We start from the raw sequence: 55,888 nt of genomic DNA on the forward strand, positions 1-55,888 counted from the left end.
ATCGCTAACTGCCATACATTGCCATTGATCCGACTTTTCAGCAGAATGTGTTTCTTGGTTTGGGAAGTGTGCTCCGAAAATTTAAACGCATTATCGACAATTTCCTGCACCAGGGTAACAAGCCACTTCTCTGAGATGGCAACCTTCGCCGCACATAACTCCAGCTTCAAGTCCTCTGGTCGCTGGTATTGTTTGGCAATTTGTCGGGCCAAAGTAGTGATGAGCGTGTCACTTTTCTCGGTGACAGGGCTATACCAGAGGTGAAAATCATCGGGATCGTGGGTGGCTAAATCGAGCTTGGTGTATAGCAAGAACTTTTGGATTAAATTATGGAGGCGACTGGCTGAAATACGAATGCTCTCACTAATTTCTCGGATTTCTTGGCGGTCTAGGGTTTCCCAACATTCCCCCAGCAACTCCGCTGAGGTCATGATGCCTTGGAGGGGAGTGCGCAGCTCATGGGGGAGGGCCATGGTTAAATTGCGTCGCAGTTGCTCTAACTGTTGCGCTGAATGTTGGGCGAGACCCTGACGGCGACTGAGGCGTCCCCGGATCGCATTGAGCAGTTCCTGACGGGTAAAAGGCTTGGGAATGTAGTCATCTGCCCCTAGATCCATCCCTTGGCGTTGGGCGGAACGGGAAGCGCGGGCTGACAGAAAAATAAACGGAATAGTGGTGGTGGTTGAGTTGCTATGGAGTGCTTTGAGAACACCGTACCCGTCTAATCGCGGTAAATTTACATCGCAAATAATGAGATCGGGGAGTTGCGCATAGGCCGTTTCTAAGCCGATTTGCCCATCGGTCGCTGTGATTACAGCAAACCCTTCGGCGGTTAGAATGTCCCGCAAAATATTTAAAACACTGAGTTCATCTTCAATGACTAAAATGGTCGCCACAAAGTGTAGAACCTCCATCGGATGAGCGTTGAGGGAAAAGGGTATGGCCTAGGGCCCACAGTCCCGCCCGGAGAGACATTAGGGACATGGGGTGGGCGACCTTACGCTGGGGTTGGGGGATGTTGTGATGGGAAATCTTAGGTTGGAGAACCACATCAGCAGCCCGTGGGGGGTGATTTTTCCCTATTATGATAAGTGCTTAAGCCTGCTTTTTTCTGGTGATTTCATGGTTAATTTGCAACAGTTGCCGCCGCTTTCTCATGCTTCTGAGGATCATTCTTTTGCTCGCCGTCACATTGGTCTTAGTGATGGGGCAATGGCAAAAATGCTGGCATTTTTAGGGTATGACGCGTTGGAAACCTTGATTGATCAAGCGGTTCCCGCCAAGATTCGTCAAAAATTAGCAATGAATTTACCCGCCGCGAAGGGGGAACAAGAAGCTTTACAAACCCTGGCGGCGATCGCCAACCAAAATCAGGTTTACAAAAATTTCATCGGCATGGGCTATTACGACTGTGTGACCCCGCCCGTGATTCAGCGCAACATTTTAGAAAATCCGGGTTGGTACACGGCTTATACGCCCTACCAGGCGGAGATTGCCCAAGGTCGTCTAGAGGCGTTGTTAAATTTCCAGACGATGGTGATCGAGTTGACGGGGCTGGAGATTGCCAATGCGTCGTTGTTGGATGAGGGGACAGCGGCGGCGGAGGCGATGGCGATGAGCTATGGACTCTGTAAAAAGAAGCAGGCGAATACGTTTTTTGTGTCGGAATTGTGCCATCCGCAAACGATTGAGGTGGTGCGGACACGGGCGATTCCCTTAGACATTCAGGTGATCGTTGGTGATCATCGCACCTTTGAGATGACTGATGCTGTGTTTGGGGTGTTGCTGCAATATCCGGCGACGGATGGGGCAATTTTTGATTATCGGGCGTTTATTCAAAAAGCTCACGACCAAAAGGCGATCGCCACGGTGGCAGCGGATTTATTGAGTTTATGTGTCCTCACGCCGCCGGGAGAAATGGGTGCTGATATTGCGGTGGGAACGAGTCAACGGTTTGGAGTTCCCCTCGGTTATGGTGGCCCCCACGCGGCTTATTTTGCGACGAAAGAAAAATATCAACGGCAAATTCCGGGGCGCATCGTCGGCGTTTCTAAAGATAGTCACGGGCAACCGGCGTTACGGCTGGCATTGCAAACCCGTGAACAGCACATCCGACGGGACAAGGCGACCAGTAATATTTGTACGGCCCAGGTGCTGCTGGCGGTGATGGCTTCGATGTATGGGGTCTACCACGGTGCGGCTGGGTTGCAGGCGATCGCTACCCAAGTGCAGCAACACACGCAAATCTTGGCAACGGGGTTAGATAAACTCGGTTTTGCGTCCAATCAGGAACCAATTTTTGACACGCTTAAAGTTCAAACCACGGCAGAGCAAGCGCAAGCCATTCGTCAACGCGCCGAGGCACAGGGCTATAATTTCCGCTACTTTGCGGACGGTAATATCGGCATCAGTTGCGATGAAACAACAACCAGCGCAGATATCGAAACCATTTGGGCAATTTTTAGCGATGCTGAAATTCCCTTTACCTACGCCCAGCTCGCCCAGAATTTTACGCCGAACTTCCCTGAAACGCTCCGCCGTACCAGTGACTTTTTAACGGATCCCGTCTTCAATCGCTATCGTTCCGAAACGGAGTTGCTACGCTATATTCACCACCTCCAGAGCAAAGATTTATCGCTGACCACCTCGATGATTCCGCTGGGTTCCTGCACGATGAAACTCAACGCGACGGCGGAAATGATGCCGGTCACCTGGGCAAGTTTTGGCAAAATGCATCCCTTTGCACCCCGCAGTCAAACCAAAGGCTATCAGCAAATGTGTGACCAGTTGGCGCATTGGCTGGCTGAAATTACGGGTTTTGCCGGAGTTTCTCTCCAACCCAATGCCGGCTCTCAAGGGGAATATGCGGGGTTACAGGTGATTCGTCAGTACCACATTAAAAACGGCGATCGCCAGCGGAATATTTGTCTGATTCCCGAATCCGCCCACGGCACAAACCCGGCCAGTGCAGTGATGTGTGGTTTTAAGGTGATCCCGATTAAATGTTGCAGTAGCCAAGGGGATATTGAACTAGAGGATCTCAAAGCTAAAGCCGAAAAATACAAAGAGAATCTCGCCGCGTTAATGGTCACCTATCCCTCGACCCACGGGGTTTTTGAGGTGGGAATCAAAGACATCTGCCAAGTGATCCATGACAACGGCGGCCAGGTGTACCTCGATGGCGCAAACATGAATGCGATGGTGGGCATTTGTCGGCCGGGAGATTTCGGTGCGGATGTTTGTCACCTGAATTTACATAAAACCTTCTGTATTCCCCATGGGGGCGGTGGCCCCGGTGTCGGGCCGATTGGTGTCGCCGCCCATCTCGTCCCCTATCTGCCCAAGACCAATTTAGACGGGAATACCGACAATATTGGCTTAATTTCGGCAGCTCCTTTTGGGAGTGCGAGTATTCTGCCGATCTCTTGGATGTACATCGCCATGATGGGAACAGCCGGTTTAACGAAAGCGACAAAAGCGGCAATCCTCAGTGCCAACTACATCGCCAAACGCTTGGATGACCATTATCCGGTGTTGTTTAAAGGGACGAATGGTTGCGTGGCCCATGAATGCATTATCGACCTGCGGGATCTGCGGAAATTGGCAGACATTACGGTGGAGGATGTGGCAAAACGTTTGATGGATTATGGTTTCCATGCGCCGACAATCTCTTGGCCCGTGGCGGGGACGATGATGATCGAACCCACTGAAAGTGAATCTTTAGAGGAGTTAGACCGTTTCTGTGAGGCGATGATTGCGATTCGGAAGGAAATTCGCCTGATTGAAGCGGGCAAAATTTCTAAGGAAGATAATCCGGTGAAAAATGCGCCCCATACGGCAGAGTCGGTTATTTGTGGTGAATGGAATCATCCCTATTCCCGTGAGGTGGCGGCCTATCCTGCCCCTTGGCTGAAACAGCATAAGTTCTGGGCGACGGTGGGGCGGATTGATAATGCCTATGGGGACAGAAATTTGGTGTGTTCCTGTGAGGGGATGGAGGCATACAAGGAAAGTTAGTTGCTCCTGTTAGTCGGGGTTGACGCTGTGAACCCCTGCTACGATTAGGGAGCGATCGCTTTTTGGATTGGATATTTACTCCCAAGATTAATAACACATCATATTTTCATCGCCGAAAAGATCACGATGGTCTGGTGTGAGATATCTATAAACTTCTAGTGAGAAAATTGGCGATCGCCTGATTAAAGGCTTCCGGTTCAACCATGTGGGCCCAGTGGTTGCCGGGGACTTTTTGCCATTGGAGATTCGTTAAATATTGACGGTAGGGCTTGAGCTGAAATTCGAGGCGATTTAACCCTCCCTCTGGCTGCACAAACAGGCTCGGCATCCCTAGGGGTTGTGTGAGGCCATTGACCCGGAGAATATCGAGGAAAATTTCATCGCAGGCGCGTTTCACGAATTTGCTTGTCCAGGTGCCGTCGGGATTTTCCAGAAAGCTTTCCCGACAAATCGCCTGTTGCCACTCGTTCCAGCCGCGATATTGCTTCAATTTTTTGGCGATCGCCTCGGCCTGGTGATAGCTCTCGAACTGACCCAACAGTTTTAAAAAGGGCAGCACCCGGTAGCCAATGGGGAAGGTGTAGCGCCACCAGAGGGGCAGTTGTCCCATAAAAAACGGATCAACGAGAATCAAACTTTTCACTTTCTCAGGATTTTGGGTTGCCCAAACAGCAGCAATTTTTGCCCCCCAACTGTGACCAAGGAGATTCACCTGCGACCAGCCGAAATGCTGACAAATGCCGTCTAGATCAGCGTTGTAATCGGCGAAAGTATAACCCGTTTCCGGTTTACCACTGTCCCCATGACCCCGCAGATCCAGGGCAACCACATGGTATTTTTTCCCTAGACTTTCCCCCAAGCTGGCCCACACCAAACCATGATCCGCGAGACCATGGAGTAATAACACTGGTTCACCACCCGGATGCCATTCGTAGTAGCTCAAGGGTAGACCGTTAATTGCCGCAGTATGCTTCTTTGGGGGAATAAAAGTCATGGTAAAAAAGTCTAAGATTCTGCTTTGTCGTCGCTGTTATTGCGGGGAAAGCCACCAATCAGGCCACTTTCGATCATCAGCCCCAGGCCAGCATTGACGACAATTAGGCTCACAGTGCCCCACCAAAACCAAGGTTCCCCATTAATGCGACGGGTGATCGATTCCCCCAGGAGACAGAGGCCAAAGGGAAACATCAAAACCCCAATCTGGGCGGTGATGTACCAGGTCAATTTGTTTTTTCTGACATTAAAATTCATGGGCGATCGCCTTTGCTACGGTAAATTTTGCTCCAAAAATTATAAAGAGTTGTGGCCGTTCTCGCAGGAAACTTGCTCTCGATAGCGGCTATTCTGCATCGGGCTTGGGGAAACTATATACTGTTGAGTTGTCCGCCATCTCCCCAAATCTATGACTGCTGCGACTTTACCCCGGATCAAGTTTCTCCAGGAGCCGACCCGCCCGGAATGGATCGAACTCGCCCTCGCTAATTTGGATACGATTTTGCTGGATCACTCCCACTGTGAACGGAAAGCGGCAGGGGTCGCCCTCAATATGATGTTCCGGTATCCGTCGGCGGTGGAACTGGTGAAAGCATTAACGGCGATCGCCAAGGAAGAATTAGAGCATTTCGAGCTGGTGAACCAGTGGCTAGAACGGAAAAATATTTCCCTCGCGCCGTTGAATGCGCCCCCCTATGGCGGCCAGTTGCGCAAATTGATCCGACCCCAGGAACCGGAACGGCTATTGGATTCGTTGTTAATTTCGGCGTTAATCGAAGCCCGCTCCCACGAACGTTTAGGGCTTTTGGGAGAACATTGCCCGGAGCCGGATTTGGCAAAATTTTATCGGGGGTTAATGGCCTCGGAAGCGCGGCATTATGGGGCTTATTGGGTATTAGCAACGACTTATTATGATCAAGATTTAGTCAATCAGCGGCTTGAAGAATTGGCGATCGCCGAAAGTGAAATTCTCTCGACCCTCCACCCGGAACCCCGAATCCATAGCTAGAATCAACGGCAACGGCATTTACCAAGAGAATTTTGCAGGATGGATCGGGATACAAAATTTATTTTGCTGGTTTTGGGCTTGCCCGTGGCGGGGCTAGTGTACTGTGGCCTCATCATTGCCCTAATGATCAGCCAGCCCTTTGTACGGGCAAATTCCCTCTGGTTTGGCTTTTTATTTTTCTTGATCCCCTTTACCATTGCTGCTGTAACCTGGATTCGCGCTTCGGCGAAGGCCTACCGTAATTAAGCACTCCCAACCTATGACTTTCATCCCCGTAATTTTGGCTGGTGGTAAGGGCGAACGTTTTTGGCCCCTCAGTCGTCAAGACCGCCCGAAACAGTTCCTCAGCCTCGATGGGTCTGGGGTGAGTTTGCTCCAAGCGACGGCAAATCGTTTAGTTTCCCAAGACAATTGGACAGATCTCTGGGTGATTACGGCGGCGCAAATTGCCGATTTGGTGCGGGAACAACTGCCCCAACTGCCCCAGCGTAATATTTTGGTAGAACCAGAACGGCGGGATACGGCCGCAGCGATCGCCTGGACTTGTTTAGAGTTGGCGAAATACTACCCAGAGGATACGGTGGTGGCCTTTTTCCCGGCGGATCATTGGATTGGCGACCCAGATAAATTCCGGGCAACCCTCGACCAAGCGGCGAATTTTGTCAAAGATAAATTGGCGATCGCCACCATCGGCATCAAACCGGACTATCCCGCCACGGGTTATGGTTATATCGAGCAGGGGGAAGCGGTTGAAACGGGCATTTTTAAGGTGAATCAGTTCTACGAAAAACCCGGTACGGCTGTGGCGAAATCTTTTTTGGAAACGGGCAAATTTAGCTGGAATAGCGGGATTTTTCTCTTTTCGATCCGCACGGTACTCCAGGAACTTGCTAGTTACGCCCCCGAAATCCTTGAACCGCTCCAAAATGAAGGCATCGACGCCTACAATAGCTTGCCAAAAATTAGTATCGACTATGCTCTAATGGAAAAAACCGAGCACGCCTATGTATTGCCCGCAGAATTCGGTTGGGATGATCTGGGGGATTGGCGATCGCTCGAAAGATTGTTACCCCCTGATGCGGTGACGAATGTTTGTGTGGGGAATCACCATGCCTTCGAGACGGAACGGGCGATTGTCTACAGTGACAACCCCGACGAAACGGTAGTAACCCTAGGAGTTGCGGATGTGGTGGTGGTGCGCCAGGGGGATGTGACCCTGATTGTGGATAAGCACCGCACCCAGGACATTAAAAAAATCCTCGGCTATCTCCCGAAAAATCTTTTGTAATGACTGGAGTTTGGCACTATATTCCACCCATCGAAGCGTCTGGGGAAACCCAAATGGCGATCGATGCCTGGCTTTTGGATCAGCATCTCCAGGGCAAAATCCCTTCTGTGCTGCGATTTTACACCTGGCAGCCTGTGGCGATTTCCCTGGGCTACCATCAGCGAAAATATCCTGATTTTTGGAATGATTTGACCTACCAAGGCAAAAAAATCGATCTGGTGCGGCGTCCGAGCGGTGGACGAGCAGTGCTTCATCAGGGAGACCTCACCTACGCGATTATTACGTCTGGGCTAAAAGGAAGTCGCCAAACAAACTACGAAACCCTCTGCCAATTTCTCATTGCTGGGTTTGGGGAACTGGGAATTCCTTTAAGTTATGGCCACCAGCAACGGAATTATGGGCATTTTGATAGTTGTTTTCGCACCCATACCAAGGCAGATTTGGTAACGGAATCTGGTTATAAACTGATTGGATCAGCGCAATTGCGTCGCCAAGGGGCAATTTTGCAACACGGTTCAATTCGTCTTAATCCCGATCCAGAACTATATGAAAAAGTTTTTGGGGAGACTTTACAACCTATTTCACATAGTAAATGGTATTCCTATAGTCAAATTATTTCTATTCTTTTCCAAGCTCTTCAAAATTGTCTTGATATTACTTTTTTAGAAATTGCATCGAGTTTCGATTTAGTAGAAATGTATAAAATAGAAAACTATTAGTTTTTTTAACGAATCTTTCTTTCATGCTGTTTTTAGAGAACACCAAAACATGTTCTAGTTATGACAATTGAGTTTGATAGGCTATATTGACACAATATAAGTTCAAAACAAATCTTTAAGCTTATTTTAGCAGGCATAACCGCTTTGAAACATGTTCTTAATAACAATCTTTAGGTACAAAAAAATCAAGCAGATAAAGCAACACGAAATCCCAAATAAAAAAAATCAAAACTTCGGGAATGCATACTACGCTCTGCAGATTGAGCTATTTTTGGAGAAAAGCACCAAGCACCGCCGCGTGCTACTTGATTACCCAATGTAAAAAACCCTTTCTCTACCCATGCACTACCATCCGTAGGTGACCCTAGGTAATTATCATGCCAGTGGTCTTCACACCATTCCATTACATTTCCATGCATTTCATACAATCCCCATCCATTAGGAGGGAAAGTTCCTACATCTACTGTTTTTCCCCAATCAATATTATAGTCAATATGATTCTTTTTTAATGATATATATTTGTGATTTCTTGAATCAAAATTAACATTGGCAATTGATTTGTTAATTGTTTTTCCGTAACAAAAAGGTGTCTTTGTACCTGCTCGACAAGCATATTCCCACTCCGCTTCACTTGGTAATCTATAGTCTCTACCTGTCTTTTCAGATAGTCTTTGACAAAATATTTTGGCCTGTTTCCAAGAAATACTATCCACTGGTTTTTTTGGGCCTTGATACCTCGATGGATTATCTCCCATGACTGCTTGCCATTGTTCCTGCGTTACAGCATACTTGCCCATCCAGAATCCTTTGACGTTGACTTCATGTTGTGGACTTGCATTCTTGATTTGCGATGAACCCATCGTAAAACTTCCATCTCTAATCCATAACATCTCTAAAGGAATATTTTTTGAAAGTTTCTCGATGTAGTAAACTGCTTGTTTTTGACTTTTCTTAATAATATGACCAGAGTTGTCAAATTCATCAGTTTCAAAATTCAGTACTGGATAACCAGGCATTGATTGTTGAATTTCCAAATAAAGATCACTTCTGATATTCGTTTGGGTATTAATCAATCCTTTTCCTTTGATTTTTAGTTTTTGGCCTTCTCGTGTTCCAGGTGGGCTTTTGATAGTTAATATTTCTTGTTGTAATTGAATTGGCTTTATACATCCTTCTTTCATTTCTTGCTGATTCAGAAAAAGACTTAGGTAAAGATCAATATTTTTTGTTGTCGTCGGTAGTTTTGTTGTTTTTTGTATCAATGACTGAGCTGACGATAACAAATCAGCCAATACTTCATTGGCAGAATGATATCTTTTGCTAGTAGCAGGAAGGATTAATTTATCTAAGATACAAGCCAACTTGTCATCAATAGAGCTATTGATAAATTGACGCCAAATCCATTCGTACTCATCTATGTCAAATAATTCAATGGGATCTATACCAGTTAGAAGCTCCAAGCAAGTCACACCTAAACTATATAAGTCACTAGAATATCTGGGTTTTCCTCTTTGTTGTTCTGGTGCAGTATAACCATAGGAACCAATTACTGTTCCTGTTATGCTGAGATTGCTGAACATTTGTTTTGCGGCCCCAAAATCTACTAATATCAGTTTTTTGTCAGACTGACGACGGATAATATTTTCTGGCTTGATGTCTCGGTGAATCACATTTTGGCTATGGATAAATTTTAGAATTGGTAAAATGTCCAATAAAACAGCTTTGACTTGTTCCTGAGTGAAAACACCGGACTTTAGTTCATCAGCAAGGGTTTGTCCATCGATAAATTCTTGAATTAGATATTGGCGGTTATCGACAGTGAAGTGAGCGAATAGACTTGGAATTTGATCATGTTGACTGCCGAGCTTGTCGAGTTGGATCGCTTCTGCCTCAAATAATTCCTCTGCTTTTTTGATTGTGGCTGTGCCCTGGGCCTGGGGTAAAAATTGCTTAATCACCCGAAAAGGTTTTGAGGGAAGATCCTCATCAATAGCAAGAAACGTGCGGCCAAATCCGCCTTGCCCCAAAATGCTAATTGCTCGGTAACGGCCTTTTAGCACCAAAGGGGTGCGGCATTGAGAACAAAAATTGTGGTGAATTGGGTTGAAGCTGGAGCAAACAGGGTTGAGACAGATAGATTGTTGCATAGCTTAGGGGCATAGATGCTAGATTTACACCTAAAATTATAGGAACCCTACACCGTTCCGAAGACAGACTTGAAAAATTTTCTCTGAAAGTGACTTATACAATGGAATGGTTTGAATTTTCTAAACTTCGGGGCGGCCCATGTTTTCCCAGTTACCCACCGACAACCGCGAATTAAATTGGTTTACCCTCACGGAGGCGATCGCCAAACGTTTCGACGCAGAATATCAAAACCAAAAACCCGATCTCCCCGACGAAGTACAAGCCCTGCCCATTTTCCTTGACTGGCAATCCGGTAAGCTCCAGAACCGCGTCACCTCGAAGTTTTGGGAACTGGCCCAACCGAAAAAAAACCAAGCTTGCCTCGATCTCGGTTGCGGAATCAGCTTTTTGATCTATCCTTGGCGCGACTGGAATGCTTATTTTTATGGCCAAGACGTCAGCAAAGTTGCCACAGAAATCCTCCAATCCCGCGCCCCCCAGCTCAATTCCAAACTGTTTAAAGGCATCTCGAACAAACCCGCCCATCACCTCGAAAGCTATCAGGACAGTTTTTTCGAGTTGGCGATCGCCACCGGATTTAGCTGTTACTATCCCTTGGAATATTGGGAAACCGTGTTAGAACAAGTCCGGCGCGTCCTCAAACCAGGGGGCTTTTTTGTCTTTGATGTGATTGACCCAAGCCAAGACATGGCCGAAGACTGGTCAATCCTCGAAACCTACCTGGGCGCGGAAGTATTCCTCGAAGACCTAAGCGACTGGCAAGCCCTGATCAAAAAATCCGGCGCAAAAATCGTCAAAGAACAATCGGGCGAACTGTTCCATCTCTACAAAATTCGCTGGTAAAGCCATTCTTCTGATTGGATGTTGGCGGTTTGTCAGGTCAGTGAGAAGATAAAAAGCGTGGCTTATCAAGGACTGTGGGAAATGTTTAAGCGGATTATTCTCCTCGTTATTTTGGCATTGGGCCTGTGGAGTTGTGGCGATCGCCTCGATGCCCGCCTCGCCAGTGATCTCAATCGCGAACCGACGCCCGTCACCACCCAAGCCCTCACAGAAGTGGCGACGCCCAGCCTAATTACCGAACTGCGCCAAGAATTAGACCAGTACCAACCCCAAATTAAAATTCTCAGTCCCCGTCCCGACGAAACCTTTAACAGCACTACCATCGACGTCCAACTCCAGGTCAATGACCTACCCATTTTCAAGGACGAAGAACTAGGCATGGGGCCGCACATTCACCTCTTTGTCGATGACCAGCCCTACATTGCCGTCTACGACACCAGCAAACCCGTCACCCTCGAAAACCTCAGTCCCGGTAGCCACTTAATCCGCGCCTTCGCCTCCCGTCCTTGGCACGAAAGCTTTAAAAACGAAGGAGCCTACGCCGAAACTACTTTTAATATCTTCACCAAAAGTAATAACAATATTCCCGATTTCCAACAGCCCCTCCTCACCTATAGCCGCCCCCAGGGAACCTACGGTGCTGAGCCGATCATGTTGGATTTTTATCTGACCAATGCCCCACTGCACTTCATTGCCCAGGCCGACAATAGTGATGATGTGAATGACTGGCGTATCCGGATCACCATCAATGGTGAGAGCTTTATTCTCGATGATTGGCATCCCATTTACCTCGAAGGCTTCAAGAAAGGCGAAAACTGGCTCAAGCTAGAATTTATCGATGATCAAGGGGAACTGTTAGAAAATACCTACAATAGCCCTGTCCGCGTCATCAACTACGATCCGAAGCTCAACGATACCCTTGCCAAGCTCGTCCAAAATAAACTCTCTCTCAGAACCGCGAAGCGCCTCGTCACCACCAAACCTCTACCCCCCGAAGTCGAAACGGCTGCCCCAGAAGAAACATTAGAGCCAGCACCAACCGTTGTTCCGGAAGTTGATGAAGCGACGCCACCAGCAGAAACAGAAGCGGCCCCTGCTCCAGAAGAAATCTTGCCAACCTTGGAAGAAGAGGTAGCACCAGAAGCAGAATCCAGCCCCTCGCCTGATCTCCCTGAGGCAATGCCAACCGAAGAAGAACCCGCTGCGACCGTTGAGGAGTCAAACCCGAATCAATCTGAGTCAGTGCTAGAGGTTGAACAACCTGCTCCCGCGCCCGAAATTGAAGCAGTCCCTCCAGATACTCCAGAGATTGAAACCCCACAATCAACCGCGCCCGAATCAACACTAGAACCAGAAACATCGTCTCCCCCAGCAACCGCTGAAAGTGCTCCTGAGCCAGAGGTTGAGCCACGCCCCACTGTGCCAGAGTCGGATATTTCCCCAGAGACAGATCCCCTAGAACAGGGCACAGATGATCTAGAGTCTCCGGAAATTCAGTTGTTCCCGGAGTAACCTAGAGGCGATCTTGATCATCATTGATACTGAAACGATGACGAAAAAAATTGCATTTCTCGGAATAGGGGTCATGGGGGCACCGATGAGCCTCAACCTCCAGAAAAAAGGTTATCAAGTTACTGTGTGGAACCGTTCCGCTGCCAGTCCCCACTTAGCTAGGGTCGTCACAGCGGGTTTGTCCGTTACACCGGCGATCGCCACTGCGGTACAGGATGCAGATTACATTTTTAGTTGTGTGAGCGATGTCCCCGACGTTAAAGCAGTTCTCTTAGGAGAAGAAGGGGTAATCCACGACGCAAAACCCAATGCCCTAATTATTGATTTCAGCACCATTGGAAAACCGGCGGCCCAAGAAATTACCGAAACACTCAAAACAAAAAATCTCCGGTTCCTCGATGCCCCCATCAGTGGCGGGGATGTTGGCGCAGAAAATGGCACCTTGACGATTATGGTCGGAGGCGATCGCCCGGATTTTGACGACGCCAAACCTTACCTCGAAGCCATGGGAAAAAATATTTATTACTGTGGAGATACAGGCAGTGGTCAAGCCGTGAAAATGTGCAACCAAGTCCTCTGTGCAATCCACATGGTGGCCCTCTGTGAAGCGATTCAGTTGGCTCAATCCCAAGGCCTTGACCCAGATTTAATGATCGAAGTTTGTCAGACTGGGGCGGCTGGTTCCTGGGCGATCGCCAACCTCGGTCACAAAATTACCGCCAGGGATTTTCGACCGGGCTTTATGATCAAGCACATCATCAAAGACCTCCGCCTAGTCAATGAAAGTCTCTCAGACTTGGAATTACCCGGTTTAACCTTAGCAACCCAAAAATTTAAAAACACCGCCCAGTTAGCTGATGCCCTCGAACAAGGCACCCAAGCCATGTTCCGCTCGTATTGATTCTTCTAAGACTTTCCCAAAAGCAAAAAACTCCTACCCTAGGGGCAGGAGTTTTTATTCATGAAACTCAGTAACTAAACTGACGCCTCAACAGATTCTTAGTCGAGTTCGTTCATGTTCAGTACAGGCTCAGTCTCACGGTCAATCCCTTTCTCGAAACCAGCCTCAGCCGCCCGTGCACGACCAGCATGCCACAGGTGACCAACGAGGAAGAAGAAGGAAAGAACAAAGTGAGAACCAGCCAACCACTGACGGAGGTTCACAAAGTTGAAGGAGTTAGGCTCCGTAATAATCCCACCAACAGAGTTAATGGAAGCATTAGGGGCGTGGGTCATGTATTCAGCCGCACGACGAAGCTGCCAAGGCTGAATGTCATTGCGGATTTTATCGAGGTCAAGACCATTGGGGCCACGGAGGGGCTCCAGCCAAGGACCACGGAAATCCCAGAAGCGCATGGTTTCACCACCGAGAATGATTTCACCGGTAGGAGAACGCATCAGGTACTTACCAAGACCAGTGGGACCTTGGGCAGAACCAACGTTCGCACCCATAGATTGGTCACGGGCCAAGAAAATCAAAGCCTGGGACTGGGACGCTTCAGCGTTAGTCGGGCCATAAAATTCACTGGGGTAAGCAGTGTTGTTAAACCATACAAAGCAAGTCGCGATGAAGGCCATCAAAGACAGCGCACCGAGACTGTAGGAAAGATAAGCTTCACCAGACCAAACGAGCGCACGACGGGCCCAACCGAAAGGTTTAGTGAGGATGTGCCAGATACCACCAAAGATACAAATCAGACCCACATAGATGTGGCCACCGATAATATCTTCCATGTTGTTGACACCGATCATCCAGCCTTCGCCACCGAAGGGTGCTTTGAACAGATAACCAAAGATTACTGCCGGGTTCAAAGTTGGATTACTGATGATACGTACGTCGCCACCACCAGGGGCCCAGGTGTCGTATACACCACCAAAGAACATCGCTTTAAAGACAAGTAGCAACGCACCACAACCCAGGAGGATGAGGTGATAACCAATGATGTTGGTCATTTGGTTCTTGTCTTTCCAGTCATAACCAAAGAAGCTGGAATATTCTTCGAGGGTTTCAGGGCCACGGACAGCATGGTAGATACCACCCAGACCGAGAACCGCAGAAGAGATCAGGTGTAATACACCAACGACAAAGTAGGGGAAAGTATCAATAACTTCACCACCAGGGCCGACACCCCAACCAAGGGTTGCGAGGTGAGGCATCAGGATGAAACCCTGCTCGTGCATGGGCTTCTCTGCGACAAAGTGAGCGACTTCAAACAAAGTCATCGCACCAGTCCAGAATACGATAAGGCCAGCATGGGCAACGTGGGCACCCAAGAGCTTACCGGAGAGATTGATCAGGCGGGCATTACCAGCCCACCACGCAAAGCCGGTCGATTCGATATCACGACCACCGGAAATGGGCGCATTAGAGAGCGTTACCACGGGGTAATACCTCCTCAGGGAATACAAATTGTTCGTGAATTTGGTCTTGCGGTGCCATCCATGCACGCATACCTTCGTTCAACAGAATGTTCTTCGTGTAGAACGTTTCAAATTCGGGGTCTTCCGCCGCGCGGATTTCCTGGGATACAAAGTCATAGGCCCGTAGGTTCAATGCTAAACCCACAATCCCCACAGAACTCATCCATAGCCCAGTCACCGGCACAAACAGCATGAAGAAGTGCAACCAACGCTTGTTGGAAAACGCAATCCCGAAAATCTGAGACCAGAAACGGTTGGCGGTCACCATCGAGTAGGTTTCTTCTGCCTGGGTCGGCTCAAACGCTCGGAAGGTATTTGCTTGGTCACTGTCTTCAAACAGGGTGTTCTCTACCGTTGCCCCGTGGATCGCACAGAGCAGCGCACCACCGAGAATCCCTGCAACCCCCATCATGTGGAAGGGGTTGAGCGTCCAGTTGTGGAAACCTTGTAAGAACAGAATGAAACGGAAGATACCAGCGACACCAAAGCTGGGGGCAAAGAACCAGCTAGACTGACCCAAGGGGTACATCAGGAATACACTGACGAATACCGCGATGGGGCCAGAGAAGGCGATCGCATTGTAGGGGCGGATACCCACCAGACGGGCAATTTCAAACTGACGCAGCATGAAACCGATCAGACCAAAAGCACCGTGGAGGGCAACAAAGCTCCAGAGTCCACCGAGTTGGCACCAACGGGCAAAGTTCCAGTTGGCTTCGGGGCCCCAGAGGAAAAGGAGGGAGTGACCGAGGCTGTCAGCAGGGCTGGATACAGCAACAGTCAGGAAGTTACACCCTTCGAGATAAGAAGATGCTAATCCGTGGGTGTACCAAGAAGTAACGAAGGTGGTACCAGTCAACCAGCCACCGAGAGCCATGAAGGCGCAGGGGAACAGGAGGATACCGGACCAACCGACGAAGACAAATCGATCTCGCTTCAACCAGTCATCGAGGACATCAAACCAGCCTCGTTCCTGGGGCGCGCGTCCGACTGCAATAGTCATAGTTTTTAATTCCTCTTGTCTATATGAATGAACAAGGGTTGGATATTAAATGGCTTACGCTAGTTTCCTTGTTATGGATTCTCCCTGTCAAATGAGCAAAAGCCAATAGGTATAAATCCTATGGTCAGGGGAGTTTCCGAGAATCATGTAAGCGGGTCAACCTTATGAAATATAGGCTATTTCAGATGGTTAACGTTTCTTAAAATAACACATACTCCATAGGCATATAGCCTTCTGAAGGATTTCATAACCTGAGTGTAAACACTTTTCTTAATATCTAGCAGAGTTTTTGTTACAAAAAGATACAATCAACCTCAGCTGAGGGGCATTTTTACCGGAGGCAAGGGATGTCCTAGGGTTTTGATATCCAAGGCATGGCCACCCACCAATAAATAGACTTGATCGGAAACGAGGCCCACTTCGCGGATCAAACGGCCCAGGCGATCGCGAAATAAGCGTCCTAATGGGTAAGTGGGGACGAGGCCCCAACCCGTTTCTTCGGCGACGAGAATTAGCATCCGTGGGGAACTTTTAATCGCCTCCAAAAATGCTGTGGTGAGCTGTTGCCAAGGAGCAGGCTCTGTTTCTAAATGATTGGCCACCCACAGACCGAGGGAATCTACAAGGACGCAGTGGTCTTCGGGGATACGTCGCATCGCTTCGGTTAGATGGACTGACTCACCCATAAATCCCCAATTTTTCGGGCGGCGATCGCGGTGGTGTTGGATGCGGGCCATCCATTCGGGATCGTCAGGATTTTCAGTGGCCGTCGCAATGTAGGTGATGGGGCGTTGGGACTGGAGTGCAAGGTGTTCGGCCCATTCACTTTTGCCGGAGCGGACAGCGCCCGTAACGAGGATGGTTTGGCCCATGGATAATGTTGTCACTAGAGGAGCAATGGTAACGGTTTAAGTCTCGGAATTGTCTGGGATAGCTTCTGCCTCTCGCAATTCCCTCGGCGATCGCACATCGGGTAAGCGTCGTTTCAGAACATATAACCAGACTAATCCCAAAATACCGAGGGCCATTCCTGTCAAACTGACCAATTGGGCGACGCGAATCCCACCAAGCATCAAACTGTCAGTGCGCAAGCCTTCGATCCAGACGCGGCCAGCACTGTAGGCGATCCAGTAGGTCAGGAAAATTGTGCCTGTTTTGAGGCGATCGCCATGGCGCAAACCCCAGAAAAACAAGTAGAGGAGTAACGCAAAAACCCCAAGATTCCAGACAGATTCATAGAGGAAAGTCGGGTGAAAATATTCATATTCCACAAGGTTTAAAGGGCGATTTTGGAGGGGAATATAAAGCTTCCAAGGCAAATCGGTTGGTGCCCCAAAGGCTTCCGAATTGAAAAAATTTCCCCAGCGACCAATGGCTTGCCCCAAAATCAGAGCAGGCGCAATCAAATCCCCCAGTTGCCAAAAAGAAAGGCGATTCAAGCGACAAAAAATTAAGGCCGCAATCACACCGCCAAGGATCGCTCCGTGGATCGCAATGCCCCCTTGCCAGATTGCAATAATATCCTGGGGGCGATCGGCGTAGCTGCGCCATTGAAATAGCACATAATACAGTCGCGCGCAGGGAATCGCCCCAATAATTCCCCAAATGACGTAATCGGTTAGCAACTCCGGTTTAACCCCCCGTCGCTTTGCCAAAAATTGAGAGAGATTCACACCGATCAACACGGCGATCGCGATTAAAAGACCATACCAACGGATTGCAAAATTACCCACCTCAAACAAAATGGGGCCAGGGGATTGGAACTGCCAAGCGAAAATCATCATGCTTGTTCTTTGGTGTGGGTGACTTCAATGACAGTATGCACATTACCACGGGGCTGGTAGTCTCCTTTGATCGTCATTTCGAGGGGATCACAGGCCGCGACCAGGTCATCGAGAATTTGATTAACTGCTTCTTCGTGGGAAATATAGCGATCGCGGTAACTGTTGATGTAGAGCTTGATCGCTTTTAACTCCACCACTTTCTGATCCGGTACATAGGTAATGTAAATCGTTGCAAAATCCGGATAGCCAGAAAAAGGACATTTACAAGTGTATTCTGGCAGGGTGATGTTAATGGTATAGCGACGTCCGGGACGGGGGTTCGGGAAAGTAATGAGTTCGCCATTTTCAATTTCCCGCTCACCGTACTTTAGGGTTTGCGCTTCTGTGGTCTGGCCCATGGATAAAACCTTAATATTTTTTAAAGAAACCGTATTGTATTGTACAAATTTTTTGGAAGTCCTCGAAAACCTTGAGATTTGTACTAGAGAGACACAAAAAAATCCCCTTACGAGGATTTATAACAGCAAATTAAACTGAATAATTTTACTTATTCACTTTCGCCGAGGATCTTGGGGACTCGGAAATAATCATCTTCGCGATCCGGGGCATTATCGAGTAAAAGTTGGCGATCGCCAAAGGTTTTTTGCTCATCGGCACGGGTGATATTACTCACGTCAATGGCTCTGGTGGTCGGCTCTACATTGTCCGTATCCAGTTCGCTGAGTTGTTCAACATAATCCAAAATCGCGCTGAGTTGGGAGGGTAGGCGCTGTTCCTCTTCCGATGTCAATTCCAACCGTGCCAGATGGGCAACCTTGCGAACCTGTTCAAGATCAATCATGTTTAAATTCTCAATGTAAATGCTTTCTTTAAAGTTCTAAATATCGAGCTAGCTTAGAAAAAGACGTCCATTTCCGAGCGGCCGGTGGTTTTCAGCCAGTTTTGCGCTTCGATGTAGTTGTTCGGCGCGATGCGGATCGCCTGCTTCCAATATTCTGCGGCCTTATCAAAGAGCGCTTCTGATTCGTCTTCATTGCCAGATTGCTTTGCTTTTTCGCCTTGGTAGTGATAGACCACCGCAATATTATTTAGGGCCTGGGGCATCCGGGGATTGAGATCAATGGCTTCATGGTAGAGTTCTAGGGCTTTGTTGTGATCGCCGTTACTGGCATAGATCAGGCCCATATTGTAGAGGATATAGCTACGATCATTGGGGTCATCTTCAAGTCTCAGGGCTTCTTCGTAGTTTTCGAGGGCTTCGGAATATTCCCCATCGGCTTGGGCCGACATCCCATCGCGATAATAGGCAAAGGCTTCTTTGGAACGGTTATTGGTGGGCAGAATTTTGAGGATGATATCGGCCATCACCGTAAAGCTTTTGTCGATGAAATTATCGTTGCGCTGTGTTCTGGGCATAATGGTTACGTTGCGAGGGATGCTCTATTTACTTTACCTTGATTTGTTTGTGATTTTAGCGGATTGCGATGGCGGTGTATTTTTTCTGGGGAGAGGATGATTTTGCGATCGCCCAAGCGGTGGATCAGATTAAGCAATCGGTTTTAGATCCAGCTTGGCTATCGTTTAATTTTCAGACCTACGATGGCAGTAAAGAGGAAAGTATTATTGATGCGCTGAATGAGGTAATGACGCCGCCCTTTGGCATGGGAGGACGGTTAATTTGGCTAAATGAAGCGACCCTGTGCCAATCTTGCTCGGATAGTCTTTTGCAGGAATTGCACCGGACATTACCCGTGGTTCCGGATAGTTCACACCTGTTAATTACGAGCCGTAAAAAACCAGATAAGCGGCTAAAATCGACAAAATTTATCCAGGAACACGCGAAAGTACGGGAATTTTCGCCGATTCCCCCGTGGCAGACGGAAGCCCTTGCGGATCGGGTCAGAAGTACGGCGCGGGAATTGGGGGTGAATTTAGATCGACCAGCAACGGAATTACTGGGTGAGGCGGTGGGCAATGATACGCGACGGCTCTGGAATGAGTTAGAAAAGCTCAGAATTTATCAGGGGAGCCGGACACAACCGTTAACACAAGTAGAAATTCAGCAACTGGTGGCAGCAACGAACCAAAATAGTTTGCAACTCTGTGAGGCGATCCGGGAAGGCAATGGTGGTTTAGCGATTCAATTGGTGGGGGAACTGTTGGCGCAAAATGAGCCTGCCCTGCGGATTGTGGCGACGTTGATCGGTCAATTCCGGATGTGGACAATTATTAAGGTAATGATCGAGGCTGGGGAACGGGACGATCAGGCGATCGCCAAACTGGCCGATCTCAAGAATCCCAAACGATTATATTTTCTGAAAAAAGAAATTTCCCGGTTGCGGGGCCAGCAACTGCTAAAAACCCTACCGATTTTGCTCGAACTCGAAGCCGGACTGAAACAAGGGGCGATCGCCGAGGAAATTCTCCCGACTAAAATTCTCGAACTCTGTCAGCATTTCCGCTAAACCCTTGCAACCATGGCAGAAAAAAGTTGCCCCCTGGAACTTCCCTCCCTAAAACCTATTCTTTAATATTAAATACGTTTAAAATTTGCCATCGCTGATTTTTATTCCCCATCGGTCATTATGCTTTTACCCCGTCGCTTCCAAGATTATTTGCTGGGCAGTTGCCTTACCCTCAGCGCCCTGGGCTTGGGGCTAGCGCCCCAATTAACCCTCAAACCGGAAATTCTTGGCTGGCAAAATCAGGCGATCGCCCAACAACCGAGCACCGCAGACATTAATCGCTATGCCGAAGCCTATCTGGCGATCTACGGCAACAACAGCATGGATAATCTCTTGTTGGATGTCGAAAATCTCATTGGCCGCAAACCGGACTGGGAAATTCGCTGTGATCAGCCCCAGAGTATTAACCGTCTCAATAACCGTGCCGCCATTGGGAAAGTGCGTAACTACTGCAACAATGTCTTGCCCAACCTCATCGACGACATTATGCCCCGCAGCACCTTTAATCGCATTAGTAATCAGCTGCCCAATAATCCGACTCTCCAGGAACAAATTCAGGATGCCATGTTCGATATCCTCAAACAAAAACAGGGTGGCGGCCGTTAACTAACTCGCCCGCATATATCGAATACAATTCCTTTCCCCCAGCACCATGGGGGATTTTTTTTGCTCACAGATATACCCAAAAAAGGCGATCGCCAAGGAAAGCGATCGCCTGAAAAACTGAGTTAAAAACTAACCATTTAGAGCAGGGGCGACAGACGACTCCGATAACGTTGCTGATTTAACCCCTCCGCATAGAGCGAACCTTGAGGATTCCCCGAATAACGGGCGGCTTTATTTTGGAGTCGCACAATTCGATCATTGGTGGCTGGGTGGGTACTCAAAAATTCCGGGGGACGACCACCACCACCACTGTTGGCTGCCATCAACTTTTTCATAAATGAAGCCATCGCCTCTGGGGCATAGCCGACCCGGGTCAACATATTAAACCCAAGATCATCCGCCTCCGTTTCGTCACTGCGACTGTTGGGATAATCAACGGCGATCGCCACCCCCAACTGGACAATCTGACTACTATCCAAGCCCGTCGCCGCCAAAATACCCTGGTTCCGGGCCTGCATTCTCATCTGTTCTAGGGAATGTTTCGCCGCAATATGACCAATTTCATGGCCAATCACACTAGCAAGTTCTGCCTCATTGGCGGCGGTTTTAATTAGCCCTGTGTTGACATAGTTGTAGCCTCCCATGGTGGCAAAGGCATTCACGCTGTCATCTTCGACGACAAAGAATTTGTAATTTAAATTTGGGCGTGTGCTTTGGCGCGCTAAACGTTGACCAATTTCGTTGATGTAGCTCACAACCCGCTGATTTTGATAGAGTTTAACCTGGCCGGAACGGGTCAGTTCATTGTGAATTTGTTGACCAAAGTCCTGTTCCTGGGCATCCGAGAGATTGGAAATTTGATAACTCTGCACCCCCCAGATTAAAACGCCCCGCAAAAGATTTTCAAAAAAACCCGCCTGGCTAACGGTGGGTGTCGCAAGGTTGACGCTGATCGCGACAATGCAGGCTAATAGGCCATACATCCAGCGGTTTTTTCGATGATGCAACATGATGCTTGTGTTCCTGTGGCTGTTTTGAATAGGGAAGGTAGATTGGATGACAAACCGAAGGCTTGTTCTTTTCTATAGTAACCAATCGCAATTTTCCGTTATGTTCTCAGACGGTCGCCCCCAGGACTTTAGTTCCTTAATTCATGTTTTGGTAATAGTAAAAGTTGAAGGTTTCAAACATACCGCCGACAAAACCACAAGCGATCGCAATGACTAAGACCCCTTCCCAAATGCGCCCATTGCCAAAAACTTTTAGCACATTCCCAAAGGCATCCGTTAACAATTCAACAGTTACCCCAGGGAAAATCCCCACCGCCGCACAGAGGGTCAAGAGTAAACCGCAAACCACCATCGGTGCCAAAAAACTCATCGTGACGGTGATACACAGTGAAGGAAAAAATCTAGGGGTCGCTTTCATAAGTCAGGGGATCCTTAGGCACAAGCACTCGTTTTCTTTAGGATATGGCGCGTTGAGCTGACTTTAGAGTAGCCAATTAAACGGAATGCATACTATAAAGGACATGATTCTTAAATTTTTATAAAATTTTGAGATATCCTAGACCGCCAAAAAGCCGCCCATCCCCACAGAACGCTTAGGATAGACGACTTTAGACAAATTATGGTTTAAGTTGCCGGGAGTTTGTTTAGGTGGGATTACCTTGGGCTGCTTGCATCATTTCCACTAAAACAGTGTGGGCCTCCTTAGCATTGGCTAAAGTTTTTGGAAAAGGGATGCGTACCGCTTCTGTGCCTGTGGTGTCGGTCACTTCAAGGGCCATCCCCGTTTCATCCAGGGACAACATTTTTGCGGCTTCTGCGCGATGGCACTGGCCAAAATGTTTCGCGTACAGGAGAACCGCGTCGCCATGGTCTTTGTTCATGTGGTTACAAATGCGATCGCTCACGGCGGAGGTAATAATTTCAGACATGGTTTGTAAAAAAATACGATAAATCTTTATCAAAAATAATAGGCTGCTGACTCTCACAAGTCTGGCTAAACCATTCGGCTGTCGGGGAATTAACTAGCCAGTAAATCAACCAGGGCAGCTTTGAGATCCGGAAATTTAAACTGGAAGCCAGCCTCTTCGGTTCGTTTGGGTAGCACTTTTTGCCCTTCTAATACGACTTTCGCACCATCACTGAGGAGTAATTCTAAAACAAAGCCCGGTACCGGGAGCCAAGCTGGGCGTTTCATGACAGATCCTAGGGTCTGGGCGAGGGTTTCCATGGTGACTGGATTGGGGGCAGTGCCGTTGTAGGTGCCTTGCCAATCGGCTTGGGTAAGGGCCATTTCAATCAAGCTAACGAGATCATCGCGGTGAATCCAAGAAACCCATTGTTTACCTGTGCCGAGGGGGCCGCCGACAAAGGTATTGAAAGCGAGAATCATCTTGGCGAGGGCTCCTCCTTCTTTGGCGAGGACAATCCCAAACCGGAGAATGACGGTGCGAGTGCCGTGGTTTTGGGCTTCTAGGGCCGCCGTTTCCCATGCTTGACAAACGTCTGCGAGGAAGTCGTTACCGGGAGGGCTCGTTTCAGTGTAGATGGCGGTTTCACTGGTGCCGTAATAGCCGACGGCGGAGGGATTAATGAGTACCTGGGGTTTTTGGTCAGCTTTGGCGATCGCCTCGACGATTTTTTCTGTCCCCCCCTGGCGACTATGGCGAATTTCCTGCTTATAGCTGGGTGTCCACCGTTGTTCCGCAATGGGAGCCCCAGCCAGATTCACCACCGCATCACAGCCAGAGATACAGTCCTGCCAGGGGCCTGACTCCGTGGGGATATAGGCCAAAATTTTGAGCTTTGAATAGACAGAAGCCGGAAAGATGCCTTGGGCTTTGGCCTCACTGCGGGTCAAGACTAAAAGCTCATGGGCAGGGTACAAACGTTCAACCAAACGTTGCCCCACAAGACCTGTTGCACCAGTAATCGCAATTTTCATTGAAAAAAGTTTAAATCATCAAGGATATACACAAATTGTGGCGTAATGGCCCCAGTGGCGACAACGCCCCCTGTCTTTGAGAGCTGTGCTAGCATAGGCGGAAATATTGAGTCTAGCGTCTTTTTTTACAAAGATTACGGGGAGAATATGGCCAAGGTATTGGTGCTAAATGCCTCTTATGAGCCGCTCAACATTACCAGTTGGCGTCGGGCAGTGGTGCTGTTGCTCAAAGACAAGGCCGAAAGCCTAGAACACAATGGCCGCGTCATTTACCAGAATTTTCCTCTCCCCACCGTCATTCGCCTGCGCCACTACATTAAGGTGCCCTACCGCGAGATTCCCCTCACTCGCAAAAATATTCTGGAACGCGATCGCCACACCTGCCAATATTGCCGTAAGCGTGGCGAGCAACTGACCCTCGACCACATTATTCCGCGATCGCGCGGTGGCGTAGACAGTTGGGAAAACCTCGTTACCGCCTGCATGCGTTGCAATGTTCGTAAGGGCAATCGCACCCCCAAAGAAGCAGAAATGGAGTTACTGATCCAGCCGCGCAAACCCCACAGTAGCCTTTATTTCGAGCTTTTGAAATACACCCGGGATGATCTCAACCACGAATGGCGCAAATATGTGATCGGCATTAACTAAATCCCTAACGCTTTACTGGAAGACTTCTTCGGTTTGGGGGAAGACAGGGGTGCCGTCAGTCAAATTGAGAATGCCCGTGGTAATCACCTGTTCCCCGGTGGTTAATCCTTCTAACACTTGATAGCGATCGCCTTCAATGGCGCCTAACGTGACGGATTTTTGGACGGCAATCAGGGGGGGATCGTTTTCCCCTTGGGCGTCGGGATTGGGGGCAGTGACAAAGACAAAAGTTTCTGCGCCAATGCGGGATACAGCCGTGACAGGCACCGAAACCCCGGTTTGCTGACTCAGAATAAGTTTGGCCTTGACCAGTTGCCCTGTGAAAAGGCGATTGTCAGGGTTATCGAAGCTGGCCTTCGCCAAGATGGTTTGGGAGGTAAAGTCTACTTCTGGGGAAATAAAACTTACTTGACCCCGACCCACGGTTTCGAGGGTGCGATAGTCGATCAGCTCGACGGGGAGGGAGAGACGCAGATCGGGAGCCTGCTCGATGGGCACAAAAAAGTTAAGACTCAGGCGTGTATTTTGGGCAATGGTGGCAATGGTGGCTCCCTGTTCGAGGTAGTCTCCTTGTTGCACGGTTAAGTCACCGATGGTGCCCGCAACGGGGGCTGTTACTTGGGTTTCCCGGAGATCTTCATTGGCGATCGCCACCGTATTACTTGATTGGCGGAGGGTGGCTTTGGCTTGATTTACACTTGCTTGGGCAGCCTTGATCCGTTGATTGATGGTATTTAGCCGCGCCTTGGCCACCTCTAGATCCCGTTGGCTCTGGTCGAGATCCCGCTGGGGTAAAGCCCCGGTATCCACTAGGCTTTTAATCCGTTGGAGATCCTGTTCCCGGAGTTTTAAGTCGGCTTGGGTCTCTAGTTTTTCCGCATTGACAGCACTGAGTTGGGCTTCGGCATTGGCTTGGGCGGCCCGGGCCGCTTCTACCCCGGCGATCGCCTGTTGCAAAGAAGCCTGACTGCGTTCTGATTTGAGGGTCAAAATGGGCGTTCCTGCCGTGACAGTATCCCCCTCTTGGATTTGAATGGCTTGAATAATGCCGTCTACTTCTGGTTTGAGGGTCACGAGATTATCCGCTTCTAAAACCCCCACGTATTCAGTGGTGGTGGCGAGCAGATCTGAATCTAAGGTTTCAAATTTTACTGGTACTCCCTGGGGAGTTTGGGCTTGGGGCGGTGGCCCACCACAACCACTAAGGCTCACGGCACAGCTGACAACTAGACCTAAGACCACTGGCGATCGCCAATCACTCCGGGACGCACCCATACATCAATTCCTCAACCAGAATAAAATCACTCCTAACAAGGGTACACAAAGTTTCCCTTAACTGGGGGACTCCGGCGGATGATCCGTCGGCAATTCAGGCGTTTTTGCTTCCGGTTCTGGCGCCACGGATTGGCTAGTTTCAATACCCACAATTCCGGAGACCATCGCCAGCACTTGGCCTTCTTCCCTCGCCTGCCAAGGGTCTAAAATATCTTTGATCAATACCTCTCGGACGATCACTTGACCGATAACTGCTAGGGGTAACGCCAAGAACAGCCCCAAAAACCCCAACTGCAATGTCACCGCAAACAAAACCTGGGCCAAAAGCGTTACGGCAGGGAGTAGGGAGACTTGCCGGGCCATTACCCAAGGGGTTAAAACATTTCCCTCTACCTGCTGAATTACGAAGTATAAGATTAAAACTGCCCAGATTTTCCATGGAGCTTCCAACAGAGCAATGAGGATGGGAGGAATTACGCTCAAAGCCGGGCCAATATTCGGAATAAAGGTCAGTAAACCAGCCAAAATCGCCTGGGGTAGAGCCAATGACAGCCCCAAAATCGAAAGACCCACATAGCTCAGGATGCCAATACAAAACATATTGAACATAATGCCTGCGACCCAGCCTTTGAGATCGGCGTCGCAGAGGGTGAGGATTTCGTCGGCCCGACGGCGATAAAAAGAAGGAAACAAACGGATAAATCCCTGGCGATAGGGTTGGGGATCCGCCAGAAACATCAAGGTCAAAACCGTCAGCAGCAAGACATTTAAAAGTACCTTGAGGGAGTCGGAAAATAAACTCCAGCCGCGATTGAGCAGCTCATTGAGCAGGGTCGGGATTTGGGGGATCACCTCATCGAGATTCGGCAGTTGTTCACTGATCGGCAGACCAAAGTTTTCTTCAATTTTGAAAATTTGGGAATCTAACCATTCATCGATTTCATAAAAGCCTGTATTGAGCTTGCTAAACAAAATTTGGAACTGGCCAATAAAAGGCGGAATGACGATGGTGAAGGCGAGCCAGAGGATCAATACCACCATAAACAGGGCGGTAAATACGGCGAAGGAACGCCCCATTCGCAGTAAGGGTTGGTTGAAACGGGCCGCAAGGCGATCGCCCCAGGTTTGCAGCTTAATTACCAGCACATTGAGGGCATTAGCCAGGATCACCGCCGTGAGTAACAACAGTAAAAACGCTTTAATTTGCCAGAGAATATACAGGGAACTCAGAAGAACAATGAAGCCACTCCATTTCCGAAAATCCACGTTACTCACACGCCTCAAGTTAGTGCTGTTGTTTTGATTATGTCTTAGTTTTGACTAACCCTTGCCCTTTTAGGAAGTCTGGGACGTACTCCGCCACCACAAGAGCCCGGCCATCACCATCGCCGGGAGTAAAATTGCCGCCAAAGCACCGCCATTAGATGGGGCGATCGCCGCTAGGTTGAAACCATAGGGCAGACCATACTTGATTAACGCTGCCCCCACCGCCGAAATCACCAACACCTTAACTAAAGAAGAAAGCTGTGCACCCATCGAAATTATTGTCCCTTGATGTTTTCGCCAATGATCATCTGGTCGGCAGTTCAACAAATACAAATATTGGTCAAGTTTAGCGATTCTACTTCAACTTCTGTTTCACGAAATTGACCAACTGTCCCATTTGTTTTCTGAGCAGATCGATTTCCCCTTGGAGAACATTTACCTTCGCCTGTAACGCTACGATTTCTGCTGCCATTGGATTTCCCGTTGTGCTCGCGCTGAGGGAAGAAGGAGAAACTTCTGGGATTGTTTGGGCCTGTTTTTTCGCCTTCGCCATCGCATCTTTGATCGCGTTGATCAGTTGCTTTTGGTCAAAGGGCTTTTCGATGAATGAAAACAGTTCAAAGGGTTCCGGGAGCTTTTCGGTGACTTCTTCCTTGCGGCCAGACATCAGCACTAGAGGAATTGCCTTTAGTTCCGGGCGTTTTTGAATTTCTTGGTATACTTCCCAGCCGCTCATCTTCGGCAGCAGAAAATCCAACATGATCAGATTGGGATGTTCCGTATTGATGAGATTGAAGCCCTCAAGTCCATTCTTGGCCTCAATGACTTCAAAATTCCCCTCTGGCAGCATATCCTTGACCCGCATACGGATCACCTTGCTGTCGTCAATCACTAGGATTTTGTGGGTCACAACATACTCCTTCACAACATAAAATAGCTGGCTGGGTCGTCTCTATGATGGCGTGAGCTTGGTAAAAATTTTAAAAGCTTCAACCAAGATTTACGATCATCTAGAAGTTAAGCGATTGAGTTTTCCTCAGTTTGACATACTCATCGACCTGAAGCCACCGTGACTTTGATCACTGGGCTAGCCCCGTACCTGGGGATGTTAGGTTAACTAGATTTTCAGTAAACTAATTCTAAAAATCCCAGAACTTCCCTCAACAGCGTTTTTATAAAAATTATGGCTTCTTCTGCGTCTCACTCCTCCAGCGCCCCGATTTTGCCCATGCCCAGTTGGGTCAAAGCTCCCCTCGGTAAAGCCAGTGAGATCTCGACAGTCCAGCGAATCGTTAAGCAACGGGGCATTCACACCATCTGTGAGGAAGGAAAGTGCCCAAATCGAGGTGAGTGTTACGCCAATAAAACCGCAACATTTCTATTGATGGGGCAAGTGTGCACCAGGGCCTGTGCTTTCTGTCAGGTGGATAAAGGCCAAATCCCCCTCCCCCTTGACCCGGAGGAACCCCAAAAAGTGGCGGAGTCGGTGCGGCTGTTGGGACTGAATTATGTGGTGTTGACTTCAGTGGCGCGGGATGACCTTGCCGATGGGGGAGCTGGCTGGTTTGTGGCGGTAATGGCCGCGATCCGGGCTGAAAACCCAGGAACACAAATCGAAGTGCTGACCCCAGATTTTTGGAGTGGGAAAGGGGCAGAAACGGCCCAGACAGAACGGGTAAAAACGGTGGTGGCAGCGCAACCGGCTTGTTACAACCACAACATTGAAACGGTGGAAAGGCTCCAGGGCCCTGTGCGGCGGGGGGCAAAGTATGGGCGATCGCTCCGGGTTTTAGAGTTAGTCAAAGCGTACAATCCTGAGATCCCAACGAAATCGGGTTTAATGCTCGGTCACGGGGAAACGGAAGCGGAAATTATTGAAGCGTTGCGGGATTTACGGGCCGTGGGCTGCGATCGCCTCACCCTAGGCCAATACATGCGCCCGTCTCTAGCCCATTTACCTGTACAAAAATATTGGACACCGGCAGAATTTGAACACCTAGGGGCGATCGCCAAGGAAATGGGCTTTTCCCATGTGCGTTCAGGGCCTCTGGTACGTAGTTCTTACCACGCTGGTGAATCGCTCTAAAACCAGCTGAGAGTATTGCGATTTATGAAAGAGTATTACTAGATTATGTCGTTTTGGGACAATGCTACCGATGGGGTTCCCTAAGCTTTTAAGCTAAAAAAGTAAGGCCCAGTTTCGGGAGAAGAAACTATGTTCAACTATGCCCTCAAAAAGCAACCGTTTTCCCTCAACTTATCGGCTATTGTCATGACGATCTTGGGGTTTTGGTTGAGTGCCTCTTTTCTCCTCGATTTTGTGATCATTCCTGTGTTGTCCATGACCGGAATGATGGCCGACAGCGGTTTTATTAGCACTGGCTATGTTTTGTTTGAGGTGTTTAATCGTTTAGAGGTGGTCTGTGCCGCCGGAATTCTAACGATCTTTTTTGGGTTTAAATTTGAACATCTCTTTGGCGATCGCCAAGCCTTAAATGCCCTCGTCATTGCCAGTATTTTGTTAAATATTGCTTTGCTTTATACCTATTTGATTACGCCTCAATTGGCTGGCTTTGGCTTAGAAATGTCCGGCTTCAATGGCACAGCAACGATGCCTTTGCAAATGTCCGTGTGGCATAGTTTGTACTGGGTCTTAGAGGCCGCGAAATTTGTTTTGGGGATCACTTTGCTGCGGTGGTGCTACCGTCGGGCCTGTGCGATCGCCTAAATCGTCCATTCAGTTTTTTAAACAAATCGATGCCGCCCCAAGGCGGTTTTTTTATGGGAAATTAGGTTTTCGAGAAGCCAATTTATCCGCCAAGCGCGTTGGTTCTGGCAGACGGTATTTCGGCGTACAGGCGAGGACGAAATCAAGGGCTGTGGCTAAACTGATCCGATGACCCACAGAAATATAGAGGGGACGCACCTTCGTCCGACTCCGGAGCACTGCACCAATGGTTTCACCGTGATCCTCTAAAGGCACCCACTGCCCTTTTTCGAGGGGCACCTCTTGGTGGGTACCGATGTAGCGGGATTTTGCCACCCCAATCGTCGGTAAATCTAACAAGACCCCCAAGTGAGAGGCTAGCCCTAAACGGCGTGGATGGGCGTAACCTTGGCCGTCACAGAACAATAAATCTGGTAGATGCGTAATTTTTTCTAATGCCTCCAAAATGGCGGGCACTTCCCGAAAAGATAACAATCCCGGTACATAGGGAAAAGAAGTGGGACAGCGGGCGATCGCCGTTTCGAGGATCTCTAGATCAGGAAAGGACAAAACCACCACCGCCGCCCGTGTGATTGAGAAGCGCGCCTCAAAGCCCACATCCACCCCCGCAATGGTTTTGACGTTCGTTGGTAAGTCATCTTGAAGCACGATCCATTGCCTTAGAGACGTTTGAATCTCCCGGGCCACCCCAGGGGAAACATCCCAAGGATGACTGTGGTGTAAAACAAGCATTTATATAATTCCTCATCTGCATTTCGAGGGGTTTACGGGAAAAGTTTTGGCACAATTAACAAGTAACCGTTAAATTTCACCAATTAATTGAGAATCAATCTGGCACTTTCCTCTACACTGGAAGCAACTTTTTAAAACTTCATTTTCATCCACCCCCTACCCCAGCATTTTGTGTCGAGGTTTCCGCCATGCGTCAAGTATTTCTGTTGTTGCCCCTTGTTGCCGTGGGTTTAACGCTCGGGAGTTGCTCTCTATTGCCCGGTGGTGGCGGTGATGAACCGACCCCGGAAACCCCCCAAACCACAGCACCGACTCCCGCTCCGGAGCCAGACGCTGAATTGTTTGCCCCCCCGACAACAGAAACATTGTCTTCTGTGCTGATCCCATCCACTGACCCCGATGCCCGTCGTCGGGCTACCACAGAAGGCCGCCCCGATCCCTTTGCGGATCTTTCCCTTGCGCCCCAAGTGACTTTAGCACCTCCCCCAGCTCCGACACCAACTACTTCTGGTGCACAACCGGGTGCCCCTGGCACAGCCAATGGCGCTGGCACTCCTGGACAAACCACCCCTGGTACAGCTCCTGGGAGCGTGGCGATCGCCCCACCGCCACCCCCTCTAGACTTTAGCCCCATTCTTCCATCCCTACCAGAACCCACTGCCGCAAATAACACCAAAGTGACGGGGGTCGTACAGATCAATGGTATTGATTATGTGATGGTGGAATCTCCCGACGAGCGTTTTAGCCGCTATGTGAAGGTAGGAGACTACGTCGCTAATGGTCAGGTACTCGTAAAAGCGATCGCCTTTAATCGGGGCGTTCCCGTGGTCACCCTGGAGCAGTATGGCATGACGATTCAGAAAAAACTCAATGAAACTTCGGTGGCGAGTAATCCCGGAGAACGCACTGTGCCGACCTTAGAAGAAGGTTAAGCTCGTTCAAAACACAAGCCAACCACCATTGAAATATTGCCCCAGGGGGAGCAGGCAAAACGGTACAATGCTCCTAGAATTCGATGTGAAAAAGGATAGCGATTGTGACAACTCCGGGCACTGTAACAGAACTGATCACAGAATGTTTGCGGCGGGAAGATTTACCCCTGGCTATTTATCGGGAGGTGGCGGCCCATCTGCAACAGGTGCCCCAAGTACAGGTGGAATTAGAGTTGCGGCGATCGCCAAAATTTAATTATTTCCACAGTCAAATTGGGGAAATGCATTTACGCTATCCGGCGGATCTTCCCCAAGGCGATCGCCAACAAATTGAAGCAATTCTTTCCTTCTACGCCGGACGCTATGGTGCCTGGCAACGGGACAGCGTTACCTCCGAATAGAGCCGTCCTTCTCCACTAAAACCCAATTCCTGAATGAAAATCCTACAATGGAGATGTAAAGAAACTTGGCAAACCCTTGATTTCTGTCTCCTAAGCGAGACTTTTTCTGGCAAGTTTCAAGTGTTTTGAGGAGTGCTCAACCATGAAAAAAATAATTGCTTTACTTAGCCTCGGTAGCGTTATGCTCACTGCCGGTGCAGCCCAGGCCCAAATCACTCCCACGAATCAATACAGTTACATTGGCGTTGCTGGTAATGTCGGTTTAACAGATCCCGATCGTAGTGTTGCCGATGATGGGGTCACGGTCATTAGTAAAATCGCGATTCTGAACAATTTATCCTTCCGCCCTGGCGTCAATTTCGGGGATGATACCTCTGTGACGCTACCAATCACCTATGACTTTGCTGGTCGGGGACGCGTCAATCCCTATGTTGGCGGCGGCATCGTCACAGATTCTGGCGATACAGATTTCTTGGCCACTGGCGGCTTTGACTACCGTTTCTCACGGGATTTTGTCGGAAATGTGGGGCTTAATGTCGGTTTTTCCAATGATGCAGATGTGGGCCTTACCCTAGGGGTTGGCTACGTTTTCCCCCGAAACCGTTAAGTTTTCATCTTAAAGGATTACCCATTAAGCCTTTAGACGTTACGAATTATGTTGATTTTCCGCCTCCCTATCCTGGGAGGTTTTTTCTCGGAGCCGCAAACTTTTATAGTGATCTGAGGCAGTTTTTGGACGAGCAATGACCCTTTCTGACACAAAATTAGGTGGTTTTGACCCGCAGCTTCCCCCAGAACAGGGAGTGATCGACAGTTGCGTGCATTGTGGCTTTTGTTTGGATACCTGTCCGAGCTATCGGGTGCTCGGCTCGGAGATGGATTCTCCCCGGGGCCGTATTTACCTGATGGATGCGATCGCCAAAGGGGAGGCGGAAATTAACAGCGCGACGGTACAACATTTCGACAGTTGTCTGGGGTGTTTGGCCTGTACTTCGGCTTGTCCGTCGGGAGTCCGTTATGATGAACTGCTGGCCTCGATGCGGGCGCAAATTGAGCGCAACTACACCAGAAGCCTCGGCGATCGCCTATTTCGGTGGCTGATTTTTAATTTGTTTCCCTATCCTTTGCGCTTAAAATTGCTGCTGCCGTTGTTGTGGGTTTATCAAAATTCGGGTCTGCAATGGCTCGTCCGTAAATTAGGCATTCTCAAACTAATTCCTCGACTGGCGGCGATGGAGTTGATTCTGCCGAAAGTTAATCTCCAGGCCAGCAAAAAAGTATTACCCACCCTAATTCCAGCCCAGGGGGAAAAACGGTACCGCGTTGGCATTGTGCTGGGCTGTGTCCAACGGTTGTTCTTTTCTTCGGTGAATGAAGCAACGGCGCGGGTCTTAACGGCCAATGGCTGTGAAGTGGTGATTCCCCAGGGTCAGGGATGTTGTGCGGCGCTTCCGGCCCACCAAGGACAAACGGCACAAGCCCAAGAACTCGCGCGGCAGATGATCGATAGTTTTGCCGATCAAGACCTCGATTACATCATTATCAATGCCGCCGGTTGTGGCCATACCCTCAAGGAATACGGACGAATTTTGCAAGATGACCCAGACTACGCCCAAAAAGCCCAGGATTTTGCCGCTAAAGTGCGTGATGCTCAGGAATTTCTCGCAACGGTGGGTTTAACGACCCCTTTAAATCCTTTAACATCCGAAGCTTTTCCCCTGGTTTATCAGGATGCTTGCCACCTGCTCCATGGCCAAAAAATTGCCGCCCAACCGCGCGATCTACTCCGACAAATTCCCAATGTGCAGCTCCGGGAACCCGCTGAACACAATCTCTGTTGTGGCAGTGCCGGGGTATTTAACCTCCTTCAACCGGAAATTGCCGCCGAACTGGGGGAACGGAAAGCCAGAAATTTAATGAATACTGGGGCGAAGGCGATCGCCTCGGCGAATCCAGGCTGTAGTCTGCAAATCCAAAACCAGCTCCAGCAGCAAGGACAAACCATTCCCCTGTGGCATCCGATGGAACTGCTCGATTTTGCCATTCGCGGCGTCCCCTTGCCCCTATAATGATCCCGATATCTATGGTGGAGAACGTGATGGCACGGCAACGGGTTGGTTTATTGTTTGGCGGGAAATCTGGGGAGCATGATGTTTCCATCGTTTCAGCGGCGGCGATCGCCAAAGCCTTTGCCCAGGAAGATAACCCCCACAAATACGAACTCCTCCCGTTTTACATCGACTGTAATGGTATTTGGCACGACCCAGAGATTTCCCAACAGGTACTCACTGCCGGCAAAGCCCTCCCCGTAGAAACCGTTGATCCGGCCAGTCGCTGGCAATTTCCCCAGGCAGCCCCCAGCATTGATGTGTGGTTTCCCATTGTCCACGGCCCCAATGGGGAAGATGGCACCCTCCAAGGCCTACTGACCCTCATGGAAAAGCCCTTTGTGGGGAGTAAAGTGCTCGGTTCAGCGGCGGGTATGGATAAGCTGGCGATGAAAATGGTTTTTGCCCAGGCGGGTTTGGCCCAGGTGGATTATGTGGGCGTGTTGCGTTCTGAAGTCTGGTCTGGCCCCTGTGTTTTCCCAAAGGTCTGCGACAAAATTGAAGCCCAGCTCAATTATCCGATGTTCGTTAAACCCGCAAATCTGGGGTCTTCCGTGGGAATTAGTAAAGTGCGCACCCGTGACGAACTAGAAAAAGCGCTGGATCTCGCGGCAGAATATGACCGTCGGCTTATTGTTGAAGCTGGAGTGACAGCTCGTGAAGTGGAATGCGCCGTCCTAGGAAATGATCAGCCCAAAGCTTCGGTGGTGGGGGAAATTCGCTTTGACAGTGATTTCTACGACTACGAAACGAAATACACCGACGGGAAATCTAGTATGCACATTCCTGCGGAGATCCCAGGGGCGATCGCCCAACAAATTCAAGAACTCGCCATTAAAGCCTTCCAAGCCCTCGACTGCCGTGGCATTGCCCGGGTGGATTTTTTCTATGTGGAAGCGACCCAGACGGTGTTAATTAACGAAATTAATACCCTGCCTGGGTTTACAGCCCTGAGTATGTACCCGCAATTGTGGCAACAAAGCGGCGTTCCCTTCCCTCAATTGGTGGATCGCCTGGTGCAATTTGCCCTAGAGGATGTCCCACAGGCTTAACATTCTCGGAAAATTCTTTGTAAAAAAGCCCCCCTAAATTGAGCTAGGGGGGTATTTGTTAGAGCAAAAGAACGGTTAAAAGTTTAGGCATCATCGAGGGCAACAATACCGGGAAGCTCTTTTCCTTCGAGCAGTTCGAGGCTGGCACCACCACCTGTGGAAATGTGACTCATTTTGTCTGCAACACCAACTTTTTCGACGGCCGCAACGGAGTCTCCACCCCCAATAATCGTGACCGTACCAGTTTCAGTCGCACCAGCAAGGGTCTTGGCGATCGCCTCGGTACCCACGGCAAATTTATCGAACTCGAATACCCCCATTGGGCCATTCCAGATCGCTGTACCACAGCCATCAAGAGCTTCTTGGAAGACCTTCACAGAATCGGCACCAATGTCGAGACCCATCCAGCCATCGGGAATTGCGTCAACGCTGACAGTTTTAGCTTCAGCATCGGGGGCAAACTTGTCTGCGACAACCACGTCAGTGGGCAACAAAATTTTCCCCTGGGCCTTTTCCATTAAGCTCTTTGCCAAATCGATCTTGTCATCTTCGACGAGGGAACCACCGACGGATTTCCCTTGGGCTTTGTAGAACGTAAAGATCATCCCGCCGCCAATCAAAAGCTTGTCACACTTTTCGAGGAGGGTTTCGATGACGCCAATTTTGCTGGATACCTTAGAACCGCCAACAATCGCCACGAGGGGACGTTTGGGGGCTTCGATGGCGCCCTTGAGGAACTGGAGTTCTTTTTCGATCAAAAGACCCGCAACAGAAGTGCCAACATGGTGGGTTACGCCTTCGGTGGAACCATGGGCACGGTGAGCCGTCCCGAACGCATCGTTGACATAAATGTCTGCATTGGCCGCGAGTTGCTTGGCAAATTCGGGATCATTCTTTTCTTCGCCGGGGTTAAAGCGGAGGTTTTCTAGTAACGCCACTTGACCATTGCCGAGGTTGGCGATCGCCTGGTTCACATCATCTCCAACGCAATCATCACACTTGGTGACAGATTGGCCCAACAATTCAGACAAACGAGCGGCCACAGGCGTTAAGCGCATCGAATCAACCACCTGACCCTTCGGACGACCCATGTGGCTCCCAAGAATTACCTTGGCACCTTTCTCAGTCAAATATTTGATGGTGGGGAGTGCTGCCCGAATCCGGGTATCGTCAGTGATTACACCACTCTCATTGAGGGGTACATTAAAATCAACCCGGACAAACACGCGCTTACCGCTTAAATCTGCCTCTGTTAAATTTGCAACTGATTTCTTAGCCACAATTAGGATCCTCCAAATGCTTGCTTTTTATAAAGTTCTGTCATCTTGTCATCAGAAGAAGACCATTTTTCCGAGAAAATTGAACTAGAAGTTCCAAATCCAGAAAAATATCTCCATGCAGATTTTACCGGAGCCTGTGTCTAGGAGGTAGAGCTACCATGTTTAAAACCATTCTTTTTCCCGTTGATAAAAGTCGTGAAGCCCGTGAAGCGGCGGAAACCGTGATTCAGCTTGTGAAATCCTTCCAAAGTCGTTTAGTCTTGCTCTCCGTGGTCGAACCGACAGAGCCAGAGGAACGCCAGGGGGTGATGAATTCCGAAGAAGCGGTGGCGAAGCTCCTCCAGGGAGCCCATGATCTCTTTGCCCAAGCGGGGATCGAAGCGGAGATCATTGAACGGGAAGGGATGCCATCTTTTACCATTTGTGATGTGGCCGATGAAATTGAGGCTGATTTAATCGTGATGGGCTGTCGGGGTATGGGCTTAACCCAAGAAGGAGTCGCCGAAAGTGTCACGAGCAAAGTTACGAATCTTTCTCCTTGTCCGGTCTTGATTATCCCCTAGGGACTTGCTCTGCCAGTTAAATATCCAGCTTGAGATCACTTCTCTTTTTTTCTACAGGGCGGAGGCGATCGCCTTTTGCTGTTCAGCCTTTTCGCCCATGGCAATGTCAGAATTTTGATTTTTAATGAAGCAAGACTCAAAAAATCATTAAGTATTTATATTTATTCCAGTGCTTCTGTCTCTGAGCAGAGAATGATTAAATACAGATCAAAATTGCGACAATTTTCGCAGATAAAAAATTGATCATCTTGTCTATGGCGAAAGTAGGAGTCGAAATTAACATTCATCACTTATGATTGCATTAAGATTTAACAAAATAGGTACTGTAGCGTCCCAATTAAAACAATAGATGTCTAGTTATATTTCTATGGGGAAAATAAAAAATAAAAGAGCAATCCTTTAACGGCAATGAGTATCATTGGGTCTGTAAAGTATTGTTCTTGCATCGTCACAGTAGGTTGAAATAGCGCTTATGAATGCAGCATCTACCAACAATGGTCCGAAAATTCAGTTGATCGGCGAAGTCCTTGAAGATGCAGGCTTAATTTCCGAAGCCCAATTACAAACGGCTCTTTTTGATCAGCAAATTTATAGTGATTTAAAATTTGGTGAAATTTTGACTTTGCGGGGCTGGATTCGTCAACCCACGGCTGATTTTTTTGCAAAGTATGCTAAACAAGAGTTGATCTTAATTGATAGCAAACGGCTTGGTGATTATTTACTTGAAGCGGATTTACTGACCACCGAGCAGCTCGCCCTAATTCTTGATGAGCAACGGCTAAACCATATGTTATTCGGCAGTTTAGCGGTGTTGAAAGGTTATATTCCCCAGAAAACCTTGAATTTTTTCCTGCGTCGTATCCTAAATCAACATGTTGGCGATCGCCGATTTTGGCAGACTACCCATCATCCCAAAACATCTCTCGCCCAGCAGCCCAACGCGAAAGCGACTCAACCCCCACTCTCTAAAGAGACCTTAAACACAGCCAAGGAGACTGATCCCACAGAAATTAACTGGATTGGTTAATTTACTCTTGATTGTTTTTAAAAATAGAACTTAATCCTGAACAAGTCTGACCCATGGCGATCGCCATCTACGCGGATCGCCGCATTCTAATGGCGAAACAAATATAATGTAGCGGACAATAAAAAAAAGAGAGGACTAAAATGCCTCTCCGGAAATGACCAGAATGGTTGAAAACGTTAATGGGATAGTGTTTTAATATAACCCAATACAAAAAGGCTTGTGTTAAATGGGCGAGTTTAGTAGGCCAGACCCATACTACGAGTTGTCTCGGCACCGAGGTAAACCCGGATACTGAGAAAGTCGGTGGGGCAAGCAGTTTCACACCGCTTACAACCAACGCAATCTTCCGTTCTAGGAGAAGATGCGATCTGACCCGCTTTGCAGCCATCCCAAGGAACCATCTCTAGGACATCAAGGGGACAGGCACGGACGCACTGGGTGCAGCCAATGCAAGTGTCGTAAATTTTAACGCTATGAGACATTGAGTGTTAACTCCTACAAGAATGTGGTTTGATTATGTCAGCATTCTGGATTATGGGTTAGTTTACCGCAGGGCTAGAAGTCCCTTGGCGAAAAGGTGATATAAGTTTACGTTGCGTTACATATCCCTAAAAAACCGGCGTCTCTAGGCAATTTTGAGCGTTTTTTGAAATTTTCTGGGGTGCTTTTTGGGGGCAAAACCAGGGTTTCTATTGATTCGATGTTGACTACAAAATTTTAGGAACAAAACTTTACTATGGCCATCCGCTTCCAAGCTCTCGAAGTTGTTGCCCTCTCCGTACCAGAGGCACCCCGTCCGATTCAAGAGTATCTCCAAGACATTGATTGTCTGGTGGGGGCGATCGCCGATCCAGAACGCACCGAAAAAATTGCCCCGGATCAATACCAACTCAAAATGCGGCCCATTGGTTTTTTAGATCTGTACAAATTTCAGCCCATTGTGACCTTGAAAATTTGGTGCGATCGCCACTACCAAGTCCATATCAAAAGTTTGGACTACCAGTTGCGGGGTCTAGAACCCTTTATGAAGGGCTTTAAACTCGATGTGACTGGTCGATTACAACCCATCGCTGATGAACAGGAGCAATGGTTACTCGAAGGTGAAGCGGATCTCCAGGTTAAACTCGAATTGCCGCCGCCCCTCTGGTTTACCCCCAAAGCACTGGTGAAAAAAACGGGCGATCGCCTTTTGCGGGAAATTCTCCAACGCATCAAGGGGCAACTCCTTGACCAGTTAGTGCGTGACTACCAAGTTTGGGCCAACGGTACCCGCGAAAATTCTACCTGTGGCGATCGCCTTGAAACTCACCCGTAAATTTCCCGAAGGATACACCCTGGTGCCATGGATAAAAATTCCGTAAAATCCAAAAATTTCCGATAAAATAGCAGATTTTGCCGCCACAAAAGTTAATTTCCGCTCTCTGGAAAAATCGCTATGATGAAACTGAATGTACAGTTACCCTAACCCTATGGATATCAAATTACTTTTATTGGCTTTGACTGGTGTCTTTACCGTGGCTTGTCTCTTTTTCGGTACCCAAAATGGTTTTTATGATTCCGATGATTACCACGGCAATGGTTCTGCCCACTAATGCCCCTACCCACATTTTTTGGGGAGTTTCGCCACAAGTTCCCTTAAGCATGTCTTTTATTGTTCGTTGAGATACTCTAGGATCTCCTGCGGCGATCGCCTCCTTGGGATTCTAGGATTTTTTGTGCCCAATGCCCCCTGCCGTCGCGCCTGATTTGCCTCAATTATCCTGTCTGCCCTACGCCACTGGCCAACAAGCAGAAGGTGTTTGTCTGCTTCTGACATTGGGGCCTTATCAACTGCTCCTCGACTGTGGTGTCAAGGATTTTGAGCATTTTCTGGCCCAGGATAAAATGCCCGATGCTGTTTTTTGCAGCCATGCCCACCGGGATCACGCTGAGGGAATTCTCGCTCTACATCGCCATTTTCCCGCAGTCCCTATTTATCTCAGTGCTGCGACCCAAGCATTGTTGCCCCTCAATTGGCCTGGGACAAAAGTTCCCGCTGAGTTGGGTCAAGTGCTGCCCTGGCGATCGCCCGTAGAAATTGCAAAAAATTTAACCCTGCAACTTTTCCCCGCTGGACATTTACCAGGGGCGGCGGCGGCCTTGTTTACGCTCCATACCCCAGAGCGAGATTACACGGTATTTTATACAGGGGATTTTTCCGTTTCCCATTTTCAGTTGGTGAATGGCTTATCCATTGAGGCCCTGCGGGGTCTCCAGCCCGATGTGTTGATCATCGAGGGTAGCTATGGCACCATGCGTCACCCCCACCGCCGTCAACAGGAAAAATATCTCACCCAACGGATTCTCGACGCCCTAGACGCTGGTCAATCGGTAATTTTGCCGGTACCGCGCCTCGGCCTCGGCCAAGAAATCCTCAAATTACTGCGATCGCACCACCAATTTACGGGCAAAAAAGTCGATATTTGGGTGGAAGGTCAAGTGGCCCGTGGTTGTGATTTGTATCTAGAGATTTTGCCCGAACTGCCAAATCCAGTACAAAATTTCGCCCGTCACCAAGCCCTCTTTTGGGATGACCGGGTGTATCCCCGGATGCACCGCCTCGCTCCAGGTGAATATCCAGATCTACACCAGGGCAACCATGTGATCATCACCGATTACACCAATGATTTCGCCAAGTATTGTGAGGCAGAGGAATGTTCTTGTTTACTCCTGTTACCGGAACATCCAGGGGTTTGGTTAGATATTGAAGCGCCTCCCCTCGCGGCGATCGCCCCTAAAAAGCACGTCCAAATCGAAACCTATCTCCTCGCCGAACACAGCGATGGTCGCAATACCACCCAGTTAATCCATAACTTGCGGCCCCAACACGTTGTCTTTTTCCATGGTTCTTCCCAAGACCTAGAAGATCTCACCGCCCTCGAAGAACTCCAAAGCCGCTACCAACTCCATTGTCCCGCCGCTGGCAAGTTAGTTGAGCTTCCCATTGGGGCCACTTTTATCCAACCAGCAGGCCCCCACAGCACAGAATACGAAGGGGAAATCAATGAAGTGGGGGCTTGGATCACCATCAGTTTGCCCAATAGCCTCAACGATGATCCCCGCTGGCAAACCTTTGCAGATACGGGCCTGGTGGAAGCGCGCTGGCAAGGGGAAGAACTCGTACTGCGGGGCATTAACGAGCGGGAACTGCTGCACCATAATGTCGATGCCCAACGATTTAACAACTTAGATTGTTGCCTCAACTGCCGTTTCCAAAAAGGATTGCGCTGCCAACAACCAAAATCCCCCCTGTATCGCTTTAAGGTGACACCAGAGGGGTATTGTCCGGAGTTTCAGGCGATCGCCCAGGCTCCAGATCTGTCAGAAGAAATTTAGTCTTGGTTTTTGGAATCGGGGAAATGGGGGAAAATTTGCTCCGCTTCTGGGCAATCTTCGGCGATCGCCAGTTCCACGTCCATCTTCGGCACCGAGGCGAGTTTTTGGGTAATGGCACCGACGCTTTCTAGGCGCACTAATTCTTCCCAGGAGGAAATTTCGTCATCTTCTTCCGTTTCATAACGGATTGTGAGAATTTCTCCCTCAAACGCTGTAATGGTTGCATTTTCAATCCAGCGCTGTTGATCCCGCAAGAATATACAAACTTCTTTTTCGTCGTTGCAGATTTGGTTAATCTTGCGGTGTAGCATAAGCTTCTCCAAGGTTTGGGCAGAGCACAGTAACATTTCTCTACTAAGCATTGTAGACAATCTCCCTGCACTTTTACAGTCTTTTTAGGGGTGATATTGATTTAAAATTTTGCGGATATTTTCTGCCACTGAGGCGACTTGTTCAACCATTGCTAAATGACCGCAGTGATCAATTTCTCGGACATTATTGCCCATACAACCAAAACTAGGATGAAAGCTGGCTAAATGGCGCACATACTTCAGTTCCATGACGGGATCTTGCTGTCCTGCCAAAAAATAAACCGGTTGGCCTAATTGCGCCACCAACTGCGGTAGATAATGCACTTCTTGTTCGGTGGTTGTTTCGAGGAGAGCACCGAGGGCGGCAGTGGCATCGGCCTGGAGAAAGTCATGAATTCTCTGTTTTCCCCATTGTCTTGAGAGGGGACGATGCACCATTAACCGGGCAAAAAATAAGTCCAATAACGGTAAATGTTTCAGGAAGGGCCAGCGATTTTTGACGAGGTTCTGGCCAGCATTGCGAAACTTTTCAAAGTCTTCTTTGAGATAAATGCCCCCCCCAGCATTGATACAGATAATTCCCCGCACCCGTTCGGGACAAATGGCGGCCCCCCATAGGGCAATACTCCCCCCTAGGGAATGACCCACAAGCCAAACGTTTCTGAGGTTGAGGGTGTCGAGTAAATGTCGAAGATCGGTGCCGTAATCTTGGAGAGTGTAGCCTTGGTCTGGGTAGCGATCGCCTTGGGTCTTAGCAGCAGATTCCCCAAAACCTCGGAGATCGTAGGCGAGACAGGCATAATCTTGCTTTAAAAGATCAATGAGGGGCTGCCAATAGGCGCGACTTAGGAGCCAACCATGGATAAAAACAAGAGTGGGATATTCGGTCTCTTCTCCGGCAGGATCTGCGGGGCGATCGCTGGGGGTAAAGTCATAGGCATGGAGCACATCGCGAATTACCGTTGTTGCCATAAAATCTTGTTACCAATGGGCTCACAGTTCTACCACCCTTTATCTTACCCAAGAGCGTTCTCCCAGGTTGCCCTGTCTAGGGACATCATGAAAGGTGCAGCAGGCGATCGCGCACATTACTCGCAATTCGTTGGCCTAAATACTCAGGAATCGCGCTTTCATTGGGGCCAAAAAGATACAAAATCAGCCTTGTATTGCCACGCCAAGACACCAAATTCGCATTAATCACTAACAAATCTTCCTGCCAAATCGCATACATGGCCCGGTACAACAAACCTTCCTGTTCCTTGGCTTCGATGATTAGAGTCGGCAGGTGAAAAACAGGGTCAATGTAAAATTCCGTATGCACCTCGGCGAGCCCCTCTGCAAAATCAAACTCGACGGCCAACATTTCCTCTACTTCAAAGCGCCCAGCCAGGGCTTCCCGCACTGCTCGACAGACGTTTCCGGCGGTATTTGGGGCGAGGGGCTGATTATTGCGATCAAGACTAATCTTAATAAAAACGAGCATCGGCGCTTGGATTTGTCCATACAGACTGAGGCTATGGATCTTCAAACCGTAGGCTAAGAGAATCCCGAAAATGTCACTTAAAAGAAAAGATTGGTTTCGGTAGGCAAACTGGAAGACGCTCCGGTTGCCTTCGGGACTAATCTCAACAATCGGCTTCTTGGCCCGGTAGAGCTGGTAGGCTAACTGGAGATTTTGAAATTGCGCTTCGCTACTGACGAATTGTTCGTAAAATTCGGGAAATGAACGGTTGAAACGTTTCAGTAGATCTAAATTAGAAGATTTGAGGGTGGCGGCCATAGTTAATGGGGGGCAGTGGGGCTAAAGATACTCAACGATAAAGACGATGATGCGTTTGTGATCTCCGAATAACCCTTATTTTCTACAGTGTACTCCAGGAATTTTGCTCTTTCTGCTCCCTAGTGCCCCGGCAGCCCACAGTCAGCCTTCGCAAAAGATCTTGTAAGATTATCAAGAATATTTATTTGTCATGTCCTGCGACTTCATCCGAGGCGATCGCCCCCATAAAATGAGCATGGGTTTCCTAAAACGACTATTTAATCCCACCGTTGATGTTCCAAATGTCCAGATCAGTGATTCACAACTTGAGTCTGCTGGCCAACCGCGTATTTTCTTTAGCCTAGATCGCGACCTAGATCTCTACGAACTAGAAGAACTCTGTGATCAAGTCGGTTGGGCCAGACGCCCGATTCGTAAAGTCCGCAAAGCGATCCAACATAGCTTTCTGGTGGTCACCGTCTGGGAAGTGCGCAATAGTAAACGGCGGCGTCTCATTGGGTTTGCCCGGGCCACCTCTGACTGTGCCTTCAATGCGACGGTGTGGGATGTGGTGATTCATCCCCAGTTCCAGAGCCAGGGTTTAGGTAAAGGCCTGATGCAGTTCATTATCAAAAAACTGCGAGAGTCAGATATTAGCAATATTACGCTTTTTGCTGATCCCCAGGTGGTGGAGTTTTATCGGCGGTTGGGTTTTATCCTTGATCCAGAAGGGATTAAAGGGATGTTTTGGTATCCAAGCTAAAAATGATTTCGCAAACCGCCTGCAGCTAAGTTATACTAGCTGAGGTATTTCACCGGGATGTAGCGCAGCTTGGTAGCGCGCCTGCTTTGGGAGCAGGATGCCGCAGGTTCAAATCCTGTCATCCCGATTTTTTAAGTTTTAAAACTTTCTGGTGGCGATCGCCGCCATTAATTTGACCACCCCAGGTCAGCCAAGACACTTCAATCAAAAGCCTAGATCGCCCCAGAATAATTGAATTTTTTGTGTTAGAGTCGAAGTCGTTGGCCAGCCTATGCCGATACTTTTCTATCTGCAATGGAACTTGAGTATAAACATTTACGAAATGGAACTCCAATTTACGGAGCCACGTCTCTAGAATACATTGATAAACTGCAACATCCGTCATCCATGGGAGACCCCAGTTTATCTAGATCATGGCGTAGATTGCCGCTTTTTTAATGGGGATTTCTAAGACGTAAACCACAGTATTTTGACGGCTTATTTTTTTAGGATTAATTTTTCTAATCTTGCAGTTATTTTGTTTGAGGTTTTATTTATGAAAAGTCTGGTTCGTTTGGGTCAAAAAGCCCTACTGATGGGCACGGTAATCGCCGGCACAATCTTAGGTGTTAATGGCAGTGTGTTGGCGCTCCCTGAGGCAGCCGTCGTCGAAAAGCTCCGGCCAATTCCGATGTATATGCTGATCAACGACGAAGGACAGCCCATTTTTGCGACAGTCACCGACCAGAATGGCGGCGAGTCGGGGGTTACGGGCGTTTTTGTGAGTCTTTCGGATGCCGAAAACCTCGTGGCGGCCCGCCAAACAGAATCAAAAAGACTCCTCGATGCGGAACGGGCAAAACCCAATGCCGATCCCCAAATTGTCGCTGAACTAGAAGCTCAAGCGGCCCTGTGGCAAGAGGCCAACGTTCTTCCCATCGGTTTGGATAAGATCTACCAGTTTGCCCAGAGCGATGAAGCAGAAGATTTGACCTTTAAGTTTTTGCCGACCATGGCGCAGTTAAATGCGGCGGCCCAAGTGACGCAACAGGAAAACTTCCCCGGTGTGCCTTTATTTTTCCTCTCGATTCAGGAAAAGGATGCCAACGGACAAGATATTGTTTCTTTCCCAACTCTGGCAGGGGATGACAACAATGGCAACGGTGAGATCCCTGTTTTCTTTGAAGTGCAGCCGATTCTTGAGCAATTAGATGCTTTCCCGGAAGATGAAGAGCTGAGTATTAATGTAATGCCCCTTGAGGTATTTATCGCAAAACTGCTCGATGAGGATCTACCCGCAGAGGAGCAGGAATTTTTGGAGTCGATGACCCTAATTCCCTCGACGGAATCGGCCCAGTTGATCCAAGCTGTCATTGAGCAGCAACGGCAACAACAATAGGGTATTGGGAACGGTTGATTCTTGAGTGAGATTATTGCGGCTCAGGATTTAGTACGGTGGCGACAGTGGGCCAAAACCCAGGCGATCGCCACCGATATTTCTGTTGAGGAAGTGGATTGGTTTCTCCAGGGGCTGACCACCGTGGATCGGTTGAGTTTGCGGCTGGGGATTCGGGAAGACGTGCAGAGTCAGGTGTCTTTGGTTGAACTTTCACGACTCTGGGAACGGCGCTGCCAAGAGAAAATCCCGGTGCAATATCTTGTCGGGAAAACGCCCTGGCGCAATTTTGAGCTAGTTGTTTCCCCTGCGGTCTTGATCCCTCGACCCGAAACGGAATATTTAATTGATCTGGCTCAGGCGAGTCATCATGATTTACACACAGGTCATTGGGTCGATCTAGGAACGGGCAGTGGGGCGATCGCCTTGGGTCTGGCCGACAGTTTTCCCGCAGCGACGATTCATGCTGTTGATCAGAGTGCCGCTGCCCTTGAGGTCGCCCGAAAAAATGCGATCGCCTACGGATTGCAAGATCGAATTCAGTTTTACCACGGCAGTTGGTGGGAACCGCTGCAACACCTACAGGGACAGGTGGCGGGTATGGTTTCCAATCCCCCCTATATTCCTGCTGTCTTACTGCCGGACTTGCAGCCAGAGGTTTATCGCCACGAACCCCACAGCGCCCTTGACGGGGGCATAGATGGATTAGCTGATCTGCGAATTTTGGTGAATGAAGCGCCGGATTATCTGATTTCTGGTGGTATTTGGCTCGTTGAACTGATGCGTGGCCAGGGGGAAGCGGTGGCGCAATTACTCGCAGACAATGGTCATTACACTCAAATTCAGATCATTCATGACTTTGCCGGGGGCGATCGCTACGTATCTGCTCAGCGCAAGTAAATATTAGTTTCATCGTGATCAGAGTCACGATAGCTTGCTTTAGGAAAACTTAATTTTAATTTGGGCTAGATATTTACTCTAGGACGGGAATACTCATTTTAGATAAGATAATAATAGTCGGTACTATAGGTTGCATCAGGATTAGGTGCGCGCTATGAAGTTTTTTCTCTTCCAAGCATGGTTAAGAATACGGCGACGGAGACTTAACTCTCAGATTAATGAGGATGGCTTTGTTTTGCCATTAGTGTTTGGGATCGGGCTATTCATGCTTATTGTTGGGGCAACAATGATTTTCCGAAGTCAGGATGATCAAACTACGGCGATCGCCCAGCGTGAAACATCTTCTGGTTTAGCGGCAGCAGAAACGGGGATTAACCGGGTCTATAATTTTCTCACTGCAAACCGTGTTTTTTCCCAATATCCATCAGACAATAGCCTCACTTCCTACAGTTGGCAGAATGGTCAAACTTGGGAAACATTAGTTCTTAATGCCAGTACCAATCCAGTGATTGTTGATCAGTGTCTAACAGAAACTGCTATTGATGAGTCTATTGATGAACTAGAACGATATATTGACGATGTATGGGTAAATGTCGATGAAAATCGACCAGAAGAAGGGCAATTTCAAGTAGTTAGTTATGAATATGTTGGTGTCTCCAAAGATGAAGAATCAGATATTGATGCAGGCATTCTTATTGGGCGCGGTCTTCTCCAAGTGAAGGGACGAGTAAATACCGACAGTGAAGATGATACTGGTGATAATGAACTAGGCACTGCAGTCAGTTCTGTTTATGTAGAAATTCCAATTCTCAAAAACCAGCCTTCTATTCAAGGTGTTCCTGGACTCTGGACTTTTTCTCCTTATCTAGCCGGAAATCAAAAAGTAGAAGGAGATATTATGATTAGCGGCATTACTGGCTCAGGCTGTGACATTTTTGCCGATGGAGTCATCGAAGACTTAGAAGATGCCATCGTCGGTCCAGGAGAAGTGATTCCCGCCCCAGGTCTTCCTTTTCCAAGTCTACCAGCGCTCCCTGCTCTGGCAGATCGTAACGAACTTGCCGCTATCAATGGTAATGGCCTTGATTTGACGTTCCCTCGCTCAGGAGATAAACATATCCTGCGAACTATCAATGGCGTTCCGACTGAAGTTTATCACTACAATATCGGTACTGCCCCTGATGGCTCAAAAAGTCCTGTGAGTATTAATCTAGGGGGCAACGGACGCATTACGATTCGGACGGGAACAAAAACAGTTTCAGGACAAACCCGTCAGCAAATGGTTATTTTTCATGCAAATGGGAGTGTAAACATTGGCGGAACTTCTACTATCCGTCACTTAGAAATGAGTACGGTCAATGCAGCCCAGAACAAATCTTTCTTCCAACTTTATGGCAAGGGAAATACGGGAACACCCGCTGGCTCATTTGCTAAACCCGACTATTACTTCTGTGTGAACGGGACTCCAGAGTCGAGCTACTTTGTCTTGGGGCCTGACTACACCTATGGTGTAAATGGTGGAGGAGGAGCGGAAGCAACCATTTATGGCACAGTTTGGGTAAAGCAAGTTTCCAACAGTGAACTTACCCTACTTGATGGCGCTACCCTGCCCTGTGGGTCAAGTTCCAACCAAATTATTGTCAAACAAGAATTAACCGAAGATGACCTTATAGAAGTAGAAGCTATTCTTGGGGAAGCGCCAATACCAGAAGGCAGCAATCCCAATCCGCCTATCCTCCGACCTTTTATCAATTGGAAACGTTTACCCAATGGCTAATTTCTGGTCACTACTGTTGTGTCTAAATCGACGACAAGACCGAGGATTTACTTTCATTGAAGTCCTCGCAGGAATTTTAATCGCACTGATCTTTACTTTGATCGCGACTCAGGCGATCGTGATCGGTACAGTGTTTAAAGTTCGAGCACGCCGAATTAGTGAAGCCACCAATGTTATCCGTGCCGACCTCGAAGAATTGCGATTTTTATCTACTTCCGCAAACCCTGAAAATATTAATAGTCAGTTAATTCAACTCTGTCAGGCAAGCTTCTCCACAGCCTTTATTAATTCTTTTGCTGGCACTTTGCCTCCCGTGGATTCGCCAGTTACTCTCCTCAATAAAAGCTACGAGCTACGCCGAGAAGAAAGCTATCCCGAATGGAATGTCCTTCGCTTAAGTTACTCTATCAGAGATACAGATAGTCCCAATGGTGTTGTAATTGCAGAGCTACAGGCAGAAATCACTCCGGAAGCATCTACTGAATGTCCTTGGATTAGATAAGGAAAAACGAATAACTTAATGATTAATCAACCATGCATTGTTCCCGCTGAAAAAGGCTTTACGCTAATTGAACTCCTTACAGGGATGTTGATTGTGGGGATTCTAGCTTCAATTTCAGCCCCTAGTTTCTTGGGACTCGTCAATCGTGGTCGAGTGAATGAAGCGCTTAATCGTACTCGAGGCGCTCTTCAAGAGGCACAGCGAGAAGTTATTAAAAAAAGCAATACTTGTAATCTTACTTTTAGCCCATCCGGTCAGACTGTCAATATTATCGGAGGATGCTTAGTTACTGGCCCCAGAGTAATGTCTCGAGTAACCTATCGTCATACCCTTGCTAATAATGACCCTGCTAATGTCATCGAATTAGATTTTAAGGGTGTGCCAGTAGAGGATAACTTTAATGATGGTCAAGAAGTATTTGTCTTTCGTGGAAATGGAAACTATGAACGCTGTTTGGTTATCTCGCGGGCTTTGGGATTAATTCGTGTCGGCATCTATAATACATCTGGAACAAGTGACACATCCACTGATGCAACTAAATGCATTACAGGTCAAGTATAAAGTGAAAACTCTACTACAATCTAAAATAAAGCAATTCCGATTAATTGTAGATTTTATCTATAAAAACTATTTTGTAATCATCATTTTCTTTCCCTTTGAGTCTCCTAAACCATGAAAGTCGGTAAGTTTGCACGCTACAAATCTTTAAAACATCGCGGCTTTACGCTTGTGGAAATTCTTTTGGCGATCGCCATGAGTTCCATTGTGGTAAGTGCAGCAGGCTATGCCATCGTTTTTGTCAGTAAGAAAAATCAAGTCTCTGAACTACAGTCAGTACGTCGGATTGAACTAAACCGCGCCCTAGACTTTATCGCCGATGATGTTCGTGAAGCAAGTAGTGTGAGAGGAAATGAGGATAGTCCCGCTGATACTCGATTACAAATTATCAAAGCAGATAATAGTGTTGTTGAATATTACTACGATCCAGTTGCTTCTAGTGATGTTTGGTCAGGGCCCGGAGTGATTCGTAGAAAAGAAGGCGACAGTCCAGCCGAAGTACTGGTAGACGGTATTGCTAGCGACATTAGTAGTCTTTCTGGTACTGGCTGTTCAGGTGATGATAATCTTATCGCGATTCCAAATACAGGATTTGTGGTTTGTATCAACAGTGCTTTCCGGACTGCGGATCTTGCCCTTTATGGTCGCCTTAATGTTGAGGATAAAGCCAGTCTTTCTGAAGAAGACTTTCTAATTGTTGCGACAAAATTTGTGACCCGAAATGCACCGCCTCCCCAAAGATGCATTATTCCCGATTTAGTTGGGAAAACAAAAACTGAAGCCCAAGATCTATGGGATACTGCTGGTTTTATCAATAATTTGAATCTCATTGGAACTGATAATGAAATTGCGATCCAAGGGCTTCCTGCCAATAGCGTTCAGGACTGTAGCAGCACAACGATGGACGCAGGTGATGACGATGACATTTGCACAGTGCCGAACTATGATAATGGCTCTACAATGATTAGTTCAGCTTACAGCAACTGGAATAGTAGTGATTTTACTGGGAGTTTTACTGCTAACGGCTTTGAAATCGATTCAAGCACCGATCTAAGCACTATAAACCGAACCATCGAAAGCCAAGCTCTTTCTCCTCAACCCTTTCAAAATAATGGAACAGAGGTTATCTGCACTGCTTCTATTCAGGTGACTGAAAAAACCTGCACTGTTCCTAATGTCACTGGTCAATTAAATACTGTGGCCATTGCGAACCTGACTACTGCAGGTTTCACAAATATCGATCAAGAAGTTCGTCCAGGAACAATTAGCTTTACTGTCGATTATCAGTCGCCTACTGCAGGAGAAAACATATTCTGTTCTGCTCCGGTTACTATTGGCGAACCAAAATGTACTGTTCCCGAGTTCCGGGGAACAAACTCTGATAATCGTGCAACCCTTTGGAGTAGCGCCCAATTTACTGGAAACCTAACCTACACTGGCCCAGCTAATACGAACCTAACTTGGCAGAGTATTGCTCCTGGGACAATTGAATTTTGTGATGCTGATATCGAAGTTAAGCCTGCTGCAACCTGCACAATTGATCCTGACCTCTTAGTCGGTCGAAATGTGAGCACGGCTCAAAGTAACTGGAGCAGTGCAGGTTTTTATGCTGATACTTTTGATTCTACTGAGGTTGCCAGTGGAGCCAATATTGCGGGTTTTGAATTTAGAGATCCTATTTCAGGAGATGTTATGACCGAAACCCTAAATGCTGATGGTGAATACGAAATAGACTGCGGCACTCTCATCAAAGTGGATGATCAAGTCTGTACTGTACCGATTATGGAGCGTACAGGAGTCGCCGATCCAGCAAAAATCAGTTTGAGTACAGCCAGAACCAGATGGACAGGTGCTGGTTTTCCTGCAGGAAACCTAATCGAAGAGAAATTCTTAAGTACTACTGATGTAGTAAATGCTCAAAGTATTGCGGCTGGGACTGATTTAATCTGTAGCTCATCTGTCACAATTACTGGGACTGGTTGTGTGGTTCCAGATTTAGTGGGCAAAACTGCTTCGACAGTACAAAGCATTTGGACAGGTGCTGGGTTTACCACAACCCTTGGCTCTTCTCTTACTGGTTGGCACAATGGTAGCACTCTCAATGTTTCTAATAACTTGTCTAGTACCAGTTGGAATACTTTTACAACCTTTGGCCAGACACCAACACGAGGAGACCTGAGAGCTTGTACTGCGACAGGCACTGTCTCTAACAATGCCCCTACCAATGTAACTGCAAGTCTTACATCAGCTAATGCTAGTAATAATGTAACCGAGTACACCGTTAACATTACCTGGGATTTCTCACTCTCGGCAGGTCGTTATTATGTCTTTACTTGTGAAAGCAACAACAAAAATCAGACTTGTAATCCTACAGTAAACCGTAGTGACATCGAAAACTCAACCTCAATTGTGCGCTTTAATGGCAATCCCATCTTTACAGATAAACAGGCAACTCATATCTTCACCACTTCTTCTACGAATAAACAAAGATGTTATGCAGTCGTTGCTAGAAATATTAGTGGGGATTCTCTAACGCCTCAAAGTATAGTCACAACAACGCCAAAGTCTTGCATTGTCTACTAGGTAGTTGATATGTATTTGGCTTTAAAATGATGTATCCATTAAAGCCTATAGATGCCACTTGCTCAAAATGAAAATAAAATGATTATTTTTTTGAGAGGCTGAATTAGATTCCCATACCCTATACGAACGACTAACAAAATTTGATTGTATGATTGACTTAAGTCAAGTCTAGGGAGTTCATCTGCCAATGAAGATAGCAAACTTTATCAGCAGAAAAAATATAAATCTAAATTATGGCTTCACCTTATTTGAATTATTAGCAGGGTTAGTGATTGTTGGAATTCTTGCCGGAATTTCTGTCCCTAGCTTTTTGGCGTTTGTAGAAAGGGGCAGGGTCAATGAAGCGGCAAATATCTTACGTGGGGTGATTCAAAGTTCCCAGAGAGAAGCAATTAAAAAAAGTACAGACTGTACAATCCAATTGCCAGCCAAGCAAACCAAAAACCCGACCATTTCTTCGACTTGTTCAATTGATGGCCCTCGTCGTTTAAAGAACGTTGTAATTCAGTATAATCAAACAGATCAAATTTCGATTGACTATCAGGGACGATTTAACCGAAAGCGAACAATTGTACTTTATAGTGAAAATACAAATTATAAACGTTGTTTAGTCGTTTCAAGTTTTATCGGTATGACGAGAACCGGGATTTATACAGATCAAGGTCTCAATACAGTCAGTGCCGACTATTGCCAGAAAACAAATGTAGGTTGAGATACGTGAAAACTGCCAATAAAAAAGGCGATCGCCTGACCGCCTCATCACTTTTACAAGGAATTTTTTTAAAACCGAATAAATTTTAACTAGCTTGCTTCAGCATCACCTGGGATCAACTGTAAGAAAGCATCAAAATCCGCAAGGGCATTTCTATATTCCGTTGTAGTCGCAGTTGCATTCCGGGCTTGGGCCGCAACATCTAGACGTTCCAAATGAGCAAAGATTTCATCGATGAGATCCTTGGCTGCTTTTTGGTCATTCGGCAGCAGGGTATTCGCAAGATAGGTCAGATCACGACGTAGGAACCCGAAAGGCCCGTGAATATAGGTGCGTGTATCTACCCAGTTATCGGCTTGAACAAATTCCCCAAGGGTCTCCATGCCTTCGCGGGCTTCGCTAACAGGCACCATATAGGTTTGGATTTGGGAAATCCGGTCGGGGGTGTAGGTATCAGGTACTTTGACCGCAGGGCTAGAGCAACTGACGAGAAAAGTGGTGATGACCACTAACAGCAAGGACAAAACTGACCGCAAACGTAGCATCATGGTTATGTATTAAAGCTTAATGACGTTATCAGGTTTTCAATTGCCAACATCATCTCACAATTGACGCTCATTCAACCAACCTTACGGGTATGGATGGAGATTCTTGATTCACAGACTCTTGCCTAGACAAAGCGAACCTTGCCCCCGACAGACCGTCTCCACAAGCTTTTTCTTGAACGGTGCGCCCCACCGCTCTTTGTTTAATTACAATCGCACTGGCGATATCCCGTGGCATTAATGCCCCACAACTGACACAGGTAGTACTAAAGGGGTAATGAGGAATTGTAGTGATGGATGAAATTCCACAATAGTCCAATGTGATTAAATACACACTTGGAGAAGGCTAGACTGCGTCTCACAAACCGTGACATCCTTTGCCTCACAGTACAATTAAAGCGCTCAATATAACTGGTTTTACCACTCTGTTTGCTAACCACCCGATGACGCTTTGAAGGGAATACGCCACGGTAGGCTTCCCACTCATCCGTGTAGAAGACTCCACATTGCCGATATACCCCAGGCAATGACGCCCACAGTGCTTTTGCACTCTCTCGACCACGGCAACCAACGTGCAGACCAATAATTTCCCGGGTTTGAACGTCAAGGGCCAGCCAGACCCACTGTTTATTGCCTTTGTGGTCAACAAAAGACCAGAGTTCGTCACACTGCACCTTTAAAGACCCCTTTTTTTGGGGACAACCTTGGCCCTTCTTGGTACTTGTGCTGCTTTCATATTGACGTAATTTTGCAGCCATTGTTCAGAAACTTGAACAGCTCTGGCGATGCCGGCCATCGAAATACGTTCGAAAAGCAGACGGTCAATCAGAGCGCGGGTTTCAGCATCAATGAGTTTATTGGTGGGATGTTCCACGAATTGACGACCGCATTGCTTGCAGAGAAAGCGCTGTTTACCGTTGTGGATGTGCCCATTTTTGACTGTATGTTGGGATTGACAGCTGGGACATTGAGGCATGGGTCGGAGTCAATGACTTCCGTTCTACCTTAACAAAACCGTCATTACCCTTTTAGTACCACCCTGACACAATTATGCTGACGGTCTGACAGTGCTTTTTGGTGAACATGGCCACAATCAGGGCATTCCTGAGAGGTTCCACGGGCATCTACTTTGAGGTACCCTTTGCCTCGTTTCCAGCAGACCCAGGGCAAAATTACATTGAGGAATTGGCCATGGCCAGCATCAAGCATGTGTTTTCCTAGCATCCCACGGGACAACCCTTTGAGATTCAAGGCTTCCACTGCAATCACATCCCCCCTATCACATAAGTGATGAGCCACCTTAAAGTGAAAATCCTTGCGGGTATTCTTGATGTGCTCATGCAGCTTTGCTATTTTGCACTGGAGTTTCTTCCAGTTGCTAGACCCTTTTACTTTTTTTCTGAGTCGTCGTTGCAGCAATTTCAGCTCGCGTTGCAACTCAACAAAAAACCTAGGCCTCTCAACTTGCAACCCATCAGAGGCCGACAAGAAATATTCCAGCCCAACATCTACGCCAACTACTGCCCCTGCCAGTGGCGCATCGGGAACGTTTATCTCTGACGTAAAACAGAGCATCACATAATAACCCGATGCACGCTTGACCACCCTTGCTTGCTTTACTTGAAAGCCTTCTGGGTAGTCTCGCGATTGTCGAATGCCAATCTTGCCAATACTTGGTAGCTTGACCCACCCATCCCCCAAAAGATTCTTCCCTAGCTGAGGGAACATGAATGAATGCATTTGCCCTGGTTTTTTAAACCGTGGGAACCCAAAACCCCGCTCTTTTCTGTCTTTGAACGCCTTCTCTAAAGTTTTGAGTACCTGTTGAAGGGCTTGGGCATTGACAGATTTGAGTTCTGGGCTAGATTTCTTTGCTTTAGTGAGGGATTTAGCTTGAAAGAAATAATTCGGGTAAGGGGCATCCGCTGCCATGATGTACTCGCTATGCAGCGGGCAAGCATTGACAGGGCACTTTCTTGAAGCGCTCCAATCTTTGCGCTCGCGCAGGGCGTAATTCCATATCTTGCGACAAACATTGAGACTATTTTCTATGGTCTCAATCTGTTGCTTGGTTGGCTTTAGCTTGTACTCATGGGTCAGTGTTAGCATAGTTATATTTTAGCTTAGTCGCCTAAAGTGTCACCCCCCTTAAAACGTCTTTATCACTGTTCTTATAACATTCAATTTTATTTGGTCGCTTGCACTAAATATCGTCGCAAATGTATTACCCGCCCGATGCTGGACAGAATGCAAGAGATATTCTCTGCCACCCTCAGCAAATGGGAGGGAGACTTACTTGAGTTCAATGGGGAAGCTGACCATGTTCACTTATTGATTTCCGTCAATCCCAAAGTTCAGCCTTCCAAGCTGGTTAATAATCTCAAAACCGTTTCGAGTCGATTACTCCGAAAGGAATTTGGCGATCATTTAAATGCGGTTTATCACGGCAAGCCTATTTTTTGGAGTCGCTCGTACTGCCTCATTTCTTGTAGGGGCGCCCCTATTTCTGTCCTCAAGCAATACATTCAGCAACAACCTGAGATTGACTGACTTGCTCCCTCCGGTCGCGCTTCGCTACACCACCCCCTAACCCTTAGGGTATAGGCGGAGTACTGCGAAGAATTCTGATAGGACTGAGATTAGGTTTTCTGCTGGTGCCATTCATATTTTTTTATGGCTCCCCTAGTTTTCTAAGCAAGAAATTCACTCAGTACAGGGGCGATCGCCTCTGGGAAATGCTCCTGGGGATAATGTTTCGCTTCGGGCAGGGCTTCCCAACGGTGGGCGGTTTCTGTTTTGACCCAGTTTTCGATCTGGTCATTGTCTAACCAAGGATCTTGAGTCCCCCAAAGAAACAAGGTCGGCGCAGGCCGATTTTTGAGGCGATCGCCCAAGTCTGGCAAAACTTTGGCTAACTCAAAGCGACGCACCGTCGTCATCAGGGCACGACCCACGG

Annotated in this window: 61 protein-coding genes and 1 tRNA gene (2 of these 62 cut by a window edge); 33 read left to right on the forward strand and 29 right to left on the reverse strand. The window is 48.0% G+C overall.

The annotated features are described in order from the left end of the window. A protein-coding gene (locus tag AWQ22_RS07975; protein ID WP_198166478.1) for a response regulator crosses the window boundary here: on the reverse strand, window positions 1-896 show its 5' portion. It extends 244 nt beyond the left edge of the window; only the first 896 of its 1,140 coding nucleotides appear in the window; its start codon is at window positions 894-896; the stop codon falls past the left edge of the window. A 226-nt stretch (window positions 897-1,122) separates the two neighbouring features. On the opposite strand from AWQ22_RS07975, the gene gcvP reads away from it, so the two are divergent. Next, window positions 1,123-4,017 (forward strand): aminomethyl-transferring glycine dehydrogenase, encoded by a 2,895-nt coding sequence (gcvP, locus tag AWQ22_RS07980; RefSeq protein WP_065710740.1) that lies wholly within the window; start codon window positions 1,123-1,125, stop codon window positions 4,015-4,017. A gap of 145 nt (window positions 4,018-4,162) precedes the next feature. Here the strand turns inward: gcvP and AWQ22_RS07985 are convergent, their stop codons facing one another. Beyond that, the gene (locus AWQ22_RS07985; RefSeq protein WP_065710741.1) at window positions 4,163-5,011 is read right to left on the reverse strand and encodes an alpha/beta fold hydrolase; all 849 of its coding nucleotides are present in this window, start codon (window positions 5,009-5,011) and stop codon (window positions 4,163-4,165) included. A gap of 11 nt (window positions 5,012-5,022) precedes the next feature. Beyond that, on the reverse strand, window positions 5,023-5,268 hold the full coding sequence (locus tag AWQ22_RS07990; protein ID WP_012307165.1) for a hypothetical protein: 246 nt from the start codon (window positions 5,266-5,268) through the stop codon (window positions 5,023-5,025). A gap of 151 nt (window positions 5,269-5,419) precedes the next feature. Here AWQ22_RS07990 and AWQ22_RS07995 point away from each other — a divergent pair, with 151 nt between their 5' ends. Genes AWQ22_RS07995 through AWQ22_RS08010 form a run of 4 tightly spaced genes read left to right on the forward strand, consistent with a single transcriptional unit; the run spans window position 5,420 to window position 8,026 of the window. Next, complete coding sequence (locus AWQ22_RS07995; protein WP_065710742.1) at window positions 5,420-6,019, forward strand: tRNA-(ms[2]io[6]A)-hydroxylase; 600 nt, start codon at window positions 5,420-5,422, stop codon at window positions 6,017-6,019. A gap of 39 nt (window positions 6,020-6,058) precedes the next feature. Beyond that, on the forward strand, window positions 6,059-6,265 hold the full coding sequence (locus tag AWQ22_RS08000; protein WP_012307167.1) for a hypothetical protein: 207 nt from the start codon (window positions 6,059-6,061) through the stop codon (window positions 6,263-6,265). 13 nt (window positions 6,266-6,278) lie between these two features. Next, window positions 6,279-7,307, forward strand: coding sequence for a mannose-1-phosphate guanylyltransferase (locus tag AWQ22_RS08005; protein WP_065710743.1), 1,029 nt, complete (start codon window positions 6,279-6,281; stop codon window positions 7,305-7,307). After that, entirely contained in the window at window positions 7,307-8,026 is a 720-nt protein-coding gene (locus AWQ22_RS08010; RefSeq protein ID WP_071925382.1) for a biotin/lipoate A/B protein ligase family protein, read from the forward strand. Before AWQ22_RS08005 ends, AWQ22_RS08010 begins: the two co-directional genes overlap by 1 nt. A gap of 185 nt (window positions 8,027-8,211) precedes the next feature. On the opposite strand, the gene AWQ22_RS17425 is transcribed toward AWQ22_RS08010, so the two are convergent. Then, window positions 8,212-10,173 carry an SUMF1/EgtB/PvdO family nonheme iron enzyme gene (locus tag AWQ22_RS17425; protein ID WP_084448975.1) on the reverse strand — a complete coding sequence of 654 codons (1,962 nt, stop codon included), beginning with the start codon at window positions 10,171-10,173 and terminating at the stop codon, window positions 8,212-8,214. A 139-nt stretch (window positions 10,174-10,312) separates the two neighbouring features. Here AWQ22_RS17425 and AWQ22_RS08020 point away from each other — a divergent pair, with 139 nt between their 5' ends. From AWQ22_RS08020 to AWQ22_RS08030, 3 genes are read left to right on the forward strand one after another with little or no spacing between them, the layout of a single operon-like run. Beyond that, window positions 10,313-11,017, forward strand: a complete 705-nt coding sequence (locus AWQ22_RS08020; RefSeq protein ID WP_065710744.1) for a class I SAM-dependent methyltransferase — start codon at window positions 10,313-10,315, stop codon at window positions 11,015-11,017. A 57-nt stretch (window positions 11,018-11,074) separates the two neighbouring features. Next, window positions 11,075-12,529, forward strand: a complete 1,455-nt coding sequence (locus AWQ22_RS08025) for a hypothetical protein (RefSeq protein ID WP_232321322.1) — start codon at window positions 11,075-11,077, stop codon at window positions 12,527-12,529. A 37-nt stretch (window positions 12,530-12,566) separates the two neighbouring features. Then, window positions 12,567-13,430, forward strand: coding sequence for an NAD(P)-dependent oxidoreductase (locus AWQ22_RS08030; protein WP_065711683.1), 864 nt, complete (start codon window positions 12,567-12,569; stop codon window positions 13,428-13,430). A 98-nt stretch (window positions 13,431-13,528) separates the two neighbouring features. Here AWQ22_RS08030 and psbC read toward each other — a convergent pair whose 3' ends face one another. The 7 genes from psbC to AWQ22_RS08065 all read right to left on the reverse strand — a co-directional run bounded on the left by psbC (window position 13,529) and on the right by AWQ22_RS08065 (window position 19,153). Continuing rightward, window positions 13,529-14,911 (reverse strand): photosystem II reaction center protein CP43, encoded by a 1,383-nt coding sequence (psbC, locus tag AWQ22_RS08035; RefSeq protein ID WP_030008145.1) that lies wholly within the window; start codon window positions 14,909-14,911, stop codon window positions 13,529-13,531. Beyond that, window positions 14,895-15,953: a photosystem II D2 protein (photosystem q(a) protein) gene (gene psbD / locus AWQ22_RS08040; RefSeq protein ID WP_012307174.1), complete on the reverse strand. Its 1,059-nt coding sequence runs from the start codon at window positions 15,951-15,953 to the stop codon at window positions 14,895-14,897. Before psbD ends, psbC begins: the two co-directional genes overlap by 17 nt. A gap of 314 nt (window positions 15,954-16,267) precedes the next feature. Next, window positions 16,268-16,825, reverse strand: a complete 558-nt coding sequence (gene cobU, locus AWQ22_RS08045; RefSeq protein ID WP_065710745.1) for a bifunctional adenosylcobinamide kinase/adenosylcobinamide-phosphate guanylyltransferase — start codon at window positions 16,823-16,825, stop codon at window positions 16,268-16,270. Between the two features lie 36 nt (window positions 16,826-16,861). After that, complete coding sequence (lgt, locus tag AWQ22_RS08050; RefSeq protein ID WP_065711684.1) at window positions 16,862-17,734, reverse strand: prolipoprotein diacylglyceryl transferase; 873 nt, start codon at window positions 17,732-17,734, stop codon at window positions 16,862-16,864. After that, on the reverse strand, window positions 17,734-18,135 hold the full coding sequence (queF, locus tag AWQ22_RS08055; protein WP_062434213.1) for a preQ(1) synthase: 402 nt from the start codon (window positions 18,133-18,135) through the stop codon (window positions 17,734-17,736). The genes lgt and queF overlap by 1 nt, the downstream gene beginning before the upstream one ends. 149 nt (window positions 18,136-18,284) lie before the next feature. Next, window positions 18,285-18,578 (reverse strand): Asp-tRNA(Asn)/Glu-tRNA(Gln) amidotransferase subunit GatC, encoded by a 294-nt coding sequence (gene gatC, locus AWQ22_RS08060; protein WP_065710746.1) that lies wholly within the window; start codon window positions 18,576-18,578, stop codon window positions 18,285-18,287. A gap of 53 nt (window positions 18,579-18,631) precedes the next feature. Continuing rightward, window positions 18,632-19,153: a photosystem I assembly protein Ycf3 gene (locus tag AWQ22_RS08065; RefSeq protein ID WP_030007033.1), complete on the reverse strand. Its 522-nt coding sequence runs from the start codon at window positions 19,151-19,153 to the stop codon at window positions 18,632-18,634. A 68-nt stretch (window positions 19,154-19,221) separates the two neighbouring features. On the opposite strand from AWQ22_RS08065, the gene holA reads away from it, so the two are divergent. Both holA and AWQ22_RS08075 read left to right on the forward strand, forming a co-directional pair. Next, window positions 19,222-20,202 (forward strand): DNA polymerase III subunit delta, encoded by a 981-nt coding sequence (gene holA, locus AWQ22_RS08070; RefSeq protein ID WP_065710747.1) that lies wholly within the window; start codon window positions 19,222-19,224, stop codon window positions 20,200-20,202. A gap of 120 nt (window positions 20,203-20,322) precedes the next feature. Beyond that, the gene (locus tag AWQ22_RS08075) at window positions 20,323-20,808 is read left to right on the forward strand and encodes a DUF4168 domain-containing protein (RefSeq protein ID WP_065710748.1); all 486 of its coding nucleotides are present in this window, start codon (window positions 20,323-20,325) and stop codon (window positions 20,806-20,808) included. 137 nt (window positions 20,809-20,945) lie between these two features. On the opposite strand, the gene AWQ22_RS08080 is transcribed toward AWQ22_RS08075, so the two are convergent. The 4 genes from AWQ22_RS08080 to AWQ22_RS08095 all read right to left on the reverse strand — a co-directional run bounded on the left by AWQ22_RS08080 (window position 20,946) and on the right by AWQ22_RS08095 (window position 23,760). Continuing rightward, on the reverse strand, window positions 20,946-21,818 hold the full coding sequence (locus tag AWQ22_RS08080) for a M48 family metallopeptidase (protein WP_065710749.1): 873 nt from the start codon (window positions 21,816-21,818) through the stop codon (window positions 20,946-20,948). 136 nt (window positions 21,819-21,954) lie between these two features. Then, window positions 21,955-22,188: a hypothetical protein gene (locus tag AWQ22_RS08085; RefSeq protein WP_223209913.1), complete on the reverse strand. Its 234-nt coding sequence runs from the start codon at window positions 22,186-22,188 to the stop codon at window positions 21,955-21,957. Window positions 22,189-22,462: 274 nt separating this feature from the next. Further along, window positions 22,463-22,747, reverse strand: coding sequence for a DUF2470 domain-containing protein (locus tag AWQ22_RS08090; RefSeq protein WP_012307185.1), 285 nt, complete (start codon window positions 22,745-22,747; stop codon window positions 22,463-22,465). 89 nt (window positions 22,748-22,836) lie between these two features. Continuing rightward, a complete protein-coding gene (locus AWQ22_RS08095) occupies window positions 22,837-23,760 on the reverse strand; it encodes a TIGR01777 family oxidoreductase (protein WP_065710750.1) in 924 nt (307 codons plus the stop codon). A 147-nt stretch (window positions 23,761-23,907) separates the two neighbouring features. Between AWQ22_RS08095 and AWQ22_RS08100 the strand changes: the two genes are divergently transcribed. Continuing rightward, window positions 23,908-24,408, forward strand: coding sequence for an HNH endonuclease (locus AWQ22_RS08100; protein WP_012307187.1), 501 nt, complete (start codon window positions 23,908-23,910; stop codon window positions 24,406-24,408). 12 nt (window positions 24,409-24,420) lie between these two features. On the opposite strand, the gene AWQ22_RS08105 is transcribed toward AWQ22_RS08100, so the two are convergent. The 4 genes from AWQ22_RS08105 to AWQ22_RS08120 all read right to left on the reverse strand — a co-directional run bounded on the left by AWQ22_RS08105 (window position 24,421) and on the right by AWQ22_RS08120 (window position 27,814). After that, the gene (locus AWQ22_RS08105) at window positions 24,421-25,683 is read right to left on the reverse strand and encodes an efflux RND transporter periplasmic adaptor subunit (protein WP_012307188.1); all 1,263 of its coding nucleotides are present in this window, start codon (window positions 25,681-25,683) and stop codon (window positions 24,421-24,423) included. A 57-nt stretch (window positions 25,684-25,740) separates the two neighbouring features. Beyond that, entirely contained in the window at window positions 25,741-26,958 is a 1,218-nt protein-coding gene (locus AWQ22_RS08110) for an AI-2E family transporter (protein WP_232308872.1), read from the reverse strand. Between the two features lie 60 nt (window positions 26,959-27,018). Then, window positions 27,019-27,219 carry a hypothetical protein gene (locus AWQ22_RS08115; protein WP_030007026.1) on the reverse strand — a complete coding sequence of 67 codons (201 nt, stop codon included), beginning with the start codon at window positions 27,217-27,219 and terminating at the stop codon, window positions 27,019-27,021. Between the two features lie 85 nt (window positions 27,220-27,304). Beyond that, a complete protein-coding gene (locus AWQ22_RS08120) occupies window positions 27,305-27,814 on the reverse strand; it encodes a response regulator (RefSeq protein WP_065711685.1) in 510 nt (169 codons plus the stop codon). 318 nt (window positions 27,815-28,132) lie between these two features. Here AWQ22_RS08120 and lipA point away from each other — a divergent pair, with 318 nt between their 5' ends. Beyond that, the gene (lipA, locus tag AWQ22_RS08125; RefSeq protein WP_065710751.1) at window positions 28,133-29,035 is read left to right on the forward strand and encodes a lipoyl synthase; all 903 of its coding nucleotides are present in this window, start codon (window positions 28,133-28,135) and stop codon (window positions 29,033-29,035) included. A gap of 129 nt (window positions 29,036-29,164) precedes the next feature. Further along, window positions 29,165-29,677 carry a hypothetical protein gene (locus AWQ22_RS08130; protein ID WP_030007023.1) on the forward strand — a complete coding sequence of 171 codons (513 nt, stop codon included), beginning with the start codon at window positions 29,165-29,167 and terminating at the stop codon, window positions 29,675-29,677. 51 nt (window positions 29,678-29,728) lie between these two features. On the opposite strand, the gene nfi is transcribed toward AWQ22_RS08130, so the two are convergent. Then, a complete protein-coding gene (gene nfi / locus AWQ22_RS08135; RefSeq protein ID WP_065710752.1) occupies window positions 29,729-30,409 on the reverse strand; it encodes a deoxyribonuclease V in 681 nt (226 codons plus the stop codon). A 188-nt stretch (window positions 30,410-30,597) separates the two neighbouring features. Between nfi and AWQ22_RS08140 the strand changes: the two genes are divergently transcribed. The 5 genes from AWQ22_RS08140 (at window position 30,598) to AWQ22_RS08160 (ending at window position 34,902) form a co-directional block, all read left to right on the forward strand. Beyond that, window positions 30,598-31,341: a hypothetical protein gene (locus AWQ22_RS08140; protein ID WP_065710753.1), complete on the forward strand. Its 744-nt coding sequence runs from the start codon at window positions 30,598-30,600 to the stop codon at window positions 31,339-31,341. Between the two features lie 104 nt (window positions 31,342-31,445). Next, window positions 31,446-31,742 (forward strand): hypothetical protein, encoded by a 297-nt coding sequence (locus AWQ22_RS08145; RefSeq protein WP_232321323.1) that lies wholly within the window; start codon window positions 31,446-31,448, stop codon window positions 31,740-31,742. 142 nt (window positions 31,743-31,884) lie between these two features. After that, a complete protein-coding gene (locus AWQ22_RS08150) occupies window positions 31,885-32,349 on the forward strand; it encodes a hypothetical protein (RefSeq protein WP_065710754.1) in 465 nt (154 codons plus the stop codon). Window positions 32,350-32,485: 136 nt separating this feature from the next. Next, window positions 32,486-33,811 (forward strand): (Fe-S)-binding protein, encoded by a 1,326-nt coding sequence (locus AWQ22_RS08155; RefSeq protein WP_065710755.1) that lies wholly within the window; start codon window positions 32,486-32,488, stop codon window positions 33,809-33,811. 29 nt (window positions 33,812-33,840) lie between these two features. Beyond that, the gene (locus tag AWQ22_RS08160) at window positions 33,841-34,902 is read left to right on the forward strand and encodes a D-alanine--D-alanine ligase family protein (protein WP_065711687.1); all 1,062 of its coding nucleotides are present in this window, start codon (window positions 33,841-33,843) and stop codon (window positions 34,900-34,902) included. Between the two features lie 83 nt (window positions 34,903-34,985). Here AWQ22_RS08160 and AWQ22_RS08165 read toward each other — a convergent pair whose 3' ends face one another. Beyond that, window positions 34,986-36,182, reverse strand: coding sequence for a phosphoglycerate kinase (locus tag AWQ22_RS08165; RefSeq protein WP_065710756.1), 1,197 nt, complete (start codon window positions 36,180-36,182; stop codon window positions 34,986-34,988). Between the two features lie 158 nt (window positions 36,183-36,340). Here AWQ22_RS08165 and AWQ22_RS08170 point away from each other — a divergent pair, with 158 nt between their 5' ends. After that, window positions 36,341-36,745: a universal stress protein gene (locus AWQ22_RS08170; RefSeq protein WP_012307201.1), complete on the forward strand. Its 405-nt coding sequence runs from the start codon at window positions 36,341-36,343 to the stop codon at window positions 36,743-36,745. A gap of 472 nt (window positions 36,746-37,217) precedes the next feature. Further along, window positions 37,218-37,772, forward strand: a complete 555-nt coding sequence (locus tag AWQ22_RS08175; protein ID WP_012307202.1) for a hypothetical protein — start codon at window positions 37,218-37,220, stop codon at window positions 37,770-37,772. Window positions 37,773-38,008: 236 nt separating this feature from the next. Here the strand turns inward: AWQ22_RS08175 and psaC are convergent, their stop codons facing one another. Then, the gene (psaC, locus tag AWQ22_RS16380; protein ID WP_012307203.1) at window positions 38,009-38,254 is read right to left on the reverse strand and encodes a photosystem I iron-sulfur center protein PsaC; all 246 of its coding nucleotides are present in this window, start codon (window positions 38,252-38,254) and stop codon (window positions 38,009-38,011) included. Between the two features lie 254 nt (window positions 38,255-38,508). Here psaC and AWQ22_RS08180 point away from each other — a divergent pair, with 254 nt between their 5' ends. The 3 genes from AWQ22_RS08180 to AWQ22_RS08185 all read left to right on the forward strand — a co-directional run bounded on the left by AWQ22_RS08180 (window position 38,509) and on the right by AWQ22_RS08185 (window position 41,147). Beyond that, window positions 38,509-39,087 carry a DUF1997 domain-containing protein gene (locus AWQ22_RS08180; protein ID WP_065710757.1) on the forward strand — a complete coding sequence of 193 codons (579 nt, stop codon included), beginning with the start codon at window positions 38,509-38,511 and terminating at the stop codon, window positions 39,085-39,087. A 154-nt stretch (window positions 39,088-39,241) separates the two neighbouring features. Next, complete coding sequence (locus tag AWQ22_RS17280; RefSeq protein ID WP_041443506.1) at window positions 39,242-39,364, forward strand: membrane protein; 123 nt, start codon at window positions 39,242-39,244, stop codon at window positions 39,362-39,364. Window positions 39,365-39,494: 130 nt separating this feature from the next. Next, window positions 39,495-41,147 carry an MBL fold metallo-hydrolase gene (locus AWQ22_RS08185; protein WP_065710758.1) on the forward strand — a complete coding sequence of 551 codons (1,653 nt, stop codon included), beginning with the start codon at window positions 39,495-39,497 and terminating at the stop codon, window positions 41,145-41,147. Here AWQ22_RS08185 and AWQ22_RS08190 read toward each other — a convergent pair. From AWQ22_RS08190 to AWQ22_RS08200, 3 genes are all read right to left on the reverse strand, one after another. Then, a complete protein-coding gene (locus AWQ22_RS08190; RefSeq protein WP_012307207.1) occupies window positions 41,144-41,458 on the reverse strand; it encodes a DUF6679 family protein in 315 nt (104 codons plus the stop codon). The two genes, AWQ22_RS08185 and AWQ22_RS08190, sit on opposite strands and share 4 nt — an antisense overlap. 84 nt (window positions 41,459-41,542) lie before the next feature. Beyond that, window positions 41,543-42,430, reverse strand: a complete 888-nt coding sequence (locus AWQ22_RS08195) for an alpha/beta fold hydrolase (RefSeq protein WP_065710759.1) — start codon at window positions 42,428-42,430, stop codon at window positions 41,543-41,545. An 85-nt stretch (window positions 42,431-42,515) separates the two neighbouring features. After that, a complete protein-coding gene (locus AWQ22_RS08200) occupies window positions 42,516-43,238 on the reverse strand; it encodes a hypothetical protein (RefSeq protein WP_030007012.1) in 723 nt (240 codons plus the stop codon). 235 nt (window positions 43,239-43,473) lie between these two features. On the opposite strand from AWQ22_RS08200, the gene AWQ22_RS08205 reads away from it, so the two are divergent. The 9 genes from AWQ22_RS08205 to AWQ22_RS08250 all read left to right on the forward strand — a co-directional run bounded on the left by AWQ22_RS08205 (window position 43,474) and on the right by AWQ22_RS08250 (window position 52,387). Then, entirely contained in the window at window positions 43,474-43,980 is a 507-nt protein-coding gene (locus AWQ22_RS08205) for a GNAT family N-acetyltransferase (protein ID WP_030007011.1), read from the forward strand. A gap of 53 nt (window positions 43,981-44,033) precedes the next feature. Then, window positions 44,034-44,107, forward strand: a tRNA-Pro gene (locus AWQ22_RS08210). 408 nt (window positions 44,108-44,515) lie between these two features. Then, window positions 44,516-45,358: a Tic22 family protein gene (locus tag AWQ22_RS08220; RefSeq protein WP_099238604.1), complete on the forward strand. Its 843-nt coding sequence runs from the start codon at window positions 44,516-44,518 to the stop codon at window positions 45,356-45,358. A 21-nt stretch (window positions 45,359-45,379) separates the two neighbouring features. Next, window positions 45,380-46,255, forward strand: a complete 876-nt coding sequence (gene prmC, locus AWQ22_RS08225; RefSeq protein ID WP_065710761.1) for a peptide chain release factor N(5)-glutamine methyltransferase — start codon at window positions 45,380-45,382, stop codon at window positions 46,253-46,255. A 154-nt stretch (window positions 46,256-46,409) separates the two neighbouring features. Continuing rightward, complete coding sequence (locus AWQ22_RS08230; RefSeq protein ID WP_157094599.1) at window positions 46,410-48,032, forward strand: hypothetical protein; 1,623 nt, start codon at window positions 46,410-46,412, stop codon at window positions 48,030-48,032. Beyond that, window positions 48,025-48,534, forward strand: coding sequence for a prepilin-type N-terminal cleavage/methylation domain-containing protein (locus tag AWQ22_RS08235; RefSeq protein WP_084448976.1), 510 nt, complete (start codon window positions 48,025-48,027; stop codon window positions 48,532-48,534). The genes AWQ22_RS08230 and AWQ22_RS08235 overlap by 8 nt, the downstream gene beginning before the upstream one ends. Window positions 48,535-48,552: 18 nt before the next feature. Continuing rightward, window positions 48,553-49,095 (forward strand): Tfp pilus assembly protein FimT/FimU, encoded by a 543-nt coding sequence (locus AWQ22_RS08240; protein ID WP_065710764.1) that lies wholly within the window; start codon window positions 48,553-48,555, stop codon window positions 49,093-49,095. Between the two features lie 111 nt (window positions 49,096-49,206). Further along, the gene (locus AWQ22_RS08245) at window positions 49,207-51,675 is read left to right on the forward strand and encodes a prepilin-type N-terminal cleavage/methylation domain-containing protein (protein ID WP_065710765.1); all 2,469 of its coding nucleotides are present in this window, start codon (window positions 49,207-49,209) and stop codon (window positions 51,673-51,675) included. Between the two features lie 187 nt (window positions 51,676-51,862). Then, the gene (locus AWQ22_RS08250) at window positions 51,863-52,387 is read left to right on the forward strand and encodes a Tfp pilus assembly protein FimT/FimU (RefSeq protein ID WP_084448977.1); all 525 of its coding nucleotides are present in this window, start codon (window positions 51,863-51,865) and stop codon (window positions 52,385-52,387) included. Between the two features lie 89 nt (window positions 52,388-52,476). Here AWQ22_RS08250 and psbQ read toward each other — a convergent pair whose 3' ends face one another. The 3 genes from psbQ to AWQ22_RS08265 form a co-directional block, all read right to left on the reverse strand. Further along, window positions 52,477-52,935 (reverse strand): photosystem II protein PsbQ, encoded by a 459-nt coding sequence (psbQ, locus tag AWQ22_RS08255; protein ID WP_223209910.1) that lies wholly within the window; start codon window positions 52,933-52,935, stop codon window positions 52,477-52,479. Between the two features lie 263 nt (window positions 52,936-53,198). Beyond that, window positions 53,199-53,908 (reverse strand): IS1 family transposase gene (locus AWQ22_RS16555; protein WP_397428282.1). Its coding sequence is split into 2 segments (ribosomal slippage): window positions 53,199-53,623 and window positions 53,623-53,908, totalling 711 coding nucleotides; the frame shifts between segments, so codons are not numbered across the junction. Window positions 53,909-53,952: 44 nt separating this feature from the next. Further along, window positions 53,953-55,041: an RNA-guided endonuclease TnpB family protein gene (locus AWQ22_RS08265; RefSeq protein WP_065710767.1), complete on the reverse strand. Its 1,089-nt coding sequence runs from the start codon at window positions 55,039-55,041 to the stop codon at window positions 53,953-53,955. 27 nt (window positions 55,042-55,068) lie between these two features. Here AWQ22_RS08265 and tnpA point away from each other — a divergent pair, with 27 nt between their 5' ends. Further along, on the forward strand, window positions 55,069-55,482 hold the full coding sequence (gene tnpA / locus AWQ22_RS08270; RefSeq protein ID WP_030007004.1) for an IS200/IS605 family transposase: 414 nt from the start codon (window positions 55,069-55,071) through the stop codon (window positions 55,480-55,482). A gap of 140 nt (window positions 55,483-55,622) precedes the next feature. Here tnpA and AWQ22_RS08275 read toward each other — a convergent pair whose 3' ends face one another. Then, window positions 55,623-55,888, reverse strand: partial view of an alpha/beta fold hydrolase gene (locus AWQ22_RS08275; RefSeq protein WP_065710768.1) — the end only. It continues 586 nt past the right edge of the window; only the last 266 of its 852 coding nucleotides appear in the window; its start codon lies off the right edge, out of view; its stop codon occupies window positions 55,623-55,625.

This window comes from Picosynechococcus sp. PCC 7117 (genome assembly GCF_001693275.1).
In the GTDB taxonomy this organism is placed as follows: Bacteria; Cyanobacteriota; Cyanobacteriia; order Cyanobacteriales; family MRBY01; genus MRBY01.

Bases quoted from the DNA above. Each gene is read 5' to 3' on its own strand.
- gcvP (WP_065710740.1), top strand. From the start codon at position 1,123: ATGGTTAATTTGCAACAGTTGCCGCCGCTTTCTCATGCTTCTGAGGAT.
- AWQ22_RS07985 (WP_065710741.1), bottom strand. From the start codon at position 5,011: ATGACTTTTATTCCCCCAAAGAAGCATACTGCGGCAATTAACGGTCTA.
- AWQ22_RS07990 (WP_012307165.1), bottom strand. From the start codon at position 5,268: ATGAATTTTAATGTCAGAAAAAACAAATTGACCTGGTACATCACCGCC.
- AWQ22_RS07995 (WP_065710742.1), top strand. From the start codon at position 5,420: ATGACTGCTGCGACTTTACCCCGGATCAAGTTTCTCCAGGAGCCGACC.
- AWQ22_RS08000 (WP_012307167.1), top strand. From the start codon at position 6,059: ATGGATCGGGATACAAAATTTATTTTGCTGGTTTTGGGCTTGCCCGTG.
- AWQ22_RS08005 (WP_065710743.1), top strand. From the start codon at position 6,279: ATGACTTTCATCCCCGTAATTTTGGCTGGTGGTAAGGGCGAACGTTTT.
- AWQ22_RS08010 (WP_071925382.1), top strand. From the start codon at position 7,307: ATGACTGGAGTTTGGCACTATATTCCACCCATCGAAGCGTCTGGGGAA.
- AWQ22_RS17425 (WP_084448975.1), bottom strand. From the start codon at position 10,173: ATGCAACAATCTATCTGTCTCAACCCTGTTTGCTCCAGCTTCAACCCA.
- AWQ22_RS08020 (WP_065710744.1), top strand. From the start codon at position 10,313: ATGTTTTCCCAGTTACCCACCGACAACCGCGAATTAAATTGGTTTACC.
- AWQ22_RS08030 (WP_065711683.1), top strand. From the start codon at position 12,567: ATGACGAAAAAAATTGCATTTCTCGGAATAGGGGTCATGGGGGCACCG.
- psbD (WP_012307174.1), bottom strand. From the start codon at position 15,953: ATGACTATTGCAGTCGGACGCGCGCCCCAGGAACGAGGCTGGTTTGAT.
- cobU (WP_065710745.1), bottom strand. From the start codon at position 16,825: ATGGGCCAAACCATCCTCGTTACGGGCGCTGTCCGCTCCGGCAAAAGT.
- lgt (WP_065711684.1), bottom strand. From the start codon at position 17,734: ATGATTTTCGCTTGGCAGTTCCAATCCCCTGGCCCCATTTTGTTTGAG.
- queF (WP_062434213.1), bottom strand. From the start codon at position 18,135: ATGGGCCAGACCACAGAAGCGCAAACCCTAAAGTACGGTGAGCGGGAA.
- gatC (WP_065710746.1), bottom strand. From the start codon at position 18,578: ATGATTGATCTTGAACAGGTTCGCAAGGTTGCCCATCTGGCACGGTTG.
- AWQ22_RS08065 (WP_030007033.1), bottom strand. From the start codon at position 19,153: ATGCCCAGAACACAGCGCAACGATAATTTCATCGACAAAAGCTTTACG.
- holA (WP_065710747.1), top strand. From the start codon at position 19,222: ATGGCGGTGTATTTTTTCTGGGGAGAGGATGATTTTGCGATCGCCCAA.
- AWQ22_RS08075 (WP_065710748.1), top strand. From the start codon at position 20,323: ATGCTTTTACCCCGTCGCTTCCAAGATTATTTGCTGGGCAGTTGCCTT.
- AWQ22_RS08080 (WP_065710749.1), bottom strand. From the start codon at position 21,818: ATGTTGCATCATCGAAAAAACCGCTGGATGTATGGCCTATTAGCCTGC.
- AWQ22_RS08085 (WP_223209913.1), bottom strand. From the start codon at position 22,188: ATGAGTTTTTTGGCACCGATGGTGGTTTGCGGTTTACTCTTGACCCTC.
- AWQ22_RS08090 (WP_012307185.1), bottom strand. From the start codon at position 22,747: ATGTCTGAAATTATTACCTCCGCCGTGAGCGATCGCATTTGTAACCAC.
- AWQ22_RS08095 (WP_065710750.1), bottom strand. From the start codon at position 23,760: ATGAAAATTGCGATTACTGGTGCAACAGGTCTTGTGGGGCAACGTTTG.
- AWQ22_RS08100 (WP_012307187.1), top strand. From the start codon at position 23,908: ATGGCCAAGGTATTGGTGCTAAATGCCTCTTATGAGCCGCTCAACATT.
- AWQ22_RS08105 (WP_012307188.1), bottom strand. From the start codon at position 25,683: ATGGGTGCGTCCCGGAGTGATTGGCGATCGCCAGTGGTCTTAGGTCTA.
- AWQ22_RS08115 (WP_030007026.1), bottom strand. From the start codon at position 27,219: ATGGGTGCACAGCTTTCTTCTTTAGTTAAGGTGTTGGTGATTTCGGCG.
- AWQ22_RS08120 (WP_065711685.1), bottom strand. From the start codon at position 27,814: ATGCGGGTCAAGGATATGCTGCCAGAGGGGAATTTTGAAGTCATTGAG.
- lipA (WP_065710751.1), top strand. From the start codon at position 28,133: ATGGCTTCTTCTGCGTCTCACTCCTCCAGCGCCCCGATTTTGCCCATG.
- AWQ22_RS08130 (WP_030007023.1), top strand. From the start codon at position 29,165: ATGTTCAACTATGCCCTCAAAAAGCAACCGTTTTCCCTCAACTTATCG.
- nfi (WP_065710752.1), bottom strand. From the start codon at position 30,409: ATGCTTGTTTTACACCACAGTCATCCTTGGGATGTTTCCCCTGGGGTG.
- AWQ22_RS08140 (WP_065710753.1), top strand. From the start codon at position 30,598: ATGCGTCAAGTATTTCTGTTGTTGCCCCTTGTTGCCGTGGGTTTAACG.
- AWQ22_RS08150 (WP_065710754.1), top strand. From the start codon at position 31,885: ATGAAAAAAATAATTGCTTTACTTAGCCTCGGTAGCGTTATGCTCACT.
- AWQ22_RS08155 (WP_065710755.1), top strand. From the start codon at position 32,486: ATGACCCTTTCTGACACAAAATTAGGTGGTTTTGACCCGCAGCTTCCC.
- AWQ22_RS08160 (WP_065711687.1), top strand. From the start codon at position 33,841: ATGGCACGGCAACGGGTTGGTTTATTGTTTGGCGGGAAATCTGGGGAG.
- AWQ22_RS08170 (WP_012307201.1), top strand. From the start codon at position 36,341: ATGTTTAAAACCATTCTTTTTCCCGTTGATAAAAGTCGTGAAGCCCGT.
- AWQ22_RS08175 (WP_012307202.1), top strand. From the start codon at position 37,218: ATGAATGCAGCATCTACCAACAATGGTCCGAAAATTCAGTTGATCGGC.
- psaC (WP_012307203.1), bottom strand. From the start codon at position 38,254: ATGTCTCATAGCGTTAAAATTTACGACACTTGCATTGGCTGCACCCAG.
- AWQ22_RS08180 (WP_065710757.1), top strand. From the start codon at position 38,509: ATGGCCATCCGCTTCCAAGCTCTCGAAGTTGTTGCCCTCTCCGTACCA.
- AWQ22_RS17280 (WP_041443506.1), top strand. From the start codon at position 39,242: ATGGATATCAAATTACTTTTATTGGCTTTGACTGGTGTCTTTACCGTG.
- AWQ22_RS08185 (WP_065710758.1), top strand. From the start codon at position 39,495: ATGCCCCCTGCCGTCGCGCCTGATTTGCCTCAATTATCCTGTCTGCCC.
- AWQ22_RS08190 (WP_012307207.1), bottom strand. From the start codon at position 41,458: ATGCTACACCGCAAGATTAACCAAATCTGCAACGACGAAAAAGAAGTT.
- AWQ22_RS08195 (WP_065710759.1), bottom strand. From the start codon at position 42,430: ATGGCAACAACGGTAATTCGCGATGTGCTCCATGCCTATGACTTTACC.
- AWQ22_RS08200 (WP_030007012.1), bottom strand. From the start codon at position 43,238: ATGGCCGCCACCCTCAAATCTTCTAATTTAGATCTACTGAAACGTTTC.
- AWQ22_RS08205 (WP_030007011.1), top strand. From the start codon at position 43,474: ATGGGTTTCCTAAAACGACTATTTAATCCCACCGTTGATGTTCCAAAT.
- AWQ22_RS08220 (WP_099238604.1), top strand. From the start codon at position 44,516: ATGAAAAGTCTGGTTCGTTTGGGTCAAAAAGCCCTACTGATGGGCACG.
- AWQ22_RS08230 (WP_157094599.1), top strand. From the start codon at position 46,410: ATGAAGTTTTTTCTCTTCCAAGCATGGTTAAGAATACGGCGACGGAGA.
- AWQ22_RS08235 (WP_084448976.1), top strand. From the start codon at position 48,025: ATGGCTAATTTCTGGTCACTACTGTTGTGTCTAAATCGACGACAAGAC.
- AWQ22_RS08240 (WP_065710764.1), top strand. From the start codon at position 48,553: ATGATTAATCAACCATGCATTGTTCCCGCTGAAAAAGGCTTTACGCTA.
- AWQ22_RS08245 (WP_065710765.1), top strand. From the start codon at position 49,207: ATGAAAGTCGGTAAGTTTGCACGCTACAAATCTTTAAAACATCGCGGC.
- AWQ22_RS08250 (WP_084448977.1), top strand. From the start codon at position 51,863: ATGAAGATAGCAAACTTTATCAGCAGAAAAAATATAAATCTAAATTAT.
- psbQ (WP_223209910.1), bottom strand. From the start codon at position 52,935: ATGATGCTACGTTTGCGGTCAGTTTTGTCCTTGCTGTTAGTGGTCATC.
- AWQ22_RS08265 (WP_065710767.1), bottom strand. From the start codon at position 55,041: ATGCTAACACTGACCCATGAGTACAAGCTAAAGCCAACCAAGCAACAG.